Origin of the sequence: Burkholderia sp. Ac-20345, from assembly GCF_017104825.1 — a bacterium.
GTDB lineage: Bacteria > Pseudomonadota > Gammaproteobacteria > Burkholderiales > Burkholderiaceae > Burkholderia > Burkholderia lata_B.
The window spans coordinates 1-57,671 of record NZ_JAAGPO010000034.1 but is presented as its reverse complement, the minus strand read 5'-3'; the positions used below and the strand labels follow the sequence as shown (position 1 = coordinate 57,671).

Below are 57,671 nucleotides of genomic sequence, written 5' to 3'. Positions count from 1 at the left end.
ACCGGCATGGAGGAGGAGACACCGAGATGTTCCATTACCTGAAATACTTTCTGTTCCACGTCATCGGCATCGCGTCGGTCGTCGCGTTCGTCGCGGGCGGCCCATGGATCACCGCCTGTTTCATCGCGCTCGTCGCGTTCTACATCGTCGGCGACGCGATCTGCGGCGACGATACGTCGACACCGGTGCTGCGCCATCCCGGCATCCTGACGTTCCAGCTGTGGATGGCCCTGCCGCTGCTGGCGCTGATCGTCTTCGTGTCGGTCTGGTCGGTCAGCGCGGCCGACCCGCTCGGCTTCGGCGCGCTGATCGAACGATCGACCGGATACGATGCGCTGGCGGCCCGCGCGGCGGCCGGCGGGGGTCATCATGTATCCGGCATGCTGTTGACCGGGCTGATGATCGGCATGATCGGCACCATTCCCGCGCACGAACTGACGCATCGCACGTGGGACCCGGTGTCGATGTTCATCGGCCGCTGGCTGCTGGCGTTCAGCTTCGATACGATTTTCTCGATCGAGCACGTGTACGGGCATCATCGCTACGTGTCCACGACGGAAGATCCCGCCACCGCGCCGCGCGGCCGCAACGTCTATTTTCATGTGCTCGCCTCGACGGTCAAAGGCAACGTCAGCGCGTGGAAAATCGAGGGAAAGCGCCTGAAGCGCGCCGGGCACGGGCTGCTCACGCCGTTCAACGCGGTCATTCGCGGCCACCTGATGAGCGTGTTGCTGATCGCATGCGCATGGGGCGCCGGCGGCTGGCGGACGGCCGCCTATTTCACGCTCTGCGCGCTGTGGGGCAAGGCGCTGCTGGAGATCGTCAACTACATGGAGCATTACGGCATCGTTCGTGACCCGGCGACGCCGGTCCAGCCGCGTCATTCGTGGAATACGAACCGGCGCATCAGCTCGTGGTCGATGTTCAACCTGACGCGCCATTCGCATCATCATGCGCAGGGCGAAGTGCCGTATCACGCGCTCGAACCGTTTCGCGATGCGCCGATGATGATCGGCGGCTATCTGACGACCATCGTCGTCGCGATGATTCCGCCGCTCTGGCACCGGCTGATGACGCCCAAGGTGCTCGCATGGGATCGCGTGCATGCCAGCGAGCGGGAAAGGCGCCTCGCGGCCGACGCGAATGCGCGCAGCGGCATCGCCGGGTTCGAGGCCGTGACGGGGTTGCAGGATTTCCGCGTCTCGGGTGCCGACGCGCGCGGGCGGTGAGCCGGCGATCCCGTACCGGCGCCACGGAAACCGCACGCGTTCCGGCTCGCGAACGCGGCGATTTCCGTGCACCTTCGTGCGGTGCGGGCGAGCGCCGTCGGGGCGCTCTCCGTCATCACGAGATCGAGAATCCGCCGTCGATCGGGAAGATCTGCCCCGTCGTCGTCCGCGATTCGTCGGAGGCCAGGTAGAGCGCCGTCAGCGCAACCTCCTTCGGGTCGATCAGGCCCAGCAGCTGGCGCTCGCCGGTCTTGTTGATCACGTCGGGCTGCGACTTGAGCAGCCCGGCCACGCGCGCCGTGACCGTCACGGCCGGCGCCACCGCATTCACGCGAATGCGATGCGGCGCGTACTCGACGGCCATCGAGCGCGTGATTGCCGAGATGCCGCCCTTCGCGGCCGTGTACGCGTCCTTGCCTCGTGTGCCGACCAGCGCGAACACCGAGCTGCTGTTGATGACCGAGCCGCCGCCGGTCTTCAGCATCGCCGCGATCCCGTACTTGCACGTGATCCACGTACCGAACAGGTCGAGCTTGATCGCACGCCAGAACTCGTCGGCCGGACAATCCGTCACCTGCGCGTCGACCGACGTCGAGCCGCCCGCGTTGTTGTACAGCACGTCGATCCGCCCGGCGAACTCGAGCGCCGTCGCGATCGCGTCGCGTACGCTGTCCTCGCTCGTGACGTCGGTTCGCACGAACGTCGCGGTGCCGCCCGCCGCGCGAATCGCGTCGACGGTCGCCTGCCCGCTCTGCGGGTCGAATTCGGCCACGACGACTGTCGCCCCCTCGCTGGCGAACAGCTCGGCCGCCGCGCGCCCGATCCCCGCCCCGGCGCCCGTGATGAACGCGACCTTGCCGGCCACGCGTCCGTTGATGTTGCTCATGCTGCATCTCCAATCGTTTCGTTCTGCGATTCGGTTTCGCGATCGTCGGCCCGCGTCAGCACGAAGCCCGCATAGCCGGCCGCCGCGACGTCGTCGCACTTCTTGCGGTAGTTGCCGTGTCCGCCCAGATACGGCAGGAACACCTGCGGCTTGCCCGGCACGTTCGCGCCGACGTACCACGAGTTCGCCTTCAGATAGAGCGTCTTCGCAACGACGTCCTGCACGTGCTGCATCCAGTCCTCTTCCGCCTGCTGGCCGGCGTCGATCCGGTCGATGCCCGCGTCGCGCAGGTCGGTCATGCAGCGCGCGATCCAGTCGATGTGCTGCTCGATGCTCATCGACATGTTCGCGAGCGGCCCCGGGCTGCCCGGCCCCGTCACGGTGAACAGGTTCGGGAAGCCGCTCGTCATCAGGCCGAGATAGGTCTTCGCGCCGCTCGCCCACTTGTCGGTCAGCGGGCGGCCGTTCACGCCGCGCACGTCGATATGCGTAAGTGCGCCCGTCAGTGCGTCGTAGCCGGTGGCGTAGATCAGCACGTCGAGTTCGTGCAGCCCTTCGCTCGTCACGATCCCTTCGGGCACCACGCGATCGATCGGCGTCTGCTTCAAGTCGACCAGCGTCACGTCGTCGCGGTTGTACACGCTGTAGTACGTGTCGCCGAGGCACGGGCGTTTCGTGCCGAACGGGAAGCCGCGCGGCATCAGTTTCTCCGCCACCGCCGGGTCCTGCACCGTCTCGCGGATCTTGCCGCGAATGAACTCGGCCACCGTATCGTTCGCGGCCTCGTTCGACAGGATGTCGCCGTAGCACATGCGAAAACCGAGCAGCTGGCTGTTTTCCCACGCGTTCTCGTATTTCTTCTGGCGCTCCTCCGGCGTCGCGTCGAGCGCCGATTCCACTGGGAACGGCACCGCGATGCCGAAGCGCGTGAGACGGCTCACCGCGCGCCGCTCCGGATACGTCGCCCGCACGCGGGCCCGCATCTCGGGCGTCAGCGGATGATTCTTCGCCGGCACCACGTACACGGCGGTGCGCTGGAACACCGTCAGGTGCTTGCACTTGCCGGCGAGCGCCTGGATCACCTGGATGCCCGACGAGCCCGTGCCGATCACGCCGACGCGCTTGTTGCTGAAGTCGATTTCATGATGCGGCCAGCGGCCCGTGTGATGGCTTTCACCGGCGAACGTGTCGATCCCCGGGATTTCGGGCGGCTTCGGCACCGACAGCACGCCCGTTGCAGGCACGAAGAAACGTGCATGCGTGACCTTGCCGTCCGATGTCGTCACGCGCCAGATATTCCGCTGCTCGTCGAACACCGCGGATTCGACCCGCGTATTGAAGCGGACATGCCGGCGCAGGTCGAAGCGGTCGGCGACGTGGTTCAGGTAGCGCATCAGTTCTGCGGAGGTCGGATAGCGCTCCGGCCAGTCCCATTCGTCCTGCAATTCCGGCGAAAACGAATACGAGTAGTCCCAGCATTCGAGATCCACGCGCGCGCCCGGGTAGCGATTCCAGTACCAGGTGCCGCCGACGCCGTCGCCCGATTCGAATGCCTGGATCCGGAAACCCGCGTCGGTGAGCCGCTTGATCGCATACAGCCCGCCGAAGCCGGCACCGACGACGACGGCATCCAGCACGTCGAGAGGTTGGTTCATGTTGGGTGTCTCCTTTGAAATGATTGCGTTTCGCAGGAACCCATTGAAAGACCGCATGCCCGCTTGCATCAACGGCGACGGTGCGGCCTTGCCGTACATTGAAATCGGCCGGCGCCGGCCGCCGGCCGCGCGCTACGGCAAACCCGATGAAATTTCAAAGTACGGCAAACCCGCGCGATGCGCGTTGACGCGATACGCACCGGCTCTTCATCGTTGATGCCATCAAACGAAAGGAGACCCATGCCGTGTCCGACGCCATGCAACGACTGATCGACAAGGACCTGATCCGCGACGTGATGCTGCGCTACGCCCGCGGTGTCGACCGTCGCGACTGGGCGCTCGTGCGCGCCGCCTTCTTCGAGGACGGCGAAGACGACCACGCGGATTTCAAGGGCACGCGCGACGCCTTCATCGCGTGGGTGCGCGAGCGGCACGATGCGCCCGGCCTGCTGACCTCCACGCACTTTCTCGGCAACTGCCTCGTGGAGCTCGCGTCCGACAGCGTCGCCGCGGTCGAGACGTATTTCTTCGCGCGGCTGGAAATCGCGCCGCAAGCGAGCGAACACCGCTCGATGCTCGACGCGAAGCACGTCGGCAGCACGCACAACAGCCGGGTCGAGGTATTCGGCCGCTACGTCGACCGCTTCGAGAAGCGCGACGGCGAATGGCGGATCGCACGGCGGCGCACCGTATTCGATGCCATCCAGTCGCAACTCGTCGATCCGGCCGACAACGTGCTCAACCCGGCCTGGACGCTCGGCCGCCGCGGCCCGGACGATCCGGTGTTCGCCGTACGCGCGGCAGCCGGCCTGGGCTGACACGCCGCAGAGCGGGCAGCCGGGCCGCGGCAAATACAAAGTCAAGGGAGGAATACATGGAATTGCGCAGAAACGTGCTCGTGGTGGGCGGCGCCGGCGGCATCGGCGCGGCCTGCTGTGCCGCGCTCTCGGCGACGTGGAACCCGATCGTGGTCGACCGCGACGCGCAGGCCGCCGAACGCGTGGCGGCCGAAACGGGCGGCCGTGCGTACGGGCTCGACGTCGGTGACGTCGACGGCATCGAACCGTGCATCGACGCCGTCGAACGCGAATGCGGCGACATCGACGCTCTCGTGTTCGCGGCCGGCGTGATCCCGCCCGCGCAAGGCCCGCTGCAGGCCGACCTGCCGGCCTGGGACCACATCATGGACATCAACGCGCGCGGCGCCTACGCGGTCTGCCGTGCAGTCGGCCTGCGCATGGCATCGCGCGGTCGCGGCAGCATCGTGATGCTGTCGTCGCTCGCCGGGATGGTCTCGACGCCCCATCTCGCCTACGGCCCGTCGAAAGCCGCGATGATCAATCTCGCGGGCTCGCTCGCCGTCTATCTCGGCCGGCAGGGCGTGCGCGTGAATGCCGTGTCGCCGGGGCCCGTCCGCACACCCGTGATCGAGGCCAGCTATGCACGCGGCGAACGCGATCCCGCCGTGATGGCGCGCCAGACCGCGCTCGGCCGCGTGATCACGCCCGGCGAACTGGCCGGACCGATCGCGTTCCTGTTGTCCGACGCGGCCTCCGCGATCACCGGCACCAACCTCGTCGTCGATGCCGGCGCGACCGCCACGCTCGGCTGGAACCTGTTCGGCGGCGTCGACGCCGTGCTCGGCGCATTGCAGCCCCCGCGGTAGGCCGGCTCACCCTTCGCATCGGCGGGCCGACAGCGCGGCGGGACGCCATGCGACGCACGCCGGCGAAACCGCTCGCCTGACACGACAACATCACGGAGACACAACATGGACCACTCGACCGCCTCGCACGGCGCCCCGCTTCGCCCGGCCGCCCGGAGGTCGCCATCATGAGTCTCGACGCCGCCACCCGGGCGTTCATGGACAAGCTTGCCGCGACGCCATCGAAGCCGCGTCACCTGATGACGCCGGACGAGGCGCGCGCGGCGTTTGCCCGCATCGGCACGATCCTGTCCCCCGGCGCCGACGTGCGCACCACCGCCGCGCTCGACATCCCGGTCGACGGCGGCACGCTCCGTGCACGGCTGTTCGTGCCGGACGAGCGCCCGCAGGCGTTGCTCGTGTACTTCCACGGCGGCGGCTGGGTCGTCGGCGGGATCGACGCCTTCACGCCGCTGTGCCGGGAAATCGCCGCCGGCGCGGGTGTCGCGGTGGCGCTCGTCGAATACCGGAAGGCGCCGGAACATCCGTTCCCGGGGCCGGTACACGACGCATGGCAGGCCACGCAGTGGCTCGCCGCGCAGGTCGCGCTGCTCGGCGCCGAACTGCCGGTATTCGTCGGAGGAGACAGTGCGGGCGCCAACCTCGCGATCGCGGTGACGCTGCTCGCCCGCCGCGAGGGCACGATGTCGTTCGCCGGCCAGCTGCTCGTCTATCCGGTGACCGACTGCGTGTTCGACCGGCCCTCGTATGTCGCCGCCGAGAACCAGTTGCTGACCACGCGCGACGCGATGATGTGGTACTGGAATCACTACGCGCCGGCCGATGCGGCCCGGCATTCGAGCCTCGCGTCGCCGCTGCGGGAAGCCGACCTGTCCGGCCTGCCGGAAGCGATCGTCGTGACCGCCGAGCACGACGTGTTGCGCGATGAAGGAGAAGCGTATGCGCAGCGCCTCGAACAGGCCGGCGTGCCGGTTCATCATCGCCGTGCGCAGGGGCAGATGCACGGCTTTCTGATGATGATTGGCGTGCTGCCCGGCAGCCGCGACGGCCTCGAATTCGTGTGCGAACGGCTCCGCGATCTCGTCGCGCGATCGTCGCGCTGACGCGCCGGGCACGCCTCCGGGCTCGCCCCAGCGTCACGATCGGCGCGATGGTAGTACGATTCGACCAGCAACGCGCAACGGGCCCGCACGCGGCCCGCGATCGAACGAACCGACGGAGACACTCATGCAACCCGGCAGATCCATGCCGACGCACGTCGATGCGAGGTCCGGCAACGGCCCGCACGGCGTCGACACCGCGTGGCCGAAGCCGCCGCGCGGCGAGCGCGCGCCGAGCAGCACGATGGTGACGCCCCTCGCGCGCGGGCTGTCGATCCTGTCGGTGTTCGGCCCGGGACATGCGTGGCTCGGCAACCTGGAAATCGCACACGCCACCGGCATTCCGGCGCCGACCGTGCTGCGACTGCTGCGCTCGCTCGTCGCGCTCGGCTACCTGCATCACGACAAGGCGAGCCGGAAGTATTCGCTGGCCGCCGCATCGCTGGCGCTCGGCTACGCAGCCGTTTCCGATCCCGATCTTCAGCGGGTCGCCGGCATCGAGATGCGCAAGTTCGCCGAGGCGACCGATACCTGCGTGCTACTCGGCACGCGCGACCGGTCCGACATCCTGATCCTCGACGTCCAGATCGGCAGCCGCGTCGTGCTCAACCTGCAGCTGCAGCCCGGCATGCGCATGCATATCGCCTATTCGCTGATGGGCTGGTCGCTGCTTGCCGTGCTGCCGGAATCGGAGCGCAGCTATCTGCTGAGCGAACTCGAGCGGCGGCCCGACGACAACTGGCCGACCATCGGGCGCCGGATGCACGAAAAAATCGCGCAGGTGCGCGAACTCGGCTTCGGTATGCTGCATGGCGAATGGGAAGAGGAACTCGCGTGCGTCGCAACACCGCTGGTGCTGCCCGATCGCCCGCCGCTGGTGCTCGGCTGTGTCGGCCGCACCGCGCGCCTCGCCCAGGCGCGGATCGAACGGGAACTCGGGCCGCGGCTCGTCGCGATTGCGCAGACGCTGCGCGATCGCGTGCCGCGCCAAGGCTGAAGGCGCAGGAGCACGATGACGGATCCGTCGAATCATGCCGAAACCGCGCCGCCCGAGCCCGCGCAGGTCACGCTCACGCTCGACCGCGGCCTTCAGCTGCTGCGCGCGTTTCATGCCGAACGCGCGCCGCTGACCAACGGCGAACTGGCGCAGCGCACCGGGATGTCCCGGTCGGCGGTGTCCCGCCTCACGTCGACGCTGATCCAGCTCGGGTATATCCGCCGTGTCGCGGGCGGCACGCGCTTCGAGCTGGCGACGGGCGTCTTCGGCATCGGGCATGCGTACCTCGAAACCAATCCCGTCACGCGGCTCGCGCATCCGCTGATGCAGCAACTCGCCGACCGGCTCGATGTGTCCGTCGCGCTCGCCACGGGCGATGGCCTCGACATGCTGTACATCGCGCATCGCACGAGTTCGGGCATCGCGACGCTGCGGCTCGGCGTCGGCTCGTTGCTGCCGATGGGCCTGACGGCGATCGGGCGTGCGTGGCTGTGGGGGCTGCCCGACCATCGGCGGCAGGAATATGTCGTGCGGCTGCTGGGCGCCGCGGGAGCGCAGCGCGACGCGATGCGCGCCGGCATCGACCACGCGTTCGAGGATCTTCGCGAGAACGGCGTGTGCATGTCGTACGGCAAATACCAGCGCAACGCGTACGGCATCGCATTGCCGGTGAGCGTCGGCGCCGCGGCCACGCCGATGTCGCTGAGCTGCGGCGCGATCAAGGCCCATGCCGACATCGACGCCATCCGGCAGCGCATCGTGCCGGCGCTCAAGCAGGCCGCGCTCGATCTCGAGGAAGTGCTGCGCGACGTTCGCTACGAACCGTGATCGCGCACGCGGAGCACCGGCGCGGTTCGTCGTGCGTCACCCCGGCACGCCGCCGCCCCGCACGCACGTGCCGCCCTGCTCCGCGACGAACGTCAGGATCGACGTGAAGTCGTCCTTGCCGCGCCCTGCTTCGTAGGCCGCGTGCCAGACGTCGCGCGCGCGTTCGATCGTCGGTGCCGCGATGTCCAGCAACCTCGCCGCGTCGAATCCGAGCGACATGTCCTTGTCGATGATCGCGAGCGCCGCACCGTAGTCAAAGCGCCCCGCCACGGCCCGGCTCAGCATCTTCGAGCACGCAAAGCTCTGCGCCGTGCCGGCATCGAGCAGCTGCATCATCATGTCGGGGTCGAGGCCGGCCTTCGCGCCCATCGCCAGCCCTTCCGAGCACACGACGAGATTGGTCGCCATGATGATGTTGTTCACGATCTTCATGACCTGCACCATGCCGGCGCGCTCGCCCATCACGAACACGTCCTTGCCGATCAGCGACAGCAGCGGCGACACCTGCTCGACGAGCGCCGGTGCGCCGGCCGCGAGCATCGCGAGCGTACCGGCGCGTGCGGCCGGCGCGCCGCCGGAAATCGGCGCATCGACGATGCCGATCCCCTTCTGCGCGAGCCCGTCACCGATCCGCTCGATCAGGTCCTGACCGATCGTCGACATCTCCACGTAGGTGCGGATCGCCGATCCGTGCACGACGCCGTCCGGCCCCAGGCCGACCGCCAGCGACACGTCCCGGTTCGGCAGGCACGCGAACACGATGCCGGCCGCATCGGCAACCGCGCGCGGCGAATCGTGGACGACGGCGCCGCCGTCGACGAAAGGCCCGAGCGCCGCCGGCGACGGATCGTACACATGCAGGCGGAACGCGTGTCCGAGCAGGCGCTCCGCCATCGGGCCGCCCATCTGACCGAGGCCCAGAAAGCCGATATGTTGTTCTGTTTCCATTCGCACTCCGAATTCGTTCATCCGTCAAGCCACGACGCTTCATCTTTCGTCAGCGCGCCATCACGTCGCGTATCCACGCCGCCGCGCGCAGCAATCCCTGCTGGGCCGCCGCACAGGCCGGCCCCATCCGGAAGAAGCCGTGAATCATGTCGTCGTGGCGCCAGAACGTGACCGGCACGCCAGCATCGAACAGGCGATTCGCATAGGCTTCCCCTTCGTCGCGCAGCGGATCGAACCCGGCCGTGATCACCAGCGCGCGCGGCAGGCCCGCCAGCGATTTCGCGCGCAGCGGGCACGCATGCGGATGCAGCGCCTCCCGTTCGTTCGCGACGTAGTCGCCCCAGAACCGGACCATCGCCGCGCGCGTCAGCGAATAGCCGGACTGGTTGTCGATGTACGAACGGGTCGGCGGCGTGTGATAGTCGGTCACTGGATAGACGAGCACCTGCGCACGCAACGGCGGGCCGCCTTCGTCGCGGCTCCTCAGCGCGGTCACGGCGGCCAGGTTGCCGCCCGCGCTGTCACCGGCCACGACGATGCGCGACGGGTCGAACGACAGCGTGTCGGCTTGTTGCGCGATCCGGCACACGGCATCGAAGCAATCGTCGACGGCGGCGGGAAACCGGTGTTCCGGCGCCAGCCGATAATCGACGGCGATCACGGCGGCGCCGCTTTCCGCGCAGAGATCGCGACACACGTGATCGTGCGTGTCGAAATTGCCGATCACGAAGCCGCCGCCATGAAAGAACACGGTGACGCCATCGCTGTGCGTAACCAGCGGCCGGTACAGGCGCGCCGCGAGCACGCGCCCTTCGAGCGGCAGGTCGAAATCGACGACCTCGCCGACAACGGTGCGCCGGTCGAGCGGCGGGTACGCGAGGCTGTTCCTGAGCGCGTCGACGGACAAGCTCTCCATCGGCGGTGCGGCTTCGAGCGTCTTCAGAATCGCGGCAATTTGCGGATCGAGCGGCATCGGCATTACTCGTCGGCGTGTCGGGAAGCGTCGCGATGCAATCCGGCGCGATCGCCGGCATGCACATGGAAATCGACACGACGAGTCGGCCGTGCGCGAAGGGAACGGGGCATCACTTGTCTCCATATTGGCGATGGTTTCGCTGCGTGCGTCCGCCCGGCACGCCGATGCGAGTCGGCACGATCGGGGGTGCTTCATCAGTTCACGTGCAGCGTGCGGCCATGCCGTCGGGCGGTCAATTCCGGAGCGCGGCGGTTTCCGTACAACGGAATCGACGATCGCGGCCGATGCGCTTCCGGCGCGCGGGACGTGCCAACAGGAGGCGATGCGCCGGTTCCGGACGCGCCGCTACGTCGCCGGCACGCGCCCAGACCCCACGCCGACAAACCGGGCCGGATGGCGATCGCACCACTCCGGCCACTCGATCACCGGCGCATGGCCTGCCCGCACCGCCCACGCCGCCTGCACGGCAACGAACCCTATCCGCGGTAGCGCAGTGCGTCGACCACCAGCGAAAACGCGGGGGACGCATGGCGGCGGCTCGGGTAGTAGAGGTAGTACGGCTCGTAGGTCTTGCGCCAGCCCGACAGCGCTTCGACCAGTTGCCCCGAGGCCAGCTGTTCGGCGACGTACGCATGCGGCAGGTACGCCAGGCCGAGCCCGCTCAGCGCGGCATCGCGCGCCGACCCGATGCTGTTGCCGACCAGTTGACCGTCGACCTTCACGCGCTGCTCCTTGCCCGCTTTCGCGAACACCCACGGGAAATACTCGCCGTGGGTCGGCAGGCGAAGGTTGATGCAGAGATGGTCGGTCAGGTCGCGCGGGTGCTTCGGCGCCGGCCGGCTGGCGAAATACGCCGGCGCCCCGACGACCGACATCGGATGCGGCGGGCTGATCTGCACGGCGATCATGTCCTTGGCCACGAGCCCGCCGCGCCGCACGCCCGCGTCGTAGCGCCCGCTGACGATGTCGGTCAGCCCGTAATCGATATTGAGTTCGACGCGTATGTCGGGGTACGCGGGCAGGAGCCGCGTCACGGCCGGCTGCAGCACATGCTGCACCGCATATTCGTCGGCATTGAGGCGGATCGTCCCGGCGGGCTTGTCGCGCAGGTGGGTAATCTCATCGAGGCCCGAGTCGATTTCGCCCATCGCCGGGCCGATCAGCTCCAGCAGCCGGCTGCCCGCGGCGGTCAGCGAAACGCTGCGCGTGGTGCGCGCGAACAGCTGTAGGCCCAGCCGCGTCTCGAGCGCGCGAATGACCTGGCTGAGCGCCGACTGCGAGATGCCCAGGCGCGCGGCCGCGCGCGTGAAGCTGCCTTCTTCGGCGACCAGCAGGAATGCCGTCAGGTCCTTGAGGTTGTTGCCGTTCATTCAGAAGCTCCACTTATAACTGCATCAAAATTTTTCTGGATTATCACCGAGCCTGTCAAGGTCTAAAGTGTTCCTTACCGCGAGCACCAACGGCGCGCCCTCCCAGACGGCATGCCGGCGTTCGACTCGCTCACCGGGAAACATTCCCCGATCCATTCATCGCGCGCAGGGCCCGACCGTCGACACGACCGGCCACGCGCACACGACAGGACCTCACCATGAAAACCGTAACCTTCAAGAACCGCATGTGGGACGTGGCTGCCGACCTTCGCTTTCCGAAGGACTTCGACGAAACGAAGACCTACCCGGCGATCGTCTGCGCCCACCCGATCAGTAGCTGCAAGGAGCAGACCTCGGGCCGCATCTACGGCGAACAGCTCGCCGAGCAGGGTTTCATCACGCTGGCCTTCGACGCGTCGACCCAGGGCGCGAGCGGCGGCGAACCGCGTTTCAGCGAAGATCCGACGCTGCGCGTGGAAGACTTCCGCTGCGCGGTGGACTACCTGGTCACGCTCCCCTTCGTGGACGAGAAGCGCATCGGCGTGCTGGGCGTGTGCGGCGGCGGCGGTTATGCGGTCAATGCTGCGATGACCGAGCGCCGTTTCAAGGCGGTGGCCACGGTGGTCGGCGCCAACTACGGCCGCATCATGCGTGAAGGTGACCTGACGCCGGATTCGGCGCTGAAGGCGCTGGACGCGATCGCCAGCCAGCGTACGGCGGAAGCACGCGGCGCCGAACCGCTGCTGACCACCTACATCCCGACCTCCAAGGCGGCGCTCGAGCAGGCCGGCCTGACCAACGTGGACATCGTCGAAGCGGTCGACTACTACACGACGCCGCGCGGCCAGCAGCCCGGTTCGCCCAACCAGCTGCGTTTCTCGAGCCTCGCGCCGGCGGTCGGCTGGGATGCGTTCCACCTGGCCGAGCACCTGCTGACGCAGCCGCTGCATATCGTCATCGGCGGCGGCGAGCCGGGCGCGTTCGGTTCGTACCGCGACGGCTTCGACCTGTACAACCGCGCGCGTTCGACCGAGAAGACGCTGCAGATCGTGCCCGGCGCGACCCACTACGACCTGTACGACCAGCCCGCGCCGACCGGCCAGGCGCTGGAGCAGTTGGTGCCGTTCTTCCGGAAGCATCTGGGGGCGTAACGCCCGGTCGGCTACCCGCCGCAAGGCGGGCTGCCTGCCGGCGCAACGGGCCGGCGCTCGCGCTTGCACGGACGTGACACGGTGGCCGGCTTCTTCCGCCGCGCCCACCCGTACCGCGATTGCCTGAGCCGACGTACCGAAGAGGACGGCAACGCACCCCGCGTTGCCGTCCTCTTCGCATTGCGTCACCGCAAGTCGAGTTGCGCCTTGAGAATCGCCTGCGCGCGATTCTTCACGTCCAGCTTCAGATACACGTTCTTCAGATGAAACTTCACGGTGTTTTCGGAAAGGAACAGCTTCTCCGAAATCTCGCGATTCGATGCGCCGCTGCACAGCAGCCGCAGGATTTCCTGTTCGCGCTGCGACAGGGCGCCGTACCACGCCGCCGCATGGAAACGTTGTTCCGGTGCCTGCGCGGTATGCGGCATCTCGGCGTCGGGTGCCTGGTCGAGTAACGCGACCAGTTCGGCGCCTTCGTCGAGCAGCGCGCGTCTGCAGCCGCCGGCGCCGGCCGTTTCGCGTACGCCCTGCAGCGTTCGCAGCGCGAGCCGCGTATGCCCCTGCCGATGCTGCACCAGCGCCTGCAGCACGTGCAGCTTGACCGACAGCAGCGGCCGGGCCGGCGTGATCGCCAGCGCGGCTTTCAGCAACTCGCCGGCGCGGTCGAGTTGCTGACGGAACAGCGCGAGCCGGATCCGGCCCAGCAGCCGCCCGCTCAGCATCTCGGTGATCGGAATCCACACGGGGTCCGACGGCGACGCGTCGTCCGTCACGTGCTGCAGCAGCGCATCGACACGCGCCGCATCGCCGCTGCGCCCCGCAAAGTAAAGCCGCTCCCACGCGATCATCTCGCGCACGCCCGACCACTGGCTCTGAAAGCTCAGGCGCTCGAGCGTATCGAGCGTGTCGCGCGCCTGGATCATCCGCCCGCGGGCCGCGTGAATGCGCGCGATCGAGACCATCGACAGCGCAATGAATTCCGGTACGGCCGCAAGCGCGATCTCGTCCTCGAACTGTGTCGCGAGCCTTTCCCCGATGTCGAGCGCATCGGCTTCATAGCACGCCCAGATCCGCGATGCCGCAAGCGCCACCGCCGCCATGCCGCGATTCACGTAGGGCCACGGCCGGGTGCCCGACGTCGCGCGCGGCGCCTCGGTCGCGAGCCTCGGTTGCCCGCTGGTGACCTGCAGGATGCAGCGCAGCGCGAGCGTGTATCCCTGGCTGAACGCGGCCTGCGCATGATCGTTGTGGCTGTTCGCCAGTACGAGCATGTGGTGGATGTCTTCCTCGTTCCACGTCGCCATCGCGCTGAACGTCAGCAGGTTTGCTGCCGCGCCCAGTTCAAACGCCTCGAAGATGTCGCGCGCCGGCTGATGCAGCACCGGGATGTTCGCGAGACGCGCGGCACCGCGCAGATCGTTGTTGAACATCGTCGCCATCGCCAGCACGACGTCCGGATTGTGCGTGGCGCCGTCATGTTCGCGTGTGCGTGTCTCGTCGAGATACGACAGCAACGGATGCGTCGGGCTCCCGCGACGCAGGAACACGAGCGCCCATGCCACCTTGATCGCAAGACTGCGGTTGCCGAGCACCTCGTTCAACGGCAGCCGGTCGAACCAGTACGCCACCGTGGCCAGCTCCGCGCCCGCGATCAGCCGCGACGCCCATTCGTCGAGCGTGCGCACCGCAAGCGCATACTCGCGCGCCTCGACCGCGTGGTACATCGCCTCCTCGGGCACGCCGTGACGCACGTACCAGTGCGCCGCGCGCCGGTGCACGTCGAGCACGCCATCGGGACCGTCCTGACCGAGACGGTCGGAAAGGAAGCGCGCAAACAGGCTGTGATACCGGTACCAGCCCGGATTGCCGTCGAGCGCCTCGAGAAACAGGCCGTCCTGCTCCAGTCGCTGCAGCACCGCGTCTGCGTGATGCGCGCCCGTCACCTCCGCGCACAGCGATCCGTTCAAGCGCCGCAGCAACGATGTTTTCAGCAGGAACACCTGTGCGTCCGGCGGCTGCAGCGACAGCGTGTTTTCCGACAGGTAGCGCACCAGCTCCAGCGGCCCGCAATCGCGCATCTCGTCGACCGTATGCCACGGATTGCCGCGCGCAAGCGCCAGCTTGAACAGCTGCAACCCGGCCGGCCAGCCTTCGGTGCGCGCCTGCACGAACGACGCGATCTCCATGTCGAGCGCCTCGTCGTCCGACGCGGTCATGAATTCGACCGACTCCTCCGGCGAGAAACGCAGGTCCTCCATCCGCAGCACCAGCGCCTCCTCGGCGACGAGCAGCGTGCTCACGCCGATGTCCGGCAAATTGCGCGACCCGATATAGATCCGGCAGCGGCCCGGCAGCGCGCGCAACAGGTCGCGCAGGAACCGCAGGATCGCGGGATCGCGGATCCACTGGAGATCGTCGATGCACAAGCCGATCGGGCCGGGAATCTGCCCGAATCGATCGAGCACCCAGTCGATCATGTTGTCGGTCGTCGCCGGCGACTGCTCGGGCGCGGGGCCGCCCGCGTCCGCCACCATCTGCGTGACCAGCGCGATGAAGTACGTTTCGAAGCGGCGCGGATCGTTGTCGTTCTCGTCGAGCGTCAGCCACCCGATCGTCCAGCGCTTCGCGGTGCCGATCTCCATGATCTGCCGAAGCAGCGTGGATTTGCCGCTGCCGAGCGGCGCGTGCAGGATCACGACGTGCGGCACGCCGAGTCGCGTCACGCGTTCGAGCAACGCGTGTCGCACGATCGCGCCGCGTCGCGCGGCAGGCGGTGAAAACTTGTGCTCGCGCAAATCGACGCCGTCATGACGCACGCTACGCTGGATCGCATTTCGGGAAACGGTCACGATCATCCGGGTGAGGGTCGGGTCGTTCATCCTGCCGCATTCACGCGGCAGCTTCAAGCCGTGGCATCACCGTCGGGCGCCGCACGCGCGTCCGGTAGCGGCGGCGTCCACCCGCCCACCCGGGAAAACGCGGAGAACGCTGCAAACGGATTACAGCAGTATGGCCGCAGGCATGCCGCCGATTCGTGCGCGGCGGAGTCGTCGCCGCCTGGCGCGGCGGCCGCCTCGGGAAGCGACGCAGTCGCGATCATCGCGGCACCTCGGCAGCGAACGCGACGTAGGCATCGAGCGCGGCCGGATTGGCCATCGCGTCGCGGCTCGCCGCCTGCTCGACCGGACGCCCCATCAGGATCTTGCGCACCGGCACCTCCATTTTCTTGCCCGTCAGCGTGTACGGTATCTGGTCCATCGCGACCATCGTGTCCGGCACGTGGCGCGGGCTGCACAGCGTGCGCAGCCGTTCGGCGATGCGCGCCCGCAGCGTGTCGTCGAGCGTATCGCCATTGCGCAGCCGCACGAACAGCGGCATGAAGAAGCCGCCACCCGGCAGCTCGCAGCACACGACCAGACTGTCGGCCACCTCGTCGATCTCCTCGACGACGCGATAGATCTCCGCCGAGCCGATTCGCACGCCGTATCGATTCAGCGTCGAATCCGCGCGCCCGTAGATGTAGCAGCCGCCGTCGCGCGTGATTCGCATGAAATCCCCGTGCCGCCATACGCCGGGGAAATACTCGAAGTACGACTCGCGATAGCGCGCGCCGCCGTCGTCATTCCAGAAGAAGATCGGCATCGACGGGGCCGGCTGCGTGACGACGAGTTCGCCCACTTCGTCGACGACCGGCTGCCCGTCGTCGTTCCACACGTCGACCGCCATGCCGAGCATGCGCGCCTGGATCTCTCCCGCGTGCACCGGCAGCGACGGCACCGCGCCCACCAGCCCGCTGCACAGCTCGGTGCCGCCCGATTGCGACGTGACCCACAGGTCCCGCTTCACGTTGCGGTAGAACCATGCGAACGTCTCGGGCGTGCTCGGCGCACCGGAGAGCAGCACGCTCCTGAGTGCCGACAGGTCGAACTGCCGCCCGGGCTCGATGCCCGATTTTTCCATCATCTGCACGAAGGTCGGACTGCCGCCGAAGCAGGTGGCGCCGGCGTCGGCCGCGAGCCGCCACAGACACTCGGGGCCGCCATGCATCGGGCTGCCGTCGTAGAGTACGGCGGATGCGCCGGTCAGCAGCGAGGCGACCAGCAGATTCCACATCATCCAGCCGGTCGTACTGTAGAAGAACATCACATCGCCCGGGTGCAGGTCCATATGCAGATGCATCAGCTTCAGGTGCTCGGCAAGGATGCCCGCATGACCATGCACGATCGCCTTCGGCAAGCCCGTGGTGCCCGACGAGAACACGATCCACAACGGATGATCGGCGCCGACCCGCTCGAAGCGGAACGTATCGGCCAGGACGTCGGGGCCGGCGAGCAACGCGTCCCATGTGTGCACCGCGCACGGCAGCGACGTTGCGTCGGCCGGCATCGCATCCGCCACGTTCGGCAGCCAGACGAGCGTCTGCAGCGACGGCAGCGCCTGCGCGATCTCGGCGACCTCGCGCCGGCGGTCGAATACCTTGCCGCCGAAGTGGTAGCCGTCGGCGGCGATCAGCACCTTCGGCGCGATCTGCTGGAAGCGGTCGACGACGGTGCGCACGCCGAAATCGATCGCGGCCGACGACCATATCGCGCCGATGGCGGTCGTCGCGAGCATCGCGACCGCGCACTCGGGCACGTTCGGCAGATACGCGACAACACGATCGCCCGGCACCACGCCGAGTTCGCGCAGGCGCGTCGCGAAGCGCCGCACCTGGCTCGCGAGATCGGCAAGCGACATCGTCTGCAACGGCCGCGTTTCCGAAGCGTAATGGAAGGCCGGCGCCGCACCCGCATGCGCGGCATTCTGCAGCACATGCTCCGCGTAGTTCACGCGCGCATCCGGAAACCAGCGCGTATGCGGCATCGGCGCGCCGTCCGTCACGCGTCGCGCCGAGCCGTCATACTGCACGCCGTACCATTGCAAGATCGACGCCCAGAACGCGTCGGGCTCGCGCACCGACCAGCGCCAGAGCGCGTCGTAGTCCGCGAATGCCAGATCGCGATCGGTCGCGAGCCAGTCGAGATAGCGTGCAAGATGAGAGCCGCGCACGAACTTCTCGCCGGGTGTCCACAGCAGTTCGCCTTCGTTCACCATGTCAATCGCCTTTCATGTAAGAGCGCGAGCCGTTCGAGAACGGTCTCCGGATGCGCCGCAGCCGGAATGTCGGCCACGTCGAATGCCTTGGGTTCCGGCGCCGGCAGCTCACCGTCCTGCCAGAACGTGTCCGGCACGACGATCCCGGCCGCACCGTGCCCGCATCGCGTCGGCGCGATCGTGAAATCCGGCCCCTGGCCGTCGGCAAGCGTCACGGCCGCCGGCCATTGCATTCCCCAGTCCCAGCCGTAATGCGTCGCGACGTTCGCGACGGGTTGATACAGTTCGAGCCACAACGCGGCTTCGTCGGCCTCCCACGTACGCGACTCGCGCAGCAGCACCGCATCGACGCCCGCCGTCGCGAACACCCTCAGGAAATCCGCGATGCTCGACGCCGCCGCATCGGCGGCGTCCTCGTCGACCTCACCGTGCGGCAAACCGCCTGCCGACGCAAGCGCACGCGCCGCCCAGTCGCGTGGAGACGGTAGCACGAGTGCGAAGATCGCATCGGGCAACGCCGCGCGCAACGCGCTCGCCAGCGCGGCCGCATGCTCGCGCAGCGGCGTGCTCGCGAGACATGCCTTCAGCGGCAGATGCGCGCGCTTCGTGTTCGCGGCCATCGCGTCCTTCAATGCCGTGTCGCGCGTCAACCATGCGGCGGCAAGGTCCGCCAGCGGCAAGGTGAGCACGTCCGATCCGAGCAGCCCGTGCGCCTGGCGTGTCCACGCGACGCACGCAGCGCTGTCGAGCCACGGCGCGCTGCCGCCCGCGAGCAACGGCACGCTGTAGCCAGCGTGATTCAGCCAGAGCGGCCGGCGTACCCGAGCGGTATCGATGAGTCGAGACATGATGCCTTCCAGTTCAGCATGAGGCCGGGTGGCCGTCAATCACGCGACCGCCGCCCGTCCTGCAGTAAAAAAGCGTTCGGCGCGGCGGCTCCCGCCCGCCGCGCCTCGGCCGTGGCACCGGCTTATGCTTGCGCCGCCTTGCCGGCCAACTGCGCCTCCAGCTCCGCGATGCGGACATCCTTCGGATCGAGCATGAATGCGCCCTGTATCGCGTCCGCCGGCATCCTGACGCGCTGGCCCAGCGTCGTCGCGTAGATCTCGGTGCGGTCGTTCCAGCTGCCGAAGTACGGCAGCGTCGCAGGCGGCTCCGGCGTCACCCATGCGTCGCAGAACGCGTCGAACGGCTTGCCGCGCGCAATCCGGGCGAGCCGCTCGGCCGCCCGCGCTTCCGCCGTCGCCTCGACATCCACGACGAGCGTCTCGTCGTCGTAGACGACCTTGTAGATGTCGCGCGCGTTCTCGTGCGACATCAGTTCCTCGCGCAGGTCCTTCATCACGAGCGCCGGATCGCGTTCGAGCACGTCACCATAGCCGCCGCCCGAGCCCTGGCAGATCATGTAGATCTCGCCCTCGTTGCAGATCTCGAACGTCATGCCCATGTCGTGGCTGCTGTACTGCGCGCCCGGAATCGGCCGCTTGTTCATCAGCTCGACGATGTCGAACGTGTCGACGGCCTTCGGGTTCTCCTCGAGCACCTTGAAGATGTTGATGCCCTTGATCTTCATCAGCTGGTAGCTCGGGCACGAGTAGCCGCCGAACAGCCCCTGCGCCGACGGAAACTTCGAGCCTTCGCAGCCCGTCATGAAGCCCCACAGCCCCGAACCGCGCGCGGTCGCGATCTGCTCGTAGCCCATTCCGCCGCGATACTTGCCCCAGCCGATCCGGTCCTTCGCGAGCCGCTGCGCGCCGAGGCGGATGATCGGCGTGTCCTCTTCCGCGATCTCGTGTTCGCCGGTGTCGCACATGAAGCCGAACACGGGCGAGATCGAATGCTCGCCGTCCGCGTGGCTGCGCGCGCCCTGCCCGTTGCCGTTGATGTCCGCGCAGAAGTTGCCGGTCACGTCGCCGTGCTGCGTCAGGCCGCCGTAGATGAACGTCGCCGCCTGGTCGTACTGCGACGCGATCACCGCCGAGTAGCGGTGCGGCAGGCTGTAGCTCAGCTTGTTCATCGGAATCGTCCACACGACGCAGCCCTTGAACAGCGGCATCAGGCTCATCGCCTGCGGCATCTCGCCTTCCGCATCGAGGATCGAGTTGCGATCGGTGATGATCTCGATCGGCGACAGCACGGCCATCGTATGCGGCAGGTCGGGCCAGATGTTCTGCAGCAGGCCCGTGCACAGCGCGGCCTTGAACGACGCAATGTTGGTATTGACGGAACGGTTCATGAACTGCGGCGCCGAGCCGCGGAAATCCATCACCATCCGGTCGCCCTTCACGGTGATCGCGCACGAGATTTTCTGCAACGCGTTCTCGCGCAGGCTGGAATCCATGAACTGCAGCACGCGCGTCGTGCCGTCGGGCAGTTCGCGAATGCGGCGGCGCATTTCCGTCTCGACGTCTTCCAGGTGCGTGCGCAACGTGCCGATCAGCGCATCGCGGCCATATTGGTCGAGCAGCGCGATGATCCGCTCGCGCAGGCGCAGCACCGCGTGCAGCTTCACCTTCATGTCCTCGAGCTGCAGGCGCGGGTCGCGCACCGAGTTCTGCAGGAACGTGACGAGGTCGCGCTTCAGCTCGAAGTTCTCGACGATCTTGAACGGCGGCATCTTGATGCCTTCGTCGTACTTGCTCTCCGCCTTGGCCGGCAGCCCGCCCGGCTCGGTCGAGCCGTTCTCGCCCTCGTGGATCGTCGACGAGAGCCAGCACACGAGTTCGCCCTTGTAGAACAGCGGCATCATCATCGACTGGTCGGTATTGTGGATGCCGCCGTAGCGCGCGTCGTTGTGGATGAAGCCGTCGCCGTCCTTCACGCCGACCGTCGGGTCGTTCACCCAGTTCTTGATGATGAAGCGGATCGGATAGAAGCAGCACGCGGCGAACGCGATGATCCCGTGCGGCGCGATCATCGACAGGTCGCCCTGCGCGGTGTAGATCGCGGTCACGAGGTCGCCCCACTTCGCGCCCGGCGCCGCGCCCATCTGGTTCACCATCGTGAACGCTTCGGACAGCGCCGAGTTGACCAGCCCGCGCACATGGTGGACCTGGTGCGGGTCGACGCCGCGCTCCAGCACTTCGTTTTCCACCTTCGAGCGCGGCAGGATGCTGTGGTTGCGCATGATCTCGGGATCAGGGCCGAGAAACAGCGTGTTGTCGGCGATGAACTTGTCGAGCAGCGCCCGGTCTTCCGCATTGATGTCGTTTTGCATGTCGATCTCCTTGCTTACTTGCGCAGGAACCACGCGCCGCCCTGGGCCGTCGCCTGATAGATCCAGCCCGGCTCGACGAGGAACGTCGTCGCGCGTGTCGTGATGACGGCCGGCCCTTCGATCTGCGTGCGCTCGGCACGCGCGCGGTCGTCGTAGATGGCGGTGCGTTGCGGCCCGTCGTGCCCGACGAAATGGCATTCGCGGTAGCCGACCGGTTCCGGCGGTGGCAGCGGATCGTCGCTGACCGCGAGCTTCGCGAACTTCACCGACGGCTGTTCGACGTACGCGCATACGCGCAGCGTGTTGATCCGCACGCCGGTTTCCGGGCTTTGCGAGCCGTCCCCGAAGCGCGAGCCATAACTTTCGTGGAACAGCTCCATCAGCGTCAGCACGTCGCGCTGCGTCTTCAGGCGCGAGATCGGCGTGACGACGGCCGTCTGCACGCGCTGGTTGCCGTAGCGCATGTCGAGTTCGAGCCGGTAGCGGATCTGCGACGGGTCCATCCCCTGCCGTTCGAGATCCTCGCGCCCGCGCCGCTCGAGTTCCTCGACACCGCGGTTGAACGTGTCGAAATCCAGGAAGAATGATTTCGTGTTCGGGTTGAACAGCACGGTCCACGTGTTCATTTCGTGGATATGCATCTGGTTCACCGTCCCCGCGCCGCACGCGGAGAACGTCGACGAATACGGCGGCGCCAGCACTTTCGCAACCCCGAGCGCGGACGCGATCCCGCACGCATGCAGCGGCCCGTTGCCGCCATACGCGAGCACCGTGAATTCCTTCGGCTCGAAGCCGCGCGTGCGCAATTCGGTGGCGATGCCGTTCGCCATCGACGCGTCTACCTGCTTCTTGATCAGCTTGGCGGTTTCGATCACGTCGAGATCGAGCACGTCGCACAGGTCGTCCTGCATCGCCTGCTTCGCACGGCGCGGATTCAGCGGAATGCGGCCGTTCGCGTAGTTCTTCGGATCGAGATAGCCAAGCAGCAGATCGGCGTCGGTGACGGTCGGATGCTGGCCGCCGCGGTCGTAACACGCGGGCCCCGGATCGGAGCCGGCCGATTGCGGGCCGATCTCGACCGTCTTGTACATCCGCTCGTAGCGCGCGATCGAGCCGCCGCCCGCCCCCAGCGCGACGAGGTGCACCATCGGCACACTGACGAGCCAGCGGTCGATCACCGGGTTGAAGTCGTAGAACTTCTGCCCGCCCTGCACGACGATCCCGATGTCGAAGCTCGTGCCGCCCATGTCGGTCGCGACGACGTTGCCCAGCTCGGCGGCCGCCGCCAGGTACTCGCTCGCGGCGATGCCCGACACCGGCCCCGAGTGGACGGTCTGCAGCGCATCGGTCGAGTTGAGCTGCGCCATGCCGCCCGAGTTGTGATTGACCAGCATCGGCTTCGTATAGCCCTGCTGGCGCAGGTTCAGCTCCAGCGTGCCGAGCCCGTGGTACATGATCTGGTGCAGGAACGCGTCGATGATCGACGACGTTGCGCGCGCATACTCGCCCTTGCGGCCGACCACCTGGTGCGACAGCAGCATCGGGATCGCGCCGAGCATGTGCGCCGGGTACTCCTCGAGGAAAATCTCGCGCACGCGCAGCTCGTGCACCGGGTTCACGACGCTGTTCGTGAACATCACGACGAGTGCCTGCGCGCCGGCGTCGACGAGCTCGCGGATGCGCAACCGCACGTCGTCCTCGTCGAGCGTCCAGAACACCTGGCCGACGTAGTCGACACGCTCGCGAATCTCGCGGATCAGCGGAATCGCCACCAGTGGCTCCGGGCGCGCCGCATTCGGAATGTCCATCTGCTCGTGTTCGGACAGCCCTTCCCCGTAACCGCGGGCCCGCGACAACGGCACCGTGTGCTTGAAGCCCGTCGTGACGAGCAGGCCGACGCGCGGACCCTTGCGCTCGATCAGCGCGTTGGTGCCGAGCGTCGTCGCGTAGCGCACCGAGTCGACTTCGGACAGCAGCTGGGTCGGCGTCAGCTCGAGCTGGCGGCATGCGTCGGCAAGCGAATCGTTGAAGCCGACTGCCAGATTGTGGTGTGTCGTGAGCGACTTGCCTTCGACGCAATGATCGCCCCATGCCACGAAGCAATCGGTGAAGGTGCCGCCAATGTCGACGGAAACACGTTTCATGATCGAATCTCCCCGTGGCTCAAGTGGACGACGAGTCGGTGCCGGCACCGACTGCGTGACGATGATGGGCGGCTGCATGCAGCGCGCGCTGCAGCTTCACGCGCTCGAGTGCAAGGTCGGGCGCCTGCGCGGGCTCCGTCATCTCCTCGCGATCCTTCCATTGCAGCTTCAGCGCGTCGATGTCGAGATCGATGTCGTGCAGCGGCGGATGGCCGGGCGGCAGATATTCGGCTTCGACGAGCACGCCGCATTCCGGGCAGTAGTATTCGAGGATCCGGCACCAGTCCGGGTCCGGCGAATAAGTGCGCGCATAGCGGTTCGGATCGAGCAGCGGCTTGTGGATCTCGCGCGGGTCACGGTCGTGCACGAGCAGGCCGCGCTTGTAGTTGTCGCGCGCGCTGCCGTGCGCATGACCGCAGCGCCGGCACTCCCATTGTTCCGTGCCGAGATCGATGCGCAGGGTTTCGGTAATCAGGACTTTCATCATTCGTTCTCCGTGCCGCTGCTGAGCAGGATGTCTCCGGCGGAATTGATGTCGAAATGCCAGCCGGCGTCGATGCGCCCGGTGAAGAACGCTTCCTCGAGTACTGCCGGGCCGGCCGCGCGTACCGCAACGCCCTTCGGCTGATCCTCGACGCGGTACAGCGGCAGGTCGACTTCGCGGCCATCGACCACGACGCGCCGCGTGCCGTGAGCAACGGCGGGCTGGTGGTCGGCCTCGCCGAATCGGCCGTCCAGCGTCGCTTGCGGCATGCGCTTGATCGCAGTCAGCGACACGGACAGCGTCGCATCCGGCGCAAGCCCGGCGGGCAGCGTCGTGCCCGTCACCGTGTGCTCGGTACTCCGGCCTTCGGCGCCGGTCGCTTCGACCGTATAGACCAACCGGCAGTCGTCGATCGCCGCGTCTTCACCGAACATCGCACGCGACGCCTGCGTGAACAGCGTGTCCATCGCAGCCGCGAGTGCGCCGTCGGTCGCTCCGGCAAGCGGCGCCGAGAAGCTGTGCCCCACATCCGAGAAGCCGATTCCGTATGCGGAAAACACGGCCGCCAGCCCCGGAATCAGCACCCGCTTCACGCCGATCGCCTCCGCGACGCGGCATGCGACGAGCGCCCCCGCGCCGCCGAACGCGGCAAGCGTCGTGTCGGGCCGGATCGGCGAATAAGCGATGAGGCTGTCGGCGACCTTCTTCACCCACGCGGCCTCCATCGCGGCGAGCGCTTCCAGGTCGCCCATCTTCAGCGGATCGGCAACATGCGCATGAACCGCCTGGCGGGCACGCGCCTTGTCGAGCTGCAGCTTGCCGCCGAAGAACGACGCGGGATCGAGCAGGCCCGACAGCGTGAACGCATCGGTGATCGTCGCCTGCGTGCCGCCCAGGCCGAAACAGGCCGGCCCCGGCGCGCTGCCGACGCTTTGCGGCCCCACGGCGATGCGTTCGCCCTCCACGCGGATGATCGAGCTTCCGCCGACGCCCGCGCTGACCACGTCGCACAACGCGAACGACGTCGCGACGCCTTCGACGTTGCCGTGCCGGTCCGCGCGCACGCCCCGTTCGTCGACCACGCCGATGTCGGTCGTCGTTCCGCCGATGTCCATCGACAGCAGATGCGTCAACCCGTAGTGCCGGGCCAGCACGCGTGCGCCTTCCATCCCGCCGCGCGGGCCGGAACTGTAGGTCTTCAACGCGATCGTCTTCGCGACGCGCCCTGCATATCCGTCGTTGCGGAACACGAGTAGCGGGCTCTGCGCGCGCGCGTCGCGCAGCTTCTGTTCGGCGCTGTAGAGAAAGCGCTCCATCGCCGGATGCAGGAACGCGTTGAACAGTGCGGTCCACGTGCGGCGCACGTCGCTCGCGTCGTCGGCGATTTCGTGTGCATACAGGATCGGCAGCGCGCCGAGCAGGTGCGGCGGAAAGCTGCGCAGCAGCTTGCGCTTCAGTCGCTGTTCGAGCTCGACGCGCCGCGGGCCGCCGATCGCCACGACGAGCCGGTTGGCCCCCGACGCCGCGAGTTCGCCGACCGCGCGGACCACGTCGGCTTCAGGCGAATCGCCGGACAGCGTGACCGCGCGGCTGCCGATCACCGCATCGAACAGGTCGGCGGCACCGTCGGCATCGCGCACCTGCGCGGCCGATAGCGTCCCGCCGACCACGAGCCCGAGCCGCGGCCCCTTGCGCTCCACGAGTGCGTTCGTCCCCTGTGTCGTCGAGTAACGAATCGCGGCCGTCGACAACAGCAGCGCCTCCAGGTCTTCGTTGCCGTAGATCGCCACGGACGCCTTGCGCAGCCCGTCGAACAGGCATTGCGACAGGTCGTGCGGCGTGGTCAGCGTCTTCGTGCGGATCACGTTGTCGCCGTCCATCACGCAGATGTCGGTCAGCGTGCCGCCGTTGTCGATGTTGATCAGGCGATGCCGCGCGGTCCGTGTGCCGGACGTGCCCGATGCCGCGTGCTGGATCGAATCGGTTGGGATTGTCATGAGCTCTCTCGCTTCGTGATCGGCCGGTTCAGGCGCGGCCCGGCTGCCGTGCCCGTAGTGCACGGCGCATGTCGATGGGCTCGCGCGGCTCCGTCATGCAACCGTGCGACGTCGGAAAAGGAAGGGAATGCACGTCGTCTCCTGTCTGGTTATATTCGTCGTGGAATCAGTGTAGGCAGCGGCCTGACGGCCGCCGCCACCCGTCCGGGTAGTTATCGGGTATGGATTGCCCGTATCGGTCGCGTCCGCGCGTCAGGCACCGGCCGACGCGTTCGCGCCCGCCCGTTCGATCGCCGGCTTCACGCTGTCGATCGCGCCGCCGCCGTCGCACGGAATCACCGCGCCGGACACGTACGACGCATACGGCGATGCGAGGAACAACGCGAGATTCGCAATGTCGTCGGTCGTGCCGAACCGGCGCAGCGGCACCGCCGACTCGGCCAGCGCGAGCTCGTCGTCGGTGCGGGCGATCAGCTTGCGAAAGCCTTCCGTGCCGTCGATCGGGCCCGGCGAGATCGCGTTGACGCGCACGCCGTCGGCGCCCCATTCCAGCGCGAGCACGCGCGTGAGCTGGTCGATGCCGGCTTTCGCCGCGGATGCGTGTGCTTGATGGCGCATCGGCACCGTCGCCTGCGGCGCGGTAATGCTGATGATCGACGCGCCCGGCTTGCGCAGATGCGGGTAGGCCTGCCGCATCACGTTGAACGAGCCGATCAGGTCGATATCGATGACCGTGCGGAATCCGTTCGCCGACATCGCATTCGCGTCGCACAGGAAATTGCCCGCCGCACCGGATATCAGCACGTCGATCGGGCCGAATTCGCGCACCGCATCGCCGAGCGCGGCGCCCACTGCGTCGAAATCGCGTACGTCGGCGCATGCGCCGTACACCGACGCATGGGTCATGCGCAGTGTCTTCACCGCGGCGTCGACGTTCTCGCGTTTGCGGCTCGCCACGCTGACAGCCGCGCCGCATCGCGCGAATGCTTGCGCGATGCCGAAGTTGATGCCGGTCGTGCCGCCGAAGACGAACACGTGCCGTTGCTCGAAACCAATCTCGATCTGCATGCCACCCTCCTGTCGATACCCGGGAACCACGTCGTCAGAACAGGTGGCGCATGCCGATCACGGTGCCGAACGTCGACCCGTTCGTGCCGTACAGCGCACCGTTCGTCGACAGCCCCGTATTCATCTTGCCGTGGTTGTTCACATAGCCGAACTGCCCGTACAGCAGCGTCGCCTTCGACAGGCTGTAGGTCAGCCCTGCCGCGGCCAGGATCGAGTGATTGTTCGTGTCGTTGCCGTCGCTCGTGTACCAGACGCCGGCGTCCGCGCTCACGGCCGGCGTGAACTGATAGGCAGCGCCGCCGCCGTAGACGCGGCTGTCGAACGAGCCCGCGATCTTGTAATTGACGTATGCGGCTTTCACCGTGAGCGCGTCGTACTGATAGCTCGCGCCGAGCGTGCGCCCGGTAAACGGCACCGTGCTCGGCACCGGCGTCGATGCGGCCGTGCCACCCGAATTGCCGTCGTACATCGCGGCGCTGACGAGCAACGGCCCGTATGTGTAATTGACGCTCGCCGAATACTGGCGGCCCGCCTGGAAATCGCCGGCCTTGCCGCCGAGCGCAAGCATCGCGCTGCCCTGCAAGCCCGCCACCACCGGGCTCGTGTACGAAATCGCATTCGCGTTGAAGATCCCCGTCACGAGCACGCCGCCGACATAGATCGGCACGCCGCTGCCGAAGTACGACACGCTGCGCGCATCGGTGGCGATCAACGACAGCACGAACGGCGAAAACTGGACGCCGGCCTTCACCGTGCCGTAGCTGCTCTCGATCCCCACCCACGCCTGGCGGCCGAACAGGTTGCCGTTCGAATCCGCATAGCCGCCGTTCGACACGTCGATGCCGCTTTCGAGCGTGAAGATCGCCTTCACGCCGCCGCCGAGATCCTCGGTGCCTTTCAGGCCGAACAACGACGGCGTCATCCCGCCGGTGATCATCGATACCTGATGCCCGGCATTCAGCCCGGTCTTCGGATCGATCGCCTTGCTCGTGTAGAGGATGCCGGCGTCGACGACACCGTAGAGCGTGACACTGCTTTGCGCATGCGCGGGCAATCCGGCCGTGGCCAGCAGCACGCCGGCAACGGACGCGAAACGTTTGCGGGACGGGATGATCGTCATCGGGAATGTCTCCTGTTCTAGTCTCTGTTTGTTGGATACCAGTGCTTCGCTGTTGCGAATGGCCGCCGGACCGGATGCCGCGGCTTGCCCGGGCCCGGTCGTCGCGCGGCGGAGTCCGACCGTCCGTGCACCTTGATCGACAGGATTGCCGTCGACGCGCATGCGTCAATCGGAAGCAGGACGAAACAAATTACGTCCCGCGCACCTGTTTTTGCGCGGGAGTCACGACCCGGCGGTATCGCCGCCGTTCAGTCGCGTTGTTTCTGGAAAAGGAGTGTAGGTATGGGGGGGACGGGTGGCAGCTACCCGTTCGGGTAGTTTGGGAGCATGGATTCCCCTGATCGGGGGATGACGGGTTCACGCGCGCTCAGCCACCCGGGCGAGCCGTCGCGAACGCCCGGCCCTTTGCGCAAGTGTGATGCCGATTGCCTTCGGCCCGGGGAATGTCGGCCGGTTCTCTCTGCTGCCGCGCACCTCGGTGCACGGCCCGCGTCAGCGAGCAATCACGCGTCCGCTTCGTCGCTGCCCGCCGGATCCGAGTGGCGAAACCGCTCGAAAATGGCGCCGCGCGGCTCGGGGCAATCGGCCAGCGGCGCCCACGCAAACTTGCGCGCGTCCTTCTCGCCGACGCCGAAGGCCCGCAACAACGCGAACATCGACTGCTCTGCGTAGTCTTCCGGCGCGTCGCCCGACAGCAGGGTTTCGATCCCGTACATGATCGCCCCGAGCGCGATATCCCGTGCGACCATCACGTGGCCGACCTGCAGACGCCCCGCGTCGATCGCCGTTTGCAGGTCGCGCGTGAGGTAGACGTCGAGCAGCCGGCCGCGCGAACCGCGCCGCGTGCCGACCCGCGTGATGAATGCGCCCCACTGCGGATAACGCACCGCCATCGCCATGTACAGCCGCGCGCCGACCACGATCCGCTGCACCACATCGTCCACCTCGAGCACCAGCGGATCGACCACGCCCAGCACCTCGTCGCTGGTTTCGCCGGCCACGACGGCAAGCAGCTCCGCAGTGGTCCGGAAGTAGTTGTAGAACGTGCCGCGCGCCACGCCGGCCGCCGCGATGAAGTCATCGATCATCGGCGCGTCGGGGCCCTTCTCCGCGAACACGACCAGCGCGCTCTCGATCAGCCGGTTGCGCGTCTTTTCCCGGCGCAACGCACCCGCGCGGCTTTGATAGTTCTCGTCCTGATCCTTCATTTTTATCTCCCTGTCCTTGCACGCATCGCGATGCGCGGCATTCGGGTTTCTCCCAACCCGAACCTAATTGACGATTTTATCAAATCAACTAGAATGCCGAAATGACGAATTCGTCAAATCGGAGCCGCGTGAACATTCGACCTCGTGGCACGTTACTGGAGATGGATATGCGATTGGTCAGTTTTGAACGGAACGGCAAGGCAACACTGGGGGTGCGTGAAGGCGATACGGTGCGTGTGCTCGGCGACGAAACACTGGAATCGTTGCTTGCCCGCGGCGTGAATCTCGTCGATTACGCGAGCCGTTCGGCCGCGCAGGAACGCGTTGCCGCCAGCGACCTGAAGCTGCTTCCGCCGCTGCGTCGTCCGCCGAAGATCATCTGCGTGGGCCTGAACTTCGCGGATCACACGTCGGAGAGCAAGTACGAGCAGCCCGATTACCCGACGCTGTTCTTCCGCGTCGCCACGAGCCTGATCGCGCACGAGCAGCCGATGATCCGCCCCGCCGTCACCGATTCCGAAGGCCTCGACTTCGAAGGCGAGATCGCGGTGGTCATCGGCAAGGGCGGCCGCCATATCGGCAAGGCCGATGCGCTGTCGCACGTCGCCGGCTACTCGGTGTTCAACGACGGCTCCGTGCGCGAGTACCAGTTCAAGACCCCGCAGTGGACCGTCGGCAAGAACTTCGACGGCACCGGCGCGTTCGGCCCGGATCTCGTGACCGCCGACGAGCTGCCGCCCGGCGTCAAGGGCCTGCGCCTCGAAACGCGCCTGAACGGCGAGGTCGTGCAGTCGGCCAGCACCGACGAGATGGTGTTCGACGTGGCCAGCCTGATCAGCATCATCAGCGAGGCGATCACGCTCGAAGCCGGCGACGTGATCGTGTCGGGCACGCCGTCGGGCATCGGCTGGGCGCGCACGCCGAAGCTGCTGATGAAGGCCGGTGACGTGTGCGAAGTCAGCGTCGAGAAGATCGGCACGCTGCGCAACGTGATCGCGGACGAAGCCGCCCGCTGACTTTCGGCCATCGTGATGCATCGCCCGCCCACGAGCGGGCGCACACGACAACGGAGACTGACATGACCACCACCCCGGCCGTCCACTCGATCGACCACTTCGCCCTGAACGTGCCGTCGCTCGACGTCGCCGAGCACTTCTACCGCAGCTTTGGCCTGCGCGTCGAACGCACGGCCGGCGATCAGCAGGCACTCGCGCTGTACGCGGCGGACGGGCATCGCTGGGCGCGCATCCTGCCCGCCGCGCACAAATCGCTGGCCTATCTGTCGTTCAACTGCTACGCGGCCGATTTCGACGCGCTCTACGCGAGAATCGTCGCGGCCGGCGCCGCCCCGGTCACGGGCGAAGACCAGGCCGGCGTGTGGTTCCACGATCCGGACGGCAACCTGCTGCAGGTCAAGGCCGGGCCGAAGACCAGCCCTTTCGCGAAGCCGCAGAACGTCGTCGCCGGCAGCCCGGCCGATGCGCGCGGCTCGCATACGCGCTCCGAATCGAAAACGGTTCACCCCGCTCGTCTGTCGCACGTGCTGCTGTTCACACCGGACGTGCTGCGCGCGATCGCGTTCTACCACGACGCGCTCGGGCTGCGGCTGTCCGACAAGTCGCAGGACATCATCGCGTTCACGCATGCGCCGCACGGCAGCGACCACCATCTGGTCGCGTTCGCGAAGAGCGGTGCACGCGGCTGGCATCACGCCGCATGGGACGTGGAAGACGTGAACAGGGTCGGCGAAGGCGCGTCGCAGATGGCCGCGGCCGGTTACGACAAAGGCTGGGGCACGGGCCGGCATGTGCTCGGCTCGAACTACTTCCACTACGTCGAGGATCCGTGGGGCTCGTTCTGCGAGTACTCCGCCGACATCGACTTCGTGTCGGCCGGCCGTGCATGGCCGGCGGGCGACTTCCCGCCTGAAGACTCACTGTACCTGTGGGGGCCACCGGTCCCCGGCAACTTCGTTCACAACACCGAGGCCCCGGCATAAGGGCACCCGCGTGAAGCCACCTGGCTGAACGAATCCATCTCTCACCGACGTGCACTGCATGGCTGCCAGATTCCCAGGTGCCAGGGCACGACTCGCTTTCTTGCAGGTGACTCAAATGGTTGACCAGAACCTCTACGACGTCGTCATCATCGGCTACGGCCCGGTCGGACAATCGCTGTCCATCGCGCTCGGCGAACGCGGCTATGACGTCGCCGTGTTCGACCGCTGGCCGTCGTTGTATCCGCTGCCCCGGGCGGTCTTCCACGACCACGAGATACGCCGCGTCTTTCATGCGATGGGGATCGGCAGCGACGTCGAGGCAATCTCGCAGCCCTCCTCGATGTACCAGTGGTTCAACGCCGACTGGAAAACGCTGGTCGAGATCGACTGGTCCGCCGAGTCGATCAGCGACGGCCCCGTCGGCTACCTGTTCAACCAGCCGTCCCTCGAAGCGCTGCTCGACCGCAAGGCCAAATCGCTGCCGAACGTGTCGGTCAACCAGGGCTGGGAAGCAATCGGACTACGACAGTTTCCCGACCATTGCGAGGTGACCGTCGCGCAAGGACGCATGGTGAACGGCGTCTGGACGTCCACCGGCGAGACGCTGACCGTGCGTGCACGCTATGTCGTCGGCGCCGACGGCGCCAACAGCTTCGTGCGCAAGTCGCTCGACATCCCGTTCACCGATCTCGGGTTCCAGGAAGACTGGCTCGTCGTCGACTTGCAGCCGAACGACGGCGTGAAGCTCGACGTGCCCGACATCGGCCAGTGGTGCAATCCGGCGCGCCCGACCACGATGGTGCCCGGTGGCCCCGGCTATCGGCGCTGGGAATTCATGCGGCTGCCGCACGAAACGCTCGAGTGCATGCAGAAGCCCGAGAAGGTGTGGGCGTTGCTGTCGCCGTGGGTCGGGCCGGAACAGGCGACGCTCGTGCGCTACGCGGTCTATACGTTCCGCTCGCTGATCGCGCAGACGTGGCGCAAGCAGCGCGTGCTGCTCGCCGGCGACGCGGCTCACCAGATGCCGCCGTTCATGGGCCAGGGCATGTGTTCCGGCCTGCGCGACATGTGGAGCCTCGCGTGGCGGCTCGACCTGATCCTGAAGGGCATCGCGTCGGACGACCTGCTCGACGGCTACACGCCGGAGCGGCGGCCGCAGGTTCGCGCGGTGATCGACGCATCGATCGAAATGGGCAAGGTCGTGTGCATCTCCGATCCGCAGGCAGCCGCGCAACGCGACGAAGCCTACCTGTCCGGCCAGGTGCCACCACTACCGCCGTTCCCCGGGCTGACCGACGGCGTGATCCGGGTCGACCAGAATTCGGCGGACGGCGGCATTGCCGGCCAGTTGAGCGTGCACGGCCAGGTGCGCAACGGCGGTGAAGTGATGCGCTACGACGACGCGATTCCGAACGGCTTTCACATCATCGTGCTTGATGCAGACCCGGACGCGCATCTGGATGCGCATTCGCAGGCTACCCTCGCCCGTATCGGCGCGCAGACGATCGGCATCACGCACGACGAAAGCAAGGCCGTCGACGGGCGAATCCTGTACGACGTCAGCGGCAAGTACCAGGCGTTCTTCAACGAGCAACGCGCGAAGGCCATCATCGTGCGTCCCGACTACTACGTGTTCGGCGCGGTCGGCTCGCTCGCGGAATTGCCGTCGCTCGTCGCCATGCTCGCGTCGAAGCTCGCGCTCGCCGCCTGACCGGGGAACGTCGGGCACCGTACCGAAACTCGCGGAGGCAGCACTGCTCCGCGAACCGGACGCTCCGTGGCCGAACCGGACGCTCCGAGGCCGAAACGGCCGTGACGTTCATCCGATCGCATCGCCTCTCGCTGCATTGACGAGCATGCGCGACAGCAGATTGCCCAGCATTCGAAGCTCGTCGTCGCTCGCGAAGGTACGCATCTCCTGCCGGATCTCGTATTGCACGTCGCGCCACGCAGCCGCGATCCGGCGCCCGTCATGCGTGAGCGACACGTAGACGATACGGCGGTCATCCTCCTTTTGCGTCCGCATCACGAGATACAGCGCCTCCAGCCGGTCCACCAGGCGCGTCACCGCGCTGCCGGCAATCCCGCAGGCATCGGCCAGTTCGCCGGCCGTCAACGATTCCCTGCAATCGAGTGCGTGCAGGATCGACGCCTGTGACTTCGTAATGCCGAGCGCCTGCTCGATACGCCGGTCGACGCACCTTGACTGCAACGATTCGGCAGCCGACAGCAGTTGCACGATGGACATGCCGCGGCGGGCTCTTTCCAGTAGTCTGGAATCCGAACCAAATATTCCCGGTGCGATTTCGCGGGATCTTTCTTTCGCGATTTCAAGCTCTTTCGGTACGGGATTCATGACAACACTCATGGATACGGCTCAACGCCGTTCATCGGGCGCCTGACACATTCATCCTTGAATCAGGGTGCGGACGATTTCGGTAATTTCAGCCATATCCGGATTGCTGCGCCCTGGCCGCGTCAACTCCCGGTGCAGCAATCCGCTCAACGTCGCGTGAACCACGCTGGCGATCACCGCCGGCTCATGTTCGCTCGCCAGCTGTCCGGCCGCTATCGCACGCCGCACGCAGGCTTCGATGCACTGTTCGGCATGACACGCGGCCTGACGAACCCGCTCGCAGAAGGCGGCCGTTTCACCCGCGCTCTCGCAGCGCGTGTACGACAGCGTGTACAGGCGACGTGGCAGCTTCGAACGCGTCGCCACCCGCCAGCGCGCGCAGAGTGCGTCGATCAGCGCATCGAGCGCAGGCTCGGCACCCTGATGCGGGGCAATCAGAAAGGGATCCAGCGGAATCGCCGCATCGGCGAAAATTGCATCGAGCACATCGAGCTTGCTCTCGAAGTGCCAGTACACGGCCCCGCGCGTGACGCCAGCCCGGCGGGCGATTTCCTCGAGCGACGCATGCGCGAAGCCGTGATCGAAGAACACCCCCTGTGCCGACTCGACGATGATGGCCCGTGTTGCCTGTGCCTGTTCGCGGGTTCGTTTCACCATAAGCTTTCCGAACGTTCATCCGGGTCGGGATGGCTCGCCTGTCACATCGCAGCGGCCCGGCAAGGGCATGCGATCGCGTGCCCCGGGCGTCGGGGCACGCATCCTGAATCACCGAACGGGCCGGGCCCGTTGCGGTGCCCTGCTTCACGTCGCCGCCGGTCAACCCGGCGGATGCGCGGCCCGATCGGTCGACACGTCGGCTTTCACCGTCCGGTCCTGCCAGCCGCCGCCCAATGCGCGGTAGAGGTCGACCGTGTTCGACATCCTCGCCAGCCGGACCTTCACGAGATTCTGCTGCGCGTCGTACAGCGAGCGCTGGTTGACGAGCACGTTCACGTACCCGTCGACACCCTCGCGATAGCGTACGTCGGACAACCGGTACGCCGACTGGCTCGCGTCCACCAGCAGGCGCTGGGCCGTTTCCTGCTGCCCCCAGGTCGCACGCCCGTCTAGCGCGTCGGAGACTTCGCGAAACGCCGTCTGGACCGCCTTCTGGTACGTCGCGACTTCGATGTCGCGATTGACCTTCGATACCTCCAGGTTCGCACTGTTGCGCCCGTAGTCGAAGATCGGCACGCTGATCGTCGGCCCGAACGACCACGCGGCGCTGCCGGGATCGAACAGGTTGCGCAACGACGCACTGGCCGTGCCGCCGCTCGCCGTCAGCGAAATGCTCGGGAAGAACGCGGCGCGGGCGGCGCCGATGTTCGCGTTGGCCGCCATCAGCTGATGCTCGGCCGCCATGATGTCCGGCCGCCGCGCAAGCAGATCCGACGGGAGCCCGGCCGGCAGATCCTCGTCGAGCCGAACCGTCGCCAACGACTCGCGCGACAGCAGTGCGTCGTCGAGCGGCGCACCTACCAGCAGCGTCAGCGCGTTGATGTCGGTCCGCACCTGCCGGTCGTATTGCGCGAGATTCGCTTCCGCGGCACGCACGGTCGTCTCCGCCTGACGCAGGTCGAGCAACGACGACGTGCCGTTCCGGTACCCCGAATCGACGATCTTCAGCGACGCCCGCTGGCTGGCGAGCGTGTCGGCCGTCAGCGCCTTGATATCCTGGTCGGCCTGCAGCGTCAGCCACGCCGTGGCCACCTCGGCGATCAGGCTGATCCGGGTCGCCTGGCGCGTGGCCTCGGTCGCCAGATACGTCTGCATCGCCTGCTCCGTCAGGCTGCGGATCTTGCCGAACAGGTCCAGCTCGTACGACGCGACGCCCCCGACGTTGTAGGACCGCGTGACGCCGGCCTGCCCTGACGTCGACAGGTCCGACGGCAGCCGCTGGATCGACCCGGACGCGCTGGCCGACAGCGTCGGCAGCAGGTCCGCCCGCTGGATCCGGTACTGCGCGCGCGCCGCTTCGATGTTCAGCACGGCCACGCGCAGGTCGCGGTTGTTTTCCAGCGCCATGCCGATCAGCGTCTGCAGGTGCGGGTCGGTGTAGAAGTCGCGCCAGCCGACGTCCGCGGCCGACGGCTTGCCGGCGTCGTCCTGCGCGGCCGTCGCGTACTGCGCGGCGACCGACGGGTCGGGACGATGATAGGTTGGGATCATCGTGCAGCTCGCCATCAGCAACGCTGCGGGCAATACCGCGAGTTTCAGGATCTTCATGCGGTCACCTCGTCAACCTTGTCGATGTCGTCGGCCTTGTCGGCCTTGCCTGTCTTGCCGCGCGAGAACAGGCCCGTCACCAGCACATAGAACAACGGCACGTAGAAAATGGCCAGGAACGTCGCGGTCATCATCCCGCCGACCACACCCGTACCGACCGAGTGCTGGCTGCCCGAGCCGGCACCGTTCGAGATCGCGAGCGGCAGCACGCCGAGCACGAACGCCATCGACGTCATGATGATCGGGCGCAGCCGCAGCCGTGCCGCCTGAACGGCCGCCTGCATCAACGACATCCCTTCTTTTTCGTACAGCTCCTTCGCGAACTCGACGATCAGGATCGCGTTCTTCGCGGACAGGCCGACCGTCGTCAGCAGGCCCACCTGGAAGAACACGTCGTTCGTCAGGCCGCGCGCCAGCGTCGCAACCACGGCACCGATCACGCCGAGCGGCACGACCATCAGCACCGAGAACGGCACCGACCAGCTCTCGTACAGCGCGGCAAGACAGAGGAACACGATCAGGATCGACAGCGCATAGAGCGCCGGTGCCTGCGAGCCCGACAACTGTTCCTCATAGGACAGCCCCGTGACCGCCAGCCCGAATCCGTTCGGCAACTGCGCCGCGATCTTCTCGATCTCCTGCATCGCTTCGCCCGAGCTGTGGCCGGCTTTCGGCTGGCCCTGCAGTTCGACGGCCGGAATGCCGTTGTATCGCTCGAGCTTCGGCGAACCGTATTCCCAGTGCCCAGAGGCCACTGCCGAGAACGGCACCATCTGGCCGCTGCCGTTGCGCAGATACCATTTGTAGAGATCCTCCGGACCCACGCGCGCATCCGGCACGCCCTGGACGTACACCTTCTTCACGCGGCCGCGATCGACGAAGTCGTTCACGTACTGGGAACCCCAGGCGGCAGTCATCGTATCGTTGACGTCGGCGATGCTGACCTGCAACGCACGCGCCTTCTCATCGTCGATATCGATGTGGAACTGCGGCTCGTCGTTCATGCCGTTCGGGCGAACGTTGGCCAGCAGCGGGTTTTCATGCGCGAGCTTCAGGAACTGGTCGCGTGCCGCCATCAGCGCGCCGTGGCCCTGACCGTTACGATCCTGGAGATACACGTCGAAGCCCTGCGAGTTGCCCATTTCCATGATCGCCGGCGGCACGATCGGAATCACGATGCCGTCCTTGATCTTTGCAAAAGCCGCGCCAGCGCGCTGCGCCAGGCCGAACACGCTCGTATCGCTACCCTTGCGCTTCTCCCACGGCTTGAGCGAGACGAATGCCAGCGCCGAGTTCTGCCCGCGTCCCGCGAAGTTGAAGCCGTTCACGGTGTAGACCGACTCGATGACATCCGCCTCGTCCTTCAGCAGGTAGTCGCGCACCTTGGTCAACGCGTCCTCGGTCCGTTCCGCCGACGCATTGCCCGGCATCTGGATCTGGACGAACAGCGTCCCCTGGTCTTCGTCCGGCAGGAAAGCCGTCGGAATGCGCGTGAACAGGAAGCCCATGCCGACCACGATCAGCAGGTAGATGACGATGTAGCGCCCCTTCCTGCGCAGGATCGACGCGACGGCATTTTCGTAGCGGTCGGTACCGCGGTCGAACGTCCGGTTGAACCACCCGAAGAAGCCCTTCTTCACGTGATGATCGGCATCGCCCGGCTTGAGCATCGTCGCGCACAACGCCGGCGTGAACACCAGTGCAACCAGCACCGACAGCGCCATCGCCGACACGATCGTGATCGAGAACTGGCGATAGATCACACCCGTCGACCCGCCGAAGAACGCCATCGGCAGGAACACGGCCGACAGCACCATCGCGATGCCGACCAGCGCGCCCTGGATCTGTCCCATCGACTTGCTGGTCGCTTCCCGCGCGCTCAGCCCTTCCTCGGTCATCACCCGCTCGACGTTCTCCACCACGACGATCGCATCGTCGACCAGCAGGCCGATCGCCAGCACCATGCCGAACATGGTGAGCGTGTTGATCGTGAAGCCGAACGCGGCGAGCACGCCGAACGTGCCCAGCAGCACGACCGGAACCGCCAGCGTCGGAATCAGCGTCGCGCGGATGTTCTGCAGGAACAGGTACATCACCAGGAACACGAGGATGATGCCTTCGATCAGCGTCTTGACCACTTCGTGAATCGACGCGTGAACGACCGGCGACGTGTCGTACGGAATGACGATCTTCACGCCCGGCGGCAGCAGCGCTTCCTGTTCCTTGAGCAGCTTCTTGACGGATTCCACCGTCTCGAGCAGGTTCGCGCCGGTCGCCAGACGCAGTGCGATACCGGCCGACGGCTTGCCGTTGTACATGCTCGAGATCGAGTAGTTCTCCGGCCCGAGGCTCACGGTCGCGACGTCGCCGAGCTTGACCTGCGAGCCGTCGGCATTCACCTTGAGCAGGATCTGCTTGAACTCGTCGGCGGTACGCAGGCGCACCTTCCCGATCACGGTCGCGCTCAGTTCCACGCCGCGCCGCGTCGGCAAACCGCCGAGCTGGCCCGACGACACCTGGACGTTCTGCGACCGGATCGCGTTCGTGACATCGAGCGGCGTGAGCGAATAGCTGTCGAGCTTCGCCGGGTCGAGCCAGACCCGCATCCCGTACTGCGAACCCATCAGCAGGTAGTCGCCCACCCCTTTCGTTCGCAGGATCGGATCCTGGAGGTTCGACGCCAGATAGTTGCCGAGGTCGCCGCTCGACATTTTCCCGTCTTCGGAAACGAGCGCCGCGACCATCATGAAGTTGATCTGGTACTTGACGACGCGAATCCCCTGCTGCTGCACTTCCTGAGGCAGAAGCGGCGTCGCGAGCGACAGCTTGTTCTGCACCTGGACCTGTGCGATATCGGGGTTGGTGCCCTGGTCGAACGTCGCGACGATCGTCATACTGCCGTCGGCATTGCTTTCCGACGACATGTAACGCAGCCCGTCGAGGCCGTTGAGCTGCTGCTCGATCGGCTGGACGACCGTGTCCTGAACCGTCTGCGCGGACGCGCCCGGGTAACTGACCGTGATCGACACCGCGGGCGCCGCGATGTTCGGATACTGGTTGATCGGTAACGACCGGATCGCCAGATAACCGGCCAGCATGATGACGATGGCGATCACCCACGCAAAGATGGGCCGCCTGATGAAGAACTGTGACATGCGCGCTCCGACTAGCTGCCGTTTGCCGTGGACGGCGCGGTGATGCGCGCGTCACCCAGGTCGACATGGACGTTCGTCGCGGGCGCCGCGACGACCTTCATGCCGGGCTGCAGTTTCTGCACGCCTTCGGTCACCACGCGTTCGCCCGCATTCAGCCCGGAGCGAACGAGCCACGTATTGCCGACCGTCCGGTCCACCGCGAGCTGCTTCAGTTGCACCTTGCCGTCGGCACCGACGACCCAGGCCACCGGCGTGCCCGTCGTATCGCGCGTGATGCCCTGCTGCGGCACCAGGATCGCGTCCCGCTTGATGCCCTCGTCGAGCTTCGTGCGCACGAACATGCCCGGCAGGATCTGGTGATCCGGATTCGGGAACTGGGCACGCAACGTCACCGAGCCCGTGCCTTCGTCGACGCTGACTTCGGAGAACTTCAGCGTGCCGCCATGCGCATACGACGTGCCGTCCTCGAGCAACAGCCCGACACTGGCGGCCCCTGCGCTGACGGTCTGCAACTGGCCGTCGGCGAGTTCCTTGCGCAGCCGCAGCATGTCGGACGACGACTGCGTCACGTCAACATAGATGGGATCGAGCTGCGTGATGACGGCCATCGACTGAGCCTGGCCGTTCGTGACCAGCGCGCCTTCGGTCACGAGCGAGCGGCCGATGCGCCCGGCGATCGGTGCGTAGACCTTCGTGTAGTCGAGGTTGACCTTCGCGGTATCGAGATCGGCCTGCGCCTGGCGGTACGAGGACACCGAGTCGTCGTATTGCTGACGGCTCACCGCGTTGTCGGCAAGCAGCTTTTCATTGCGCTCGGCGAGATGCTGCGCCGATACCAGCGCGGCACGCGCCTTCTCGTACGCGGCCTTGTACGGCGCATCGTCGATCTGGTAAAGCTGCTGCCCCTGCTTGACATCTTCGCCTTCGACGAAGAGCCGCCGCTTGATCACGCCGTTGACCTGCGGGCGCACTTCGGCGACACGCCACGAATTCGCGCGACCCGGCAACAACGACTTGAGCGTGATCTCCTGCGGCTGCAGCGTGACCACGCCGACCTCGGGGACGGCCGCCACCGCGGCTTCCTTCTTCTGGCATCCGGCGACGGCCATCGACCCGACCACGACACACGTCGCAAGCAAGGCACTTCTCTTGGGAATGATCATCCGGTACATACAACATCCCTCACTGTTCGTTTCATGTTTCTCACTCTCAACGTTGCGAATCCGGCCGCCACGGGGGAAGCCCCTCCGTGCTCCGGGCTGAACGACAAGTCCGGTTCGTCTATCGATATGGGCCCCTGCCCGGCGCATCCGCCATCGCGACATGCATACGATCTGCCGCGCGCAACCTCGAATCGGCAAGCCGCACCGGATTCGACGATTTCTGCGCACAGCATGAATCCCACCCATTCAGTAGGTGTACTGATCTATAAGAAAGGACGTGAGCGGTCCCGGACATCCCGCCCGCTCACGCACCACCCGCCGCAACGATTCACCCGTGCAAATGACGCGTGCGATGCGACGGGGCGTCCACCCGACGTGGTGGGCACGCAACCCGGGCTGACGGGCGCCTGTCGTGCCGGGGCGGAAACACAGCGCGCTGCGCGCTATCCGTCCCCGATGGCCGGAATCCTCATGGTCGAATTTTATTCATCACTTGTTGATTTAATGCGATGGTAGGGCATCCGTCGTGACGCTGTCAACCGTTCGATCGTCACGCCATGCGATTGACGGTACGCTCGTGGCGACGTCAGGCCAGGCGCCAGGCGGCTCTCACGAGGACGAACAGGCAGCAGCTAGAAGTGCCACTCAGATCGGGGCAACGAAACACCAGATGCTCGTGCAGATGGGGAATTTCAGCGATTGAACCGCCCGGATGAACAGTCGGCATCGAATCCGGCACGCGTGTCGACAGGATTACCGCCCGCCCATGACGCCGGCTCGATCGACGCGATAACACGCAGTGGATGGCATGACGATGTGAAGCGGTCGAGGGCACGCTTCACGCAGGATCATTTTTGCGATATCATTTTATTCAACACATGTTGAATATTGTTGCAGACGATGCCGACGACCGTTCCCATGCACAAGCCGCGCCCATCGATTGAAAGGTGCGACATGCCCGGGACGGAAACGACGCCTGAACCCGGAAAGCGAAATGGACAAACTTCAATCGATGCGGTCGTTCGTACAGGTCGTGAACGACGGGAGCTTTATCCGTGCAGCCACCCGCCTCGGCATCTCTCAAATGATGATCAGCCGTCGTGTCAACTGGCTCGAGGAACAACTGGAAAGGCGCCTGCTCGTCCGCAGAACGCGGAGTGTGTCGCTTACGGATTTCGGGAAGACGTACTACACGCGTGTCAGCGGCATTCTCGCGAAGCTCGACGAAGTCGAGCACGCGGTAGCGGTGCCGACGCAAACGCCGTCCGGAACCCTGCGCGTAGCGGTCTCCGTCGGCCTGTCGCTGCGGCACCTGTCGTCGTGCCTGCGTGACTATTGCGATTCGTATCCGGAGGTACTTCCGGTTCCCGTGCTGGTCGATCGCCCTGTCGATCTCGTCGCAGACGGATACGATGCCGGCATCGTCGACCTGTCGTCGTTGTCATGCACGAGCCTCGTCGCACGCGCAGTCTTCAGCGCGCCGCTCATCGCCGTTGCATCACCCGGCTATCTTCAGCGGCGCGGTGACCCGACGCGCCCGGAGGAACTGGCCGAGCACGCGTACCTCGCGATCTCGGGCCCCCACCGCGGAAAATCCGAGCTTCAACTGGACAGTGCCGACGGCACCGTGACGGTCACCTGCAACCCGGCCTTCGTGGCCAACAATATCGATTTCCTGATGCAGTTGGTCCTGTCGGGCGCAGGAATCGCGTTGATTCAGCCCGCACTGGTTCAGCGGGAACTCGAGCAAGGCACGCTGAAGCGCGTCCTTCCGGATCACTGGGCGACCGCGCCGACGTTCGGTATCGTCTACCCCAGCCGTCGCCACTTGCCCGCCAAGGTACGAACCTTCATCGACCACCTGCTGGCGACGTTCGACGAATCGGCAACCGCACCGCACTGCCCCGCACCGGCTCAATACCAGGCCACCACGGTTGTCGCGTGACAGCCACTGCCCGCCCGGCATCCGGACGCGCCAGGCTATCGCAGCAGCCCCATTGCGATATCCAGCACACCTTGCTTGAATTTTTCCGGTTGCTCCGGCAGCGTCGAAAACTTCTCGAGCACGTGCCCGTAAGAGATCGTATTGCTGATCGAATTCACGATCATCGCGTGCAACAACTCGGGATCGTGAGGCTTCATCTTGCCGGCTTCGATTGCGTCCTCGAGAAGCGGAATGAGTGCGTCGCGATAGGGGCTGATCAATCTTTCCACGAGTACGTTCAAGCGCTCGCCGTGCTCCGTCGTGGCAGTCGAAAGAAACATGCCGATATCCGGATTTTCGAACACGCTGTCGGTAAGGAGTGTCAATGCCTGCCTGATCCGTTCGATCGGCGACATCCGGCTGTTGCGCAACTGGTTCGTGGTCTCGATCAACTGCGCCAGCTGCGCGGCCAACTGGTCGACGACCGCGGTCCACAGCCCTTCTTTCGATCCGAAATGATGTGCCATCAATGCAGGATCGACGCCCGCGAGACCCGCAATCTCCCGCACGCTGGTGGCAGCGTAGCCCTGCTTGGCGAACCGCTGCCGCGCACATCGCAGCAGCGAATCGAAACCCACATGCGCAGTGCCGGACGGACGCCCCCTGGTACGTTTGGCAGTGGGCTGGCGCTTGGCCGAAGTGTCGGAGCTGGGCATGCTGGAATAGCGTCGAGGGCGGGAAGATGTCGAAGTATACCAAGCGCATGTTGAGCGCCCAAGGCGATGATCGCTCGAACGCGCCGCGATCGCTCACCCGGACATCCCCGCCACGCCACCCCCACCGTTCAGAAGAAATGCCGGATACCGATATCCGCACCCACGGTCGTCCCCTGGACCCCATACAGCGCCCCGTCGGCCGAAATGCCGGTATTCATCGTGCCGTGGTTGTTCACGACAGCGACTTGCGCGTAGAGCGCGGTGCTTTTCGACAGGTTGTAGGTGGCCCCGGCGGCGCCCATGATGGAATGATTCGCCGTGTGGTTCCGGTCACTGGTGAAATAGATGCCGCCGTTGAGATTCAGCTGCGGTGTGACATAACTGTCGAGCCCCGCACTGTAGACGTTGGAATCGTACGATTGCGCCACCTTGTAGTTGACGAACTGCGCCTTCGCCGTGACGATGCCGAAATTGTAGGTTGCACCGATCGCACGCCCCCAGAATGCGACCGTTGTCGGGATCGGCGTCGACACGGTACCGCCACTGTTGCCGGAATTGACTCCCGCACTGATCAGGAGATTCCCGACCGTGTATTTCAGGCTCGCCGAATACTGACGGCCGGCCTGGAAATTCCCGGCTGCTCCACCCAGTGCCAGCATCGCCTTGCCCTGCAAGCCGGCGATGGTCGGGCTGGTGGCCTTTCCCGGTAGCGGCCTGTACAACGCGTCCAAGTTTGCGCTGGAAGGTTTCACCGAGGCGCTGCACCACGAAGTCAAGCCGTTCGGCATCCGCGTGACGCTGGTCGAGCCGGGCGCGTTCCGCACCGGCTTCGCGGGCAGCGCGGCGATGAAGGCCGAACGCCGGATCGCCGCCTACGCGCCACTGGATGCCGGGATGGACGAGTACTACACCACGCAGAACGGCCAGCAGATGGGCGACCCGGTCAAGGGCATGCAGGTGGTCGTCGACATGGTGGCTGGCGACACCGCGCCGGTTCGCCTGATGCTGGGCGAGGACGCCTACCAGCTGTGGGACGGCGCCGTCGCGTCGCGCAACCGCGATCTCGGCGCATGGCGCGCACGTGGCGAGGACACGGCTATTCCGGGCGCCGTGAAGAACACCGCCCAGGCACTCTGAGAGCGTTGAACCCTGCCCGGCCGATTCGCGAATGCGGGTGCCGGCAGGGTCGACTCGACGTGACGATCGCCTCGGGGCAGCGTCCCGGCGGGTTGTGCGATCCGGCGCACGACGTCGAAGCGATCCTCGATGGCTACACCGCGTTTTCATCCGCGCCGTGAAAAGCCGGTGCGCTGCCTCCCGTCGTCAAGGCGCTGCCGTATGTCGCGATCGACATATCGACGACGTACCGATTCGAGCCCGGCGTACGCATTCAGACGCGCAATCCCCTTCGCTATCGCGCAACGCTGGCGCAAGTGCCGCAGGTCATGCAACGCGTGCGCTGCGTCGACATGCAGCGCTCTTTGCCGGATGTCCGTCACTTGCAATCCGCTACGCCTGCGTCGGTTTGACCGGCGGAATTCCTGCCGGTCATCCTGACTGAAGAGGGGCCGGTCGACCACATCGACCGGCCCCTCTTCCTTCGCACTGCGAGCGCGTTACAGCCGGATTTCCTCCAGTTCGGCACCGTCGAATGCGGTGTCTTCGCCACTTGCCCGCCAGCTGTCGATATCCTGAATCCGCTTGGCGATGGTCGCATCCCAGATCGAGAACGCATCCCGGCCCAGCATCAGGCGCACGGGCGGTGCGTCGCTTGCGACGACTTCCAGCATGCGCCGCGCGGCCTTGGCGGGATCGCCCATCTGCTTGCCGGCGGAGTGCTCGAGATAAGCTTCGAACGGCTCGACCATGGGCCGGTAAGCATCGATACGCTGCACGGGCCGCATGTTGACGCCGCCCACGAACTCGGTGCGGAACGCGCCGGGTTCGACCAGCGTGACGTGAATGCCGAGCGGCCTGGCCTCGATCGCCAGCGCTTCGGTCCAGCCCTCGATCGCGAATTTCGCTGCGCAGTACGGGCCCGCGGCGTTCATCGACACCAGCCCCGCAATGCTGCTCACGGTGAGCACGTGACCGGAGCCCTGCGCGCGCATCTGCGGCAGCACCGCGCGGGTCATCTCGGCAGCGGCGAAGAAATTCAGCTCCATCTGCTCGCGCAACTGATCGAGGCTGAACTCCTCGCAGGCACCGGCCACCCCTCGACCGGCGACGTTGGCCAGCACGTCGATGCGACCGAAGCGCGCCAGCGTGTCGGCCACGGCCTTGTCTCGTGCTGCGGCGTCCGTCACGTCCACGGCCAGCGGCAGCACGCGATCTTCATGCCCCTGCGCGATGGCTTGCAGTCGATCCAGACGACGGGCGGTGACGGCAATGCTGTCGCCGTTGGCGATGACGGCCTCGGCCAGTGCCTTGCCGAAGCCAGACGATGCACCCGTGACCAGCCAGACTTTTGGCTTCTTGCTCATATCGATTCCTTTGCAATCCTGATTCAATGAACGTGAACGTATGCGCTCAAGCGCCGCCGATCGGCGTCAATTGCGCGTCGTCGTAGGCCGTGGCCTCGCCCTTCTCTCGCCACGCGGAAATATCGGTATCGCGCGCGGCGGCCGTCTTTTCCCAGAGCTGATACGCGTCGGCGCCGAGCATCAATCTCAGCGGCGGCGTATCGCTGTCGACCGCTTCGATCATCAGGCGCGCGGCCTTGTCCGGGTCTCCCGGCTGCCGGCCGCTCTCGCTCTCGATGAACTGCAGAATCGGCTCGACCGTCGGCCGGTATGCGTCGATGGTCTGGTCCGGCCGCATGATCGCCGCGCCATTGAATTCCGTACGGAAACCACCCGGCTCGACGATCGTCACCCGGATGCCCAGCGGCCCGACCTCCTGATGCAGTGTCTCGCTCCATCCTTCGAGCGCGAATTTCGCCGCGCAATAGAGTGCGCAGGCCGGAATGGGCGCGAGACCCGCGATGCTGGTCAGGTTGAGGATGTGCCCGGCGCCCCGTGCGCGCATATGGGGCAACACTTCCCGCGTCAGCTCGACCGGCGCGATGAAGTTGAGCTCCAGTTGTTCGCGAAGCTGCTCGCCCGAAAACTCTTCCGCCGCACCGCACGATCCCCTGCCCGCGATGTTCGCGAGCACGTCGACGCGCCCGAAGCGCTCCAGCGCCGCACGGACGGCCCGCTGCCGCGCGTCGGCGTTCGTCACGTCCATCGATACCGCCAGCGCACGATCGCCATGCCGGCCGACGATCGCGTCGAGCGCATCGCCCCTGCGCGCCGCCAGCACGGCGCTGTCGCCGGCGGCCAGCACCGCTTCCGCCAGCGCCCGCCCGAATCCAGACGACGCGCCGGTAATGAACCACACCTTGCTCATGAACCTGCTCCTTGCCGTGTCCGCCCACCATCGGGCTGAAGGAGCGTGCAACGACTGCCGCATGACAATCCGGGCCCCAAGCCCGGCGCTCCAGGGACAGAAGGAGATCGGCACGCCGCCTCCTTCGATGCCCCAAGATTAGCGGTTGAACCTTGGACACTCCATACGATAAAGTCTTTCATTCTTTGTAGATCGTCCAGGAAGCCGCGATGGATCCCCTTTCAGACGTACTCACGCTCCTGAAGCCGCGCAGCCAGTTCTACGCGTCGCTCGATGCGGCGGGAGACTGGTCCTTTTCGTTTCCGGCCAATCCGGGCATCAAGTTCACCGCCGTGGTACGCGGCAGCTGCTGGGGCATCGTCGACGACCTTGCCGAACCCGTACGCTTCAACCCGGGCGACTGCTTCCTGTTGAACAGCGGCCGTCGTTTCGTGCTCTCGTCCGATCCCGCACTGCCGCCTGCCGACAGCCAGCCGGTCATGGACGCCGCGGCCCGCGATGGCGTGGCGGTCTGGAACGGCGGCGGCGAAGTGCTGCTGATCAGCGGGCGCTTCGACGTTTCCGCGAGCCACGCCGCGCCGTTGTTCGACACGCTGCCGGCGATCGTCAATGTCCCGAGCGCGACGGGTCATGCGGAAGTGCTGCGCTGGTCGCTGGAGCAGCTTGCCGAGGAAGTCCGCCAGGAACGACCGGGTTCGGCGCTGATGGCCACGCACCTCGTCCACTGCATGCTGGTGCAGGTACTGCGGCTTCACCTGGAAACCTCGACCAACCTGTCTCCCGGCTGGTTCCTGGCGCTGTCCGACCGGCAGATCGGTGCGGCCATTCGTGCGATCCATGCCGATCCGGCCCATCCGTGGACGCTCGCGGAACTGGCGAAGATCGCCGGGATGTCGCGTTCGGGCTTCGCGCAACGGTTCAAGGAGCTGGAAGGCGGGACGGCCATCGGCTATGTGACACGCTGGCGCATGCTGACGGCCGCGAATCTCCTGCGCGACGGCGACCAGAGCGTCTCGTCGATCGCCTTCTCGCTCGGCTACGAATCCGAAAGCGCGTTCAGCACGGCGTTCAAGAGGACGATGTCCTGTTCGCCGCTGCAGTACCGGCGCCAGTCCACTCCGTCCGAAGAACGTCGCGACGTAGCCGGCGCGCAGTCGTCCCGGTCGTCCGATACGTAACGCAGCTGCCCGATGACGTGCGGCGACTCGTCATCCGCTTCTGCGCTCCGAGCCGACATCAACCACCACCGAGCGATGGCGATTCGGCAACCCGATTCCATCGCGCGGAACAAATCGACTGCGACACGCTGCGATTCGGGCTCGTCGAAGCGACAATTCTAAAAATGCGAATTTACGGGGCAACTCGATGCGGATACGCTGCACAAGCACTCGATTGCCCCGGACGTAACGCGATATCCGTGTTCGCTACCTGAGCGGCCACCATCCAGTCGACTGCACGACTGACATCGCGCGGCTCACCGGGTCACGGCGCACACCGGACGTTACCTGCGGCAGCTGCCTCGAGTCGCCCTGTTTTCTCGATAAGCAGTCCTGCATGAAAAACGGATTCAAGAACAACATTTCCAGGAGACTTGAATGAATCGAATGCTCGGAAAAACCGTGATCATCACCGGCGCTGCCAGCGGCATGGGCGCCGCCAGCGCACGACGTCTCGCGCAGGAAGGTGCGAATGTCCTGGTCACGGATATCCGCGACGATGGCGCCGCGCAGGTTGCGGCCGAAATCCGGGAACAAGGCTTGACCGCGGATCACGCCCGGCTGGACGTCACCCGGGAAGACGATTGGCAGGCCGCCGTCGACAAGGCGCTGGCGCAATGGGGGCAAGTGAACGTTCTCGTGAACAACGCGGGATTGCCCGGCACGCCGGAAACCTGGGACCAGGCCACCCTCGACGGGCTGAGCCAGCTGATCGCGCTGAACCTCAACGGCCAGTTCCTGGGCATCAAGGCGGTCCTGCCTCACATGAAGAAGGCGGGCGGTGGATCGATCGTGAACATGTCGTCGATCGCCGGGATGATCTGTTTCCCCAACCTGCATCCCGGCTACGGTGCATCGAAAGGGGCGAACCGTCTCCTGTCGAAAGGTGCCGCGGTGGATCTGGCAACGTTCGGCATTCGTGTGAATTCCGTGCATCCGGGCCTGATCCATACCCCGCAGAGCGCGTATTTGTTCGAGGATCCCGAGATCGTGAAGGCCGTCCTTTCCAAGATCCCGCTGTCGCGCCCGGGCAAGCCCGAGGAAGTCGCGAACGTCGTGCTCTTTCTCGCAAGCGACGAGTCGTCCTACGTGACGGGCTCGGAACTGGTAGTCGACGGCGGTTATACGACGCTCTGATGTCGCTGGCGGCCGCCCGCTGCTGGTAAGCATGCCGGCCGCCCTTTCCGCGCCGAATCGCCGGAGTCACGCGCACAAGAAGGCTTCCATGAAGGCAAAGCGACAATAGCCGCTGGCCGGCACGCCCTTTCCGTTCGCCGCTCCATTGCGCTCCAGCCTAACGGAAGGTAGGTTAAAATCGCTCCCGCGGCACGAAGCTCCGCACCGGTCGCGATATCTATCCATCAACGTAGCTTCGCCCCCCGCCACGTCGCGGTCGCACATGCACCGCGATCGCCGTTCGCCAAACCATCGATGCCCGCTCAACGCAACGCACACCCGCCCTGCTCCGAAGGAAATGACGAAATGAAGCTGCCTCCTCCCCAACCACGACAGATGTTGCACGAGCGGCGCGTCATTACCCGGGGTTTTCTACGCGACGACGGCCTGTGGGACATCGAAGGAGAAATCGTCGACGAAAAGGGCTACGACAGTGTGGATCGTGAACGCGGCACGCTGCCCTCCGGCACGCCGTACCACAACATGTGCGCAAGACTGACCGTCGACAACGAACTGAAGATTCACGAAGTGGCCACGTCGATGCCCGCGACGCCATTCTCGTATTGCCCGGGCGCGAACGATCCCACGCAGTTGCTCGTCGGAAAATCGCTGACGCGCGGTTTCAGGCGTGCAGTTGACGACACCCTCGGCGGCGTGCGGAGTTGCACGCACCTGAGAGACCTGATCCTGTCGATGGCGACGACCGCCTACCAGACGATCTTCTCGTATCAGTCGCAGTTCATGCCCGACCAGGTCGACACGACGTTCGGCAACGACACGCTGCCGTTCTTCATCAACCGTTGCCGGACGTGGGCGGAATCGACGCCGGTCGTCGCCAGGTACTATCCGAAGTACTACCGCAAGCCCTGACCGATACCTGCGCCGTGGCGAATCCGTTCGGCGTTCCCGCGCCGATCGATTCGCCGTTCGGAGGCACGGCCATATGACGCGCCGTGAAAGAGCAGGACGACTAGTTCGGCTCCAGGTAATGCCCCACCGTGCCATACAGATCCATGTACCAGATCACCAGGTCGCGAAAACCACCGATCCCGAAACGCTGATAGAAGCGGCGCCGATAGCAGACGACCGTATCCGCACTGATTCCCAGGTCCAGTGCGATGCCTTCCGTCGACAGGCCGTAGAGCATGCGCGCGGCCACCTGGCCTTCGCGCTTCGGAAAATTCTCGCGGCACAGCGACAGACACCTTTCGATGACGGGCAGTGACGTCAGCGCCCTGGACATCGCCTGTTTTTCCAGTTGCAACGCGTAATGCCGCGCCACCATCGGAAAGGCCACCTCGCCGAGCAGGCGCAATCGATGCTCCTCGTCCGCCGTAAAGCGTCCGCGTACCCGTGACCGGATGCCGGCCAGATAGAGCCGCCCGGACGGACTGTCGCCAATGGCGATGACCCGCTCGCCCACGTCGACGAACTCGTAAAAATCCCGCATTTCCTGGCTCTTGGTACGTCCGGTATCGAAGCGAAAGACGGCCGGGCCGTGCTCGATGTCATGGTCGTAGCGGGAAAACTCGGAATCGAAGCGCCACACTTTCTGATCGATATAGCGTTCGCTCTGCTGCTCGGCTCTTCCGGTTCCGCTCGCGCAAATGGATGCAACGATCTGCGGTTCGTCGACCGTGCCGCGAAAGATATGCACCTGGTCGACACCAAGCGCCTCGACCAGCAGCCGCGTCACCTCGACTTCGAATGTCGGACGCCCGAAAGAAGCCAGCAGGCTGTTCCACTGGAAGCCGGTACTCCATCGCAAGTCCTTCGCCATCGCTGAAGAAGCGGACCTTTCTACCTTGGTACCCACGTCTGTCTCCATGATTCGTTCGAGTCATGTCTTTCCGAAAAGAATAGCATTCCAGCGTGCCGACATAGACATCACGTCGCTCTCCGTTTCGCTGTAGTCGCGTCTTTCCCGGGACACCCGGCAGGCAAGTTGCCGCGTATTCGGCTCAACGAAACCGGTCACGCAGAGGCAATACGAACGACGACCTAGGGTATTTGCGCCCCCTCGGCAGGTAGCAGACATGCGCTGCCTCACCCGATAGCCTTCTCCCATCCGTTCCGGATTTCCAGAACCGATCGATCGCCGATCGGAAATTTTCGCTGCGTATCAGGAGAAAACAATGGCATTCACCCATCGCCGCATCGTCACGGGCCTCGACAACGAAGGCAAGTCCTGCGTGGTATCCGACAACACGTTGAACCGGATTCCCGCGTGCCAGGGCGTTCCGGCCGTGATCTGGAAAACGGACGGCTATCCGGTCAGCAACGCCGGCAACGACGAGGCGGCGGCGCCGTTCGGGACGGACACCTTTTCCAGCTCGACCTTCTTCCTGCTGTTTTCTCCGTCCGCATCCGATGCGCCGTCGGCCTGGCATACGACCGACACGATCGATTATGTCGTTATCCTGAGCGGCAAGGTGCTCCTCGAACTCGAAACGGGTAGCGTGGAACTCAAGGCAGGCGACCTGATCGTCGATCGCGGGGTCAAGCACAGCTGGCGCGAAACCGGCGGCGAGCCGGCCACGCTGCTGGCCGCGGTCGTCCGCGCCGAACCGCTCGGCGCGGGCGCGAGCTTCGGCGACAACTTCGACCAGTACATCAAGGGCTGAGCGCGACGGGAGGAGAACAATCATGATCTGGGAAGGCCGACACGACCGGCTGTACATCGATGGAGCGTGGGTCAACCCGGACTCCACGCACTTCGTCGATCTCGTTTCACCGCTGACCGAGGAGAAGATGGCCAGCGTCATCTCCGCGTCGATAGTGGACGCGGATGCCGCCGTCGCCGCTGCGCGTCGTGCATTCGACCACGGCCCGTGGCCACGCATGTCGCTGCACGAGCGAATGGACGTGATGGCCCGGTTGCGCGAGTTGCTGATCGAGCATGAAAGCCTGATCGCGCACCTCGTCACCGAGGAGATGGGCTGCCCGATCTCGATCTCGCGATGGATGCAGGCGGGCGGGCCCGTCAGCATGCTGGGCATGTTCCTCGAGGTGGCGCCGCACTATCCGTTTTCGCAGGTGCGCACCACGGCGACGGGCAATGGCCTCGTGTTACGCGAACCCCTCGGCGTCGTCGCCGCTGTCGTGCCATGGAACGCACCGCTGCAGATCGCGGTCATGAAGCTCGCCCCGGCGCTGCTGGCCGGGAACACCGTCATCCTCAAGCCCGCGCCCGAAACGCCGCTCGATGCCTATCTGCTGGCCGAACTCGCGCAGAAGGCCGGTTTGCCGAAGGGCGTGCTGAACCTGCTCCCTGCCGACCGCGAGGTCAGCGAGTACCTCTGCATGCATCCGGAGGTGGACAAGGTGTCGTTCACGGGTTCCAGCGCCGCCGGCCAGCGCCTCGGGGCGTTGTGCGGAAACGAGATCAAGCGCGTCACGCTGGAACTGGGCGGCAAATCGCCCGCCGTCGTGCTCGACGATGCCGATATCGGAAAGGCGGTGGAGTCGCTGCGGATGGGCTCGCTGCGCAATTCCGGCCAGGTGTGCAGCAACAAGACGCGGCTGCTCGTCTCGAAACACCGCAAGGACGAACTGATCGACGCGTTCGTCGAGATGGTTCGCTCGATGCCGGTCGGCGATCCGTTCGATCCGCAGACCCAGATCGGGCCGCTCGTCAGTGCCCGTCAACGCGACCGGGTCGAAGGCTATATCGCGAAAGGCAAACAGGAAGCCCGGCTCGTGCTCGGCGGCGGCCGGCCGAAGGGGCTCACGCGCGGCTGGTTCGTGGAGCCCACGATCTTCGCCGACGTCGACCAGGATGCGGTGATCGCGCAGGAAGAAATCTTCGGCCCCGTGATCTCGATCCTGTCCTTCGACACCGACGACGAAGCCGTGGCCATCGCCAACAACTCGGCCTATGGACTGCACGGTGCCGTGTTCTCCGCCGACACCGAACGGGCGGTGAATGTCGCCAGACGCATCCGGACCGGTGCGATCGATATCAACGGTGCCAGCGCGGGCTATCACTCGCCGCTCGGCGGCAGGAAGAAGTCCGGGATCGGCCGCGAGGCCGGCATCGAAGGCTTCGATGGCTATGTCGAAATCAAATCGATCGGCTTACCGGTCAGTCATGCAGAACAACTGTCGACCTGAAGCCGCCCCGGCTAGATGAAGCCCTTCCCGGGCACAAGGAAAACGCGCATGGAAATTTATGACTACATCGTCGTGGGTGCCGGCTCGGCGGGCTGCCCTGTTGCCAGCCGCCTGTCGGAAGATCCGCAGAACCGGGTGTTGCTGATCGAGGCAGGCGGGCCGGCCGACAATTTCTGGATTCGCTCGCCGGCGGGCATGGGGCGGCTGTTCCTGGAAAAGCGCTACAACTGGTCGTATTTCACCGAAGCCGGCCCGCAGATTCACGACCGCAAGATCTACTGGCCGCGCGGGCGCACGATGGGCGGCACCAGCGCCGTCAACGGCATGGTCTATATCCGCGGCAATCCGCTGGATTACGAACGCTGGAAAAGCCTCGGCAACGACGGCTGGGGGTGGGAAGACGTGCTGCCCTACTTCAAGCGTTCCGAGTCCAATGCCCGGGGCGCCAGCGCATATCACGGCGCAGACGGCCCGCTGCGGGTTTCCGATCCCGTTACCCGCAGCCCCGCGATCGAGGATTTCATTCGCGCCGCCGACAGTATCGGCATTCCGCATATCGAGGATCTCAACGCGCCGCCTTACGAGGGCGTCGACTTTCAGCAGCATACGATCCGCGACGGACGCCGCGAGACATCCTTCAACGCCTTCATCGAGCCTCACCTGCAGCGCCGCAACCTGACGGTCCTCGGCAATGCGCGCGTCCTGCGCGTGGTGATGCAAGGCAGCGTGGCGACCGGCATCGAGATCCTGCAGAACGGCGAGCGGCGCATCATCGAGGCTGCGCGGGAAATCGTGATCTCGGCAGGCTCGCTCAATTCGCCTCACCTGCTGATGCTGTCGGGCATCGGCGACGGCGCGAAACTGCAGGCCAGGGGCATCGACACGCGCGTGGACCTGCCGGGCGTGGGACAAAACCTCCAGGACCACTGGTTTGCGCCGATGATCTGGAAAGTCACGCCGGGCAGCTCGTATAACCAGCGTCTTTCCGGGTTGCGCAAATATGTCGAAGGTGCGCGCTATCTGCTGACGCGCACCGGCGTCCTGGCGATCTCCGCGTCGCAAGGCGCGGCCTTCGTGCGCAGCTCCGCGGAGATCGGGCAGCCCGATCTGCAACTGGTGCTGCGGCCCCTGTCCTACACCTTCCATCCGAAGGGCGCCGTCATCGTCGACAGCTTCCCCGGCCTCAGCGCCGGCGTGGTGCTGCTCAATCCGGCTTCGCGCGGCTGGGTCGACCTCGCCTCTCCCGATCCGCTCGAAGCGCCTGTCTTCCAGCCCAACTATCTGGCGGCACCGGACGACGCGATCCGCACGCTGCGCGGCGTGCGCCGGATGCGCGAAATCATGGCTGCCCGGCCGATGGCCGAGCGCGTCGTCGAAGAGATTTCGCCGGGCCCCGGTGCCACCACCGATGAACGCTTGCTCGAGCATCTCAAGACCATCGGCAATTGCGGCTGGCATCAGGTCGGAACCTGCAAGATGGGTGTGGATGCGATGGCTGTCGTCGACGCGCGGCTCCGGGTTCATGGCGTACAGCGCTTGCGCGTCGCCGACGGCGCAATCATGCCGACGATCAACGCCGGCAACACCAACGCGCCCTGCATCATGATCGGCGAGAAAGCGGCCGCCATGATCCGCGAAGACGCATTGCCGCGCCGCGAAACGAGCGGGACGCCCACGCGTTGACCCCATCGCCACGCCGCCCCGCGAACCCCGAAACCAGGAAAACCGCTCACTGCATGCGAGATTGCGAAATGCCTGACATGACTCTCTCCGAACAACTCATCCAGTTCTCCCGTCAGCTCGATTTCTCCGACATCCCCGCCGACGCATTGGCCAACGCCAAGCTGCATGTGCTCGACACGATCGGCATCTGCCTCGCCGCATCGCAAGACGACACGGCCCAGGCGGTCAAACGAGCCATGGCGCGCATCGGCACGCACCCGGAATCGTCCATCATCGGCGGCACGGGCAAGTTTTCCGCTGCCGCCGCCGCGCTGATCAATTCCAGCGCAGCCCACGGGCCCGACTTCGACGATACGCATCAAGGTTCGGTGATCCATATCAGTTCGGTGGTCGTGCCCGCGAGCCTCGCCGTCGCGGAATCGGTCGGCGCTAGCGGAAGGGATTTCCTCACTGCCGTCGTCTCCGGTTACGAAACGACGACGAGGCTCGGCATGGCCGCGCCCGGCATCTTCCACATGAGGGGCTACCACGCCACGTCGCTGGTCGGGATCTTCGGCGCGGTCTTGATCGCCGGCAAGCTGAGCCGCCTGGACGCCGGCGTGCAATGCAATGCGCTGGGCATCGCGGGGAGCCAGGCGTCGGGCATCCTCGAATGCCTGAATGCGAAGTCTTCGCTCAAGCAGATTCAGCCCGGGTGGGCGGCGTACAGCGGGATCATCGCGAGCATCCTGGCGCAGGAAGGCGTCACGGGCCCGAACACCGTGTTCGAGGGGCGATACGGCTTCTTCAATTCCTTTCTGCCGGAGGGCAACTACGACCTGAAAAAGGCCGTAGCCAATCTCGGGACCACGTGGGAAGTGAACGACATCGCGTACAAGCTGTACCCCTGCTGCCATCACACGCAGGCGTTTCTCGATTGCGTGAAGGAGATCCGCCAAGCGAATCCGTTTTCGCTGGATGACATCGACGAAATCGAATGCGTCATTTCACCGATGCAGGCGGAGCTTCTTTGCCACCCGCGGGAAGATCGCTACGAGCCGAAAACGGCGTACACGGCGAAGTTCAGCCTGCCTTATGTCGTGTCGGTGATGTTGCACCGGGGCAAGGTCGGACTCCGGGAGTTCAGCGACGAAACCATCAAGGACGACAGCATCCTGAAGCTGGCCCGAAGGCTGAAATTCACGGAGTCCGACGATACCGGCTATCCCGGTTCATTCCCCGGGTGGGTCAGGATCAGGCTGAAGGATGCCCGGACCTTCGAGCATCGGATGGTGGCCAATCGCGGCGCGCAGGCCAACCCGGCGAGCGAGGCAGAAATCATCGGCAAGTTTGAAGACAACGCGTCGATCGCGTTGCCTCGCGACAAGGTGCATCAGCTCAAGGCGCTGGTGATGGATATCGAGCATGTTCCTGACGTGCGGGCGCTCGCCGCGTGCACATCGATCTGAACACGCTCAAATATCCGGATCAGGAATCCGCGCCGACTGGATCACGACCAGCGTATCCCCCGCCTCGATCCGGCACGGCGGATCCTCGTAGAACGAAAAGATCTTCCCGCATCGATCGAGCCCGACGACGATCGCGCCCGGCACGACGTTCGTCATGCAGCCGATCTCCTGCGGCATCGCCTCGCGCTCCAGCAGCGTCGCGCGGCCGCGGGTCGACAGCATGTCGTTCACGAACGGCACGATATAGCGGCTGTGCACGGCATCTGCGAGCAGCAGCGCGCCGATCTTCGTCGACGACACGATCACGTCGGCGCCGGCCTGCCGCAGTTGCCGCTGGTACAGGTTCTCCTGGATCCGCACGACGATCTTCGTATCGGGCGCGATGCTGCGCACCGACAGCGTCAGCAGGATCGCGGTCGGATCGTCGGTCACCGAAATGATCACGGCCTTCGCTTCGCGCACCTGTGCCTGCTGCAGCAGATCCTCGTGTGCGGGATCGCCGAGCAAGCCCGCCACGCCGAGCGACGTCGCGGCCTCGATCGCCTGCTGCTGCGAATCGATCACGATGAGCGTCGCCGGATCGACACCGCTTTCGAGCAGTTCGCGCACCGCGATCGACCCCGACAGGCCATAACCGCATACGACGATGTGATCGGACAATTGCTTCTGCAGGCGTTTCATGCGGAATTCCTCGATGACGCGCTGGATCACGAACTGATACGCCGTGCCCAGGAAAATGAACCAGATGACGATGCGGATCGGCACGATGAAGAACGCATCGATCAGCCGCGCCCGCGCGGTGACGGGCACGATGTCGCCGTAGCCCACCGTCGCGACCGTGACCATCGTGAAGTACACGAGATCGGCGACGGTCATCGGCGTGCTCTTGGTCGAATCGCGCAAGCCGTCGCGATCGAGATACAGCACGAGGAACGCGAGCGTGCACAGCAGCACGACCGCGCCGATACGGAACAGCAGCGTGCGCCGCGGCGACGTCGCGGGGCGCGTGAACAGCGTGCGCGCACGCGGCGCCTGCCACGGATTGCGGGCGCGACGCAGGCGTGAGCGCAACGAGCGGCGCTGGGCGGAGGGCGAAGCCAACGGGGAATCTCCTGAAGGATGCGGGCTCGATTCTACGATGGGTCGGCCGCGACCGGCCGACGTCATCGCGTCGATTCGTCCGTTACAGCATGCTGCGCGGCCGCACCATCGTTCCATCGACGAAGCGCTGCGCGCGAAACGCCGAAAGGTCGAGCGACGGCGCGCCCGTGTCGATCCATTCGGCAAGCAGCCGCCCGACGATCGGCCCCATCGCGAAACCGTGGCCGCAGAACCCCGTCGCAATCGCGAGCCCGGACGGCGTGCCCGGCGCATCGATCACCGGAATGCCGTCGGGCAGCACGTCGATCAAGCCGGCCCAGGCCTCGACGATCTGCACGTCCTTCAGCGCGGGGAAGATCGCCTTGAGCTTCGCGAGCGCGCGCGGCGCATGCGCGCGATTCGGCTGCGGCTGCGGATCGCGCGGCTCGATCGGCCCGGCCGCGCCGTTGATGCGGGCAAGCGCCTCGCGCCACGCAGCCCCGTTCACGTGCAGCCGGAATTTGTCGCGCTGCGACCAGAATTCCGGCCAGAACAGGCTCAAGCCGCGCAGGTGGCCGAGCGTCAGGTCGACGTCGACCTGCATGTCGTCGGCAAGATTGATCGCGCCGTTCTTGCGCTGCCGGATGCCGAGGCCGTGGCCCCACACCGTCGACGCCGACACCGGCGGCACCACATTGGTGCGCATGCAGGTGCCGCGCACGGCCTGCTGCGGCAGCCGGATGCCGACGCCGTCGAGCAGCCGGAAGCTGGTCGCGCCGGCCGCGCAGATCACGCGCCGCGTGCGAATCGTGCCGCGCTCGGTCACGACGCCGGCCACCGCGCCGCCA

46 protein-coding genes and 1 pseudogene are annotated in these 57,671 nt (G+C 65.9%); 20 read left to right on the top strand and 27 right to left on the bottom strand.

The genetic code is table 11. The features are described from left to right. The first annotated feature begins 26 nt into the window (after positions 1 to 26). Positions 27 to 1,229 (top strand): alkane 1-monooxygenase, encoded by a 1,203-nt coding sequence (locus G3O06_RS14995; protein ID WP_205816559.1) that lies wholly within the window; start codon positions 27 to 29, stop codon positions 1,227 to 1,229. Between the two features lie 115 nt (positions 1,230 to 1,344). On the opposite strand, the gene G3O06_RS14990 is transcribed toward G3O06_RS14995, so the two are convergent. Both G3O06_RS14990 and G3O06_RS14985 read right to left on the bottom strand, forming a co-directional pair. Further along, a complete protein-coding gene (locus tag G3O06_RS14990; protein ID WP_174929622.1) occupies positions 1,345 to 2,115 on the bottom strand; it encodes an SDR family oxidoreductase in 771 nt (256 codons plus the stop codon). Beyond that, positions 2,112 to 3,770, bottom strand: coding sequence for an NAD(P)/FAD-dependent oxidoreductase (locus G3O06_RS14985; protein ID WP_174999501.1), 1,659 nt, complete (start codon positions 3,768 to 3,770; stop codon positions 2,112 to 2,114). The genes G3O06_RS14990 and G3O06_RS14985 overlap by 4 nt, the downstream gene beginning before the upstream one ends. Here G3O06_RS14985 and G3O06_RS14980 point away from each other — a divergent pair. The 6 genes from G3O06_RS14980 (at position 3,769) to G3O06_RS14955 (ending at position 8,361) form a co-directional block, all read left to right on the top strand. Beyond that, positions 3,769 to 3,987, top strand: coding sequence for a hypothetical protein (locus G3O06_RS14980; RefSeq protein ID WP_205816558.1), 219 nt, complete (start codon positions 3,769 to 3,771; stop codon positions 3,985 to 3,987). The two genes, G3O06_RS14985 and G3O06_RS14980, sit on opposite strands and share 2 nt — an antisense overlap. A 28-nt stretch (positions 3,988 to 4,015) precedes the next feature. Then, positions 4,016 to 4,588, top strand: a complete 573-nt coding sequence (locus tag G3O06_RS14975; RefSeq protein ID WP_205816557.1) for a nuclear transport factor 2 family protein — start codon at positions 4,016 to 4,018, stop codon at positions 4,586 to 4,588. A gap of 56 nt (positions 4,589 to 4,644) precedes the next feature. Further along, positions 4,645 to 5,436 carry an SDR family oxidoreductase gene (locus G3O06_RS14970; protein ID WP_205816556.1) on the top strand — a complete coding sequence of 264 codons (792 nt, stop codon included), beginning with the start codon at positions 4,645 to 4,647 and terminating at the stop codon, positions 5,434 to 5,436. Between the two features lie 167 nt (positions 5,437 to 5,603). Continuing rightward, a complete protein-coding gene (locus tag G3O06_RS14965; protein WP_205816555.1) occupies positions 5,604 to 6,539 on the top strand; it encodes an alpha/beta hydrolase in 936 nt (311 codons plus the stop codon). Between the two features lie 124 nt (positions 6,540 to 6,663). Then, the gene (locus tag G3O06_RS14960; protein ID WP_205816554.1) at positions 6,664 to 7,533 is read left to right on the top strand and encodes an IclR family transcriptional regulator; all 870 of its coding nucleotides are present in this window, start codon (positions 6,664 to 6,666) and stop codon (positions 7,531 to 7,533) included. 15 nt (positions 7,534 to 7,548) lie between these two features. Then, positions 7,549 to 8,361 carry an IclR family transcriptional regulator gene (locus G3O06_RS14955; protein ID WP_205816553.1) on the top strand — a complete coding sequence of 271 codons (813 nt, stop codon included), beginning with the start codon at positions 7,549 to 7,551 and terminating at the stop codon, positions 8,359 to 8,361. Between the two features lie 36 nt (positions 8,362 to 8,397). On the opposite strand, the gene G3O06_RS14950 is transcribed toward G3O06_RS14955, so the two are convergent. From G3O06_RS14950 to G3O06_RS14940, 3 genes are all read right to left on the bottom strand, one after another. Then, entirely contained in the window at positions 8,398 to 9,309 is a 912-nt protein-coding gene (locus G3O06_RS14950; protein ID WP_205816552.1) for an NAD(P)-dependent oxidoreductase, read from the bottom strand. A gap of 49 nt (positions 9,310 to 9,358) precedes the next feature. Then, positions 9,359 to 10,282: an alpha/beta hydrolase gene (locus tag G3O06_RS14945; RefSeq protein ID WP_241019993.1), complete on the bottom strand. Its 924-nt coding sequence runs from the start codon at positions 10,280 to 10,282 to the stop codon at positions 9,359 to 9,361. A gap of 479 nt (positions 10,283 to 10,761) precedes the next feature. Next, positions 10,762 to 11,655, bottom strand: coding sequence for a LysR family transcriptional regulator (locus G3O06_RS14940; RefSeq protein WP_174986652.1), 894 nt, complete (start codon positions 11,653 to 11,655; stop codon positions 10,762 to 10,764). Positions 11,656 to 11,678: 23 nt separating this feature from the next. Between G3O06_RS14940 and G3O06_RS14935 the strand changes: the two genes are divergently transcribed. Continuing rightward, complete coding sequence (locus G3O06_RS14935; protein ID WP_346779525.1) at positions 11,679 to 12,806, top strand: alpha/beta hydrolase; 1,128 nt, start codon at positions 11,679 to 11,681, stop codon at positions 12,804 to 12,806. Between the two features lie 185 nt (positions 12,807 to 12,991). Here the strand turns inward: G3O06_RS14935 and G3O06_RS14930 are convergent, their stop codons facing one another. From G3O06_RS14930 to G3O06_RS14885, 10 genes are all read right to left on the bottom strand, one after another. Continuing rightward, positions 12,992 to 15,685 (bottom strand): LuxR C-terminal-related transcriptional regulator, encoded by a 2,694-nt coding sequence (locus G3O06_RS14930; RefSeq protein ID WP_241019991.1) that lies wholly within the window; start codon positions 15,683 to 15,685, stop codon positions 12,992 to 12,994. A 217-nt stretch (positions 15,686 to 15,902) separates the two neighbouring features. Beyond that, positions 15,903 to 17,900 carry an acetoacetate--CoA ligase gene (locus G3O06_RS14925; protein WP_205816549.1) on the bottom strand — a complete coding sequence of 666 codons (1,998 nt, stop codon included), beginning with the start codon at positions 17,898 to 17,900 and terminating at the stop codon, positions 15,903 to 15,905. Continuing rightward, positions 17,894 to 18,748: a hypothetical protein gene (locus tag G3O06_RS14920; RefSeq protein WP_205816548.1), complete on the bottom strand. Its 855-nt coding sequence runs from the start codon at positions 18,746 to 18,748 to the stop codon at positions 17,894 to 17,896. The genes G3O06_RS14925 and G3O06_RS14920 overlap by 7 nt, the downstream gene beginning before the upstream one ends. Before the next feature lie 122 nt (positions 18,749 to 18,870). Continuing rightward, positions 18,871 to 21,117: a hydantoinase B/oxoprolinase family protein gene (locus G3O06_RS14915; RefSeq protein ID WP_205816547.1), complete on the bottom strand. Its 2,247-nt coding sequence runs from the start codon at positions 21,115 to 21,117 to the stop codon at positions 18,871 to 18,873. Between the two features lie 14 nt (positions 21,118 to 21,131). Then, entirely contained in the window at positions 21,132 to 23,261 is a 2,130-nt protein-coding gene (locus tag G3O06_RS14910) for a hydantoinase/oxoprolinase family protein (protein ID WP_205816546.1), read from the bottom strand. A 19-nt stretch (positions 23,262 to 23,280) separates the two neighbouring features. Next, positions 23,281 to 23,748, bottom strand: a complete 468-nt coding sequence (locus G3O06_RS14905) for an acetone carboxylase subunit gamma (RefSeq protein WP_241019988.1) — start codon at positions 23,746 to 23,748, stop codon at positions 23,281 to 23,283. Next, positions 23,745 to 25,742 carry a hydantoinase/oxoprolinase family protein gene (locus G3O06_RS14900; protein WP_205816545.1) on the bottom strand — a complete coding sequence of 666 codons (1,998 nt, stop codon included), beginning with the start codon at positions 25,740 to 25,742 and terminating at the stop codon, positions 23,745 to 23,747. Before G3O06_RS14900 ends, G3O06_RS14905 begins: the two co-directional genes overlap by 4 nt. A 252-nt stretch (positions 25,743 to 25,994) precedes the next feature. Further along, positions 25,995 to 26,810 carry an SDR family oxidoreductase gene (locus G3O06_RS14895; protein WP_205816544.1) on the bottom strand — a complete coding sequence of 272 codons (816 nt, stop codon included), beginning with the start codon at positions 26,808 to 26,810 and terminating at the stop codon, positions 25,995 to 25,997. A 34-nt stretch (positions 26,811 to 26,844) separates the two neighbouring features. Continuing rightward, positions 26,845 to 27,930, bottom strand: a complete 1,086-nt coding sequence (locus tag G3O06_RS14890; RefSeq protein ID WP_205816543.1) for a porin — start codon at positions 27,928 to 27,930, stop codon at positions 26,845 to 26,847. Between the two features lie 503 nt (positions 27,931 to 28,433). Further along, the gene (locus G3O06_RS14885) at positions 28,434 to 29,138 is read right to left on the bottom strand and encodes a TetR/AcrR family transcriptional regulator (protein WP_205816542.1); all 705 of its coding nucleotides are present in this window, start codon (positions 29,136 to 29,138) and stop codon (positions 28,434 to 28,436) included. A 167-nt stretch (positions 29,139 to 29,305) separates the two neighbouring features. Between G3O06_RS14885 and G3O06_RS14880 the strand changes: the two genes are divergently transcribed. The 3 genes from G3O06_RS14880 (at position 29,306) to G3O06_RS14870 (ending at position 32,848) form a co-directional block, all read left to right on the top strand. Next, on the top strand, positions 29,306 to 30,154 hold the full coding sequence (locus G3O06_RS14880; protein ID WP_205816541.1) for a fumarylacetoacetate hydrolase family protein: 849 nt from the start codon (positions 29,306 to 29,308) through the stop codon (positions 30,152 to 30,154). A gap of 62 nt (positions 30,155 to 30,216) precedes the next feature. After that, positions 30,217 to 31,137 carry a VOC family protein gene (locus G3O06_RS14875; RefSeq protein ID WP_205816540.1) on the top strand — a complete coding sequence of 307 codons (921 nt, stop codon included), beginning with the start codon at positions 30,217 to 30,219 and terminating at the stop codon, positions 31,135 to 31,137. 115 nt (positions 31,138 to 31,252) lie between these two features. Continuing rightward, the gene (locus G3O06_RS14870) at positions 31,253 to 32,848 is read left to right on the top strand and encodes a bifunctional 3-(3-hydroxy-phenyl)propionate/3-hydroxycinnamic acid hydroxylase (protein WP_205816539.1); all 1,596 of its coding nucleotides are present in this window, start codon (positions 31,253 to 31,255) and stop codon (positions 32,846 to 32,848) included. A 108-nt stretch (positions 32,849 to 32,956) separates the two neighbouring features. On the opposite strand, the gene G3O06_RS14865 is transcribed toward G3O06_RS14870, so the two are convergent. From G3O06_RS14865 to G3O06_RS14845, 5 genes are all read right to left on the bottom strand, one after another. Further along, on the bottom strand, positions 32,957 to 33,493 hold the full coding sequence (locus tag G3O06_RS14865; RefSeq protein ID WP_205816538.1) for a MarR family transcriptional regulator: 537 nt from the start codon (positions 33,491 to 33,493) through the stop codon (positions 32,957 to 32,959). Between the two features lie 51 nt (positions 33,494 to 33,544). Next, positions 33,545 to 34,150, bottom strand: a complete 606-nt coding sequence (locus G3O06_RS14860; protein WP_205816537.1) for a TetR family transcriptional regulator — start codon at positions 34,148 to 34,150, stop codon at positions 33,545 to 33,547. A 159-nt stretch (positions 34,151 to 34,309) separates the two neighbouring features. Beyond that, entirely contained in the window at positions 34,310 to 35,758 is a 1,449-nt protein-coding gene (locus G3O06_RS14855; RefSeq protein ID WP_205816536.1) for an efflux transporter outer membrane subunit, read from the bottom strand. Next, positions 35,755 to 38,913, bottom strand: a complete 3,159-nt coding sequence (locus G3O06_RS14850; protein ID WP_205816535.1) for an efflux RND transporter permease subunit — start codon at positions 38,911 to 38,913, stop codon at positions 35,755 to 35,757. Before G3O06_RS14850 ends, G3O06_RS14855 begins: the two co-directional genes overlap by 4 nt. 11 nt (positions 38,914 to 38,924) lie before the next feature. Beyond that, positions 38,925 to 40,052 carry an efflux RND transporter periplasmic adaptor subunit gene (locus G3O06_RS14845; RefSeq protein WP_277403717.1) on the bottom strand — a complete coding sequence of 376 codons (1,128 nt, stop codon included), beginning with the start codon at positions 40,050 to 40,052 and terminating at the stop codon, positions 38,925 to 38,927. A gap of 1,018 nt (positions 40,053 to 41,070) precedes the next feature. Between G3O06_RS14845 and G3O06_RS14840 the strand changes: the two genes are divergently transcribed. After that, positions 41,071 to 42,021, top strand: a complete 951-nt coding sequence (locus G3O06_RS14840) for a LysR family transcriptional regulator (RefSeq protein ID WP_205816534.1) — start codon at positions 41,071 to 41,073, stop codon at positions 42,019 to 42,021. A 35-nt stretch (positions 42,022 to 42,056) separates the two neighbouring features. Here G3O06_RS14840 and G3O06_RS14835 read toward each other — a convergent pair whose 3' ends face one another. Continuing rightward, a complete protein-coding gene (locus G3O06_RS14835; protein WP_174986664.1) occupies positions 42,057 to 42,716 on the bottom strand; it encodes a TetR/AcrR family transcriptional regulator in 660 nt (219 codons plus the stop codon). A 128-nt stretch (positions 42,717 to 42,844) separates the two neighbouring features. Further along, positions 42,845 to 43,411 (bottom strand): annotated as a pseudogene (locus G3O06_RS14830) (porin); the annotation flags it as partial. Between G3O06_RS14830 and G3O06_RS14825 the strand changes: the two are divergent. Next, positions 43,398 to 43,853 (top strand): SDR family NAD(P)-dependent oxidoreductase, encoded by a 456-nt coding sequence (locus G3O06_RS14825; RefSeq protein WP_241019986.1) that lies wholly within the window; start codon positions 43,398 to 43,400, stop codon positions 43,851 to 43,853. The pseudogene G3O06_RS14830 and the gene G3O06_RS14825 sit on opposite strands and share 14 nt — an antisense overlap. A 479-nt stretch (positions 43,854 to 44,332) precedes the next feature. Here the strand turns inward: G3O06_RS14825 and G3O06_RS14820 are convergent, their stop codons facing one another. Together G3O06_RS14820 and G3O06_RS14815 are read right to left on the bottom strand one after the other, a co-directional pair. Beyond that, positions 44,333 to 45,199 (bottom strand): oxidoreductase, encoded by an 867-nt coding sequence (locus G3O06_RS14820; RefSeq protein WP_205816533.1) that lies wholly within the window; start codon positions 45,197 to 45,199, stop codon positions 44,333 to 44,335. Positions 45,200 to 45,245: 46 nt separating this feature from the next. Further along, positions 45,246 to 46,220, bottom strand: coding sequence for an oxidoreductase (locus G3O06_RS14815; RefSeq protein WP_346779524.1), 975 nt, complete (start codon positions 46,218 to 46,220; stop codon positions 45,246 to 45,248). Positions 46,221 to 46,315: 95 nt separating this feature from the next. Between G3O06_RS14815 and G3O06_RS14810 the strand changes: the two genes are divergently transcribed. The 3 genes from G3O06_RS14810 to G3O06_RS14800 all read left to right on the top strand — a co-directional run bounded on the left by G3O06_RS14810 (position 46,316) and on the right by G3O06_RS14800 (position 49,369). Continuing rightward, positions 46,316 to 47,284: an AraC family transcriptional regulator gene (locus G3O06_RS14810; protein WP_205816532.1), complete on the top strand. Its 969-nt coding sequence runs from the start codon at positions 46,316 to 46,318 to the stop codon at positions 47,282 to 47,284. 417 nt (positions 47,285 to 47,701) lie between these two features. Next, complete coding sequence (locus G3O06_RS14805; protein WP_205816531.1) at positions 47,702 to 48,460, top strand: glucose 1-dehydrogenase; 759 nt, start codon at positions 47,702 to 47,704, stop codon at positions 48,458 to 48,460. Positions 48,461 to 48,805: 345 nt separating this feature from the next. Further along, on the top strand, positions 48,806 to 49,369 hold the full coding sequence (locus tag G3O06_RS14800) for a DUF2889 domain-containing protein (protein WP_205816530.1): 564 nt from the start codon (positions 48,806 to 48,808) through the stop codon (positions 49,367 to 49,369). Positions 49,370 to 49,469: 100 nt separating this feature from the next. Here G3O06_RS14800 and G3O06_RS49965 read toward each other — a convergent pair whose 3' ends face one another. Continuing rightward, positions 49,470 to 50,315 (bottom strand): LuxR C-terminal-related transcriptional regulator, encoded by an 846-nt coding sequence (locus G3O06_RS49965; protein WP_205816529.1) that lies wholly within the window; start codon positions 50,313 to 50,315, stop codon positions 49,470 to 49,472. A gap of 319 nt (positions 50,316 to 50,634) precedes the next feature. Here G3O06_RS49965 and G3O06_RS14790 point away from each other — a divergent pair, with 319 nt between their 5' ends. The 4 genes from G3O06_RS14790 (at position 50,635) to G3O06_RS14775 (ending at position 55,743) form a co-directional block, all read left to right on the top strand. Then, positions 50,635 to 51,123, top strand: a complete 489-nt coding sequence (locus G3O06_RS14790; RefSeq protein ID WP_205816528.1) for a cupin domain-containing protein — start codon at positions 50,635 to 50,637, stop codon at positions 51,121 to 51,123. A 22-nt stretch (positions 51,124 to 51,145) separates the two neighbouring features. Next, positions 51,146 to 52,612, top strand: coding sequence for an aldehyde dehydrogenase (locus tag G3O06_RS14785; RefSeq protein WP_205816527.1), 1,467 nt, complete (start codon positions 51,146 to 51,148; stop codon positions 52,610 to 52,612). A gap of 48 nt (positions 52,613 to 52,660) precedes the next feature. After that, positions 52,661 to 54,295: a GMC family oxidoreductase N-terminal domain-containing protein gene (locus G3O06_RS14780; protein WP_205816526.1), complete on the top strand. Its 1,635-nt coding sequence runs from the start codon at positions 52,661 to 52,663 to the stop codon at positions 54,293 to 54,295. Positions 54,296 to 54,372: 77 nt separating this feature from the next. Next, complete coding sequence (locus G3O06_RS14775; protein ID WP_205816525.1) at positions 54,373 to 55,743, top strand: MmgE/PrpD family protein; 1,371 nt, start codon at positions 54,373 to 54,375, stop codon at positions 55,741 to 55,743. A 6-nt stretch (positions 55,744 to 55,749) separates the two neighbouring features. On the opposite strand, the gene G3O06_RS14770 is transcribed toward G3O06_RS14775, so the two are convergent. Together G3O06_RS14770 and G3O06_RS14765 are read right to left on the bottom strand one after the other, a co-directional pair. Continuing rightward, positions 55,750 to 56,844, bottom strand: a complete 1,095-nt coding sequence (locus tag G3O06_RS14770; RefSeq protein WP_205816524.1) for a potassium channel protein — start codon at positions 56,842 to 56,844, stop codon at positions 55,750 to 55,752. An 82-nt stretch (positions 56,845 to 56,926) separates the two neighbouring features. After that, on the bottom strand, positions 56,927 to 57,671 hold a 745-nt coding region (locus G3O06_RS14765), incomplete at its 5' end, for an FAD-binding oxidoreductase (protein WP_205816523.1).

Excerpts from the sequence above, each read along its gene's own strand:
- G3O06_RS14995 (WP_205816559.1), top strand. The coding sequence starts at position 27 with ATGTTCCATTACCTGAAATACTTTCTGTTCCACGTCATCGGCATCGCG.
- G3O06_RS14990 (WP_174929622.1), bottom strand. The coding sequence starts at position 2,115 with ATGAGCAACATCAACGGACGCGTGGCCGGCAAGGTCGCGTTCATCACG.
- G3O06_RS14980 (WP_205816558.1), top strand. The coding sequence starts at position 3,769 with ATGTTGGGTGTCTCCTTTGAAATGATTGCGTTTCGCAGGAACCCATTG.
- G3O06_RS14985 (WP_174999501.1), bottom strand. The coding sequence starts at position 3,770 with ATGAACCAACCTCTCGACGTGCTGGATGCCGTCGTCGTCGGTGCCGGC.
- G3O06_RS14970 (WP_205816556.1), top strand. The coding sequence starts at position 4,645 with ATGGAATTGCGCAGAAACGTGCTCGTGGTGGGCGGCGCCGGCGGCATC.
- G3O06_RS14965 (WP_205816555.1), top strand. The coding sequence starts at position 5,604 with ATGAGTCTCGACGCCGCCACCCGGGCGTTCATGGACAAGCTTGCCGCG.
- G3O06_RS14960 (WP_205816554.1), top strand. The coding sequence starts at position 6,664 with ATGCAACCCGGCAGATCCATGCCGACGCACGTCGATGCGAGGTCCGGC.
- G3O06_RS14955 (WP_205816553.1), top strand. The coding sequence starts at position 7,549 with ATGACGGATCCGTCGAATCATGCCGAAACCGCGCCGCCCGAGCCCGCG.
- G3O06_RS14950 (WP_205816552.1), bottom strand. The coding sequence starts at position 9,309 with ATGGAAACAGAACAACATATCGGCTTTCTGGGCCTCGGTCAGATGGGC.
- G3O06_RS14945 (WP_241019993.1), bottom strand. The coding sequence starts at position 10,282 with ATGCCGCTCGATCCGCAAATTGCCGCGATTCTGAAGACGCTCGAAGCC.
- G3O06_RS14940 (WP_174986652.1), bottom strand. The coding sequence starts at position 11,655 with ATGAACGGCAACAACCTCAAGGACCTGACGGCATTCCTGCTGGTCGCC.
- G3O06_RS14930 (WP_241019991.1), bottom strand. The coding sequence starts at position 15,685 with ATGAACGACCCGACCCTCACCCGGATGATCGTGACCGTTTCCCGAAAT.
- G3O06_RS14925 (WP_205816549.1), bottom strand. The coding sequence starts at position 17,900 with ATGGTGAACGAAGGCGAACTGCTGTGGACACCCGGCGAGAAGTTCGTG.
- G3O06_RS14920 (WP_205816548.1), bottom strand. The coding sequence starts at position 18,748 with ATGTCTCGACTCATCGATACCGCTCGGGTACGCCGGCCGCTCTGGCTG.
- G3O06_RS14915 (WP_205816547.1), bottom strand. The coding sequence starts at position 21,117 with ATGCAAAACGACATCAATGCGGAAGACCGGGCGCTGCTCGACAAGTTC.
- G3O06_RS14910 (WP_205816546.1), bottom strand. The coding sequence starts at position 23,261 with ATGAAACGTGTTTCCGTCGACATTGGCGGCACCTTCACCGATTGCTTC.
- G3O06_RS14905 (WP_241019988.1), bottom strand. The coding sequence starts at position 23,748 with ATGATGAAAGTCCTGATTACCGAAACCCTGCGCATCGATCTCGGCACG.
- G3O06_RS14900 (WP_205816545.1), bottom strand. The coding sequence starts at position 25,742 with ATGACAATCCCAACCGATTCGATCCAGCACGCGGCATCGGGCACGTCC.
- G3O06_RS14895 (WP_205816544.1), bottom strand. The coding sequence starts at position 26,810 with ATGCAGATCGAGATTGGTTTCGAGCAACGGCACGTGTTCGTCTTCGGC.
- G3O06_RS14890 (WP_205816543.1), bottom strand. The coding sequence starts at position 27,930 with ATGACGATCATCCCGTCCCGCAAACGTTTCGCGTCCGTTGCCGGCGTG.
- G3O06_RS14885 (WP_205816542.1), bottom strand. The coding sequence starts at position 29,138 with ATGAAGGATCAGGACGAGAACTATCAAAGCCGCGCGGGTGCGTTGCGC.
- G3O06_RS14880 (WP_205816541.1), top strand. The coding sequence starts at position 29,306 with ATGCGATTGGTCAGTTTTGAACGGAACGGCAAGGCAACACTGGGGGTG.
- G3O06_RS14875 (WP_205816540.1), top strand. The coding sequence starts at position 30,217 with ATGACCACCACCCCGGCCGTCCACTCGATCGACCACTTCGCCCTGAAC.
- G3O06_RS14870 (WP_205816539.1), top strand. The coding sequence starts at position 31,253 with ATGGTTGACCAGAACCTCTACGACGTCGTCATCATCGGCTACGGCCCG.
- G3O06_RS14865 (WP_205816538.1), bottom strand. The coding sequence starts at position 33,493 with ATGAATCCCGTACCGAAAGAGCTTGAAATCGCGAAAGAAAGATCCCGC.
- G3O06_RS14860 (WP_205816537.1), bottom strand. The coding sequence starts at position 34,150 with ATGGTGAAACGAACCCGCGAACAGGCACAGGCAACACGGGCCATCATC.
- G3O06_RS14855 (WP_205816536.1), bottom strand. The coding sequence starts at position 35,758 with ATGAAGATCCTGAAACTCGCGGTATTGCCCGCAGCGTTGCTGATGGCG.
- G3O06_RS14850 (WP_205816535.1), bottom strand. The coding sequence starts at position 38,913 with ATGTCACAGTTCTTCATCAGGCGGCCCATCTTTGCGTGGGTGATCGCC.
- G3O06_RS14840 (WP_205816534.1), top strand. The coding sequence starts at position 41,071 with ATGGACAAACTTCAATCGATGCGGTCGTTCGTACAGGTCGTGAACGAC.
- G3O06_RS14835 (WP_174986664.1), bottom strand. The coding sequence starts at position 42,716 with ATGCCCAGCTCCGACACTTCGGCCAAGCGCCAGCCCACTGCCAAACGT.
- G3O06_RS14825 (WP_241019986.1), top strand. The coding sequence starts at position 43,398 with ATGGTCGGGCTGGTGGCCTTTCCCGGTAGCGGCCTGTACAACGCGTCC.
- G3O06_RS14820 (WP_205816533.1), bottom strand. The coding sequence starts at position 45,199 with ATGAGCAAGAAGCCAAAAGTCTGGCTGGTCACGGGTGCATCGTCTGGC.
- G3O06_RS14810 (WP_205816532.1), top strand. The coding sequence starts at position 46,316 with ATGGATCCCCTTTCAGACGTACTCACGCTCCTGAAGCCGCGCAGCCAG.
- G3O06_RS14805 (WP_205816531.1), top strand. The coding sequence starts at position 47,702 with ATGAATCGAATGCTCGGAAAAACCGTGATCATCACCGGCGCTGCCAGC.
- G3O06_RS14800 (WP_205816530.1), top strand. The coding sequence starts at position 48,806 with ATGAAGCTGCCTCCTCCCCAACCACGACAGATGTTGCACGAGCGGCGC.
- G3O06_RS14790 (WP_205816528.1), top strand. The coding sequence starts at position 50,635 with ATGGCATTCACCCATCGCCGCATCGTCACGGGCCTCGACAACGAAGGC.
- G3O06_RS14785 (WP_205816527.1), top strand. The coding sequence starts at position 51,146 with ATGATCTGGGAAGGCCGACACGACCGGCTGTACATCGATGGAGCGTGG.
- G3O06_RS14780 (WP_205816526.1), top strand. The coding sequence starts at position 52,661 with ATGGAAATTTATGACTACATCGTCGTGGGTGCCGGCTCGGCGGGCTGC.
- G3O06_RS14775 (WP_205816525.1), top strand. The coding sequence starts at position 54,373 with ATGACTCTCTCCGAACAACTCATCCAGTTCTCCCGTCAGCTCGATTTC.